The 57,283-nt window shown below is 56.9% G+C and carries 54 protein-coding genes and 1 pseudogene (2 of these 55 only partly in view); 26 read left to right on the top strand and 29 right to left on the bottom strand.

Features of this window, described 5'->3' with window-relative positions; translation table 11 throughout:
• From dusB to msrP, 9 genes and pseudogenes are all read right to left on the bottom strand, one after another.
• Positions 1 to 882: pseudogene (dusB, locus tag ABLV04_RS14095) on the bottom strand (tRNA dihydrouridine synthase DusB); it reaches 127 nt to the left of the window's first position.
• A gap of 357 nt (positions 883 to 1,239) precedes the next feature.
• On the bottom strand, positions 1,240 to 2,121 hold the full coding sequence (gene prmA / locus ABLV04_RS14090; RefSeq protein WP_004144971.1) for a 50S ribosomal protein L11 methyltransferase: 882 nt from the start codon (positions 2,119 to 2,121) through the stop codon (positions 1,240 to 1,242).
• 11 nt (positions 2,122 to 2,132) lie between these two features.
• A complete protein-coding gene (gene panF, locus ABLV04_RS14085; protein ID WP_180266268.1) occupies positions 2,133 to 3,584 on the bottom strand; it encodes a sodium/pantothenate symporter in 1,452 nt (483 codons plus the stop codon).
• Entirely contained in the window at positions 3,574 to 3,816 is a 243-nt protein-coding gene (locus tag ABLV04_RS14080) for a DUF997 family protein (RefSeq protein ID WP_004206253.1), read from the bottom strand. The genes panF and ABLV04_RS14080 overlap by 11 nt, the downstream gene beginning before the upstream one ends.
• 110 nt (positions 3,817 to 3,926) lie before the next feature.
• Complete coding sequence (gene accC, locus ABLV04_RS14075) at positions 3,927 to 5,276, bottom strand: acetyl-CoA carboxylase biotin carboxylase subunit (RefSeq protein WP_004174096.1); 1,350 nt, start codon at positions 5,274 to 5,276, stop codon at positions 3,927 to 3,929.
• 10 nt (positions 5,277 to 5,286) lie between these two features.
• Entirely contained in the window at positions 5,287 to 5,754 is a 468-nt protein-coding gene (gene accB, locus ABLV04_RS14070) for an acetyl-CoA carboxylase biotin carboxyl carrier protein (protein ID WP_004206250.1), read from the bottom strand.
• Between the two features lie 22 nt (positions 5,755 to 5,776).
• The gene (gene aroQ, locus ABLV04_RS14065; RefSeq protein WP_023291159.1) at positions 5,777 to 6,229 is read right to left on the bottom strand and encodes a type II 3-dehydroquinate dehydratase; all 453 of its coding nucleotides are present in this window, start codon (positions 6,227 to 6,229) and stop codon (positions 5,777 to 5,779) included.
• A 232-nt stretch (positions 6,230 to 6,461) separates the two neighbouring features.
• Positions 6,462 to 7,061, bottom strand: a complete 600-nt coding sequence (gene msrQ, locus ABLV04_RS14060; RefSeq protein ID WP_023291158.1) for a protein-methionine-sulfoxide reductase heme-binding subunit MsrQ — start codon at positions 7,059 to 7,061, stop codon at positions 6,462 to 6,464.
• Positions 7,061 to 8,062 (bottom strand): protein-methionine-sulfoxide reductase catalytic subunit MsrP, encoded by a 1,002-nt coding sequence (gene msrP, locus ABLV04_RS14055; RefSeq protein WP_032454192.1) that lies wholly within the window; start codon positions 8,060 to 8,062, stop codon positions 7,061 to 7,063. The genes msrQ and msrP overlap by 1 nt, the downstream gene beginning before the upstream one ends.
• A gap of 230 nt (positions 8,063 to 8,292) precedes the next feature.
• Between msrP and ABLV04_RS14050 the strand changes: the two genes are divergently transcribed.
• The 9 genes from ABLV04_RS14050 (at position 8,293) to tldD (ending at position 20,834) form a co-directional block, all read left to right on the top strand.
• Positions 8,293 to 8,484, top strand: coding sequence for a hypothetical protein (locus ABLV04_RS14050; RefSeq protein ID WP_032429221.1), 192 nt, complete (start codon positions 8,293 to 8,295; stop codon positions 8,482 to 8,484).
• A 79-nt stretch (positions 8,485 to 8,563) separates the two neighbouring features.
• A complete protein-coding gene (csrD, locus tag ABLV04_RS14045) occupies positions 8,564 to 10,504 on the top strand; it encodes an RNase E specificity factor CsrD (protein ID WP_044524921.1) in 1,941 nt (646 codons plus the stop codon).
• 305 nt (positions 10,505 to 10,809) lie between these two features.
• Positions 10,810 to 11,853 (top strand): rod shape-determining protein MreB, encoded by a 1,044-nt coding sequence (gene mreB, locus ABLV04_RS14040; protein ID WP_002918653.1) that lies wholly within the window; start codon positions 10,810 to 10,812, stop codon positions 11,851 to 11,853.
• Between the two features lie 70 nt (positions 11,854 to 11,923).
• The gene (gene mreC, locus ABLV04_RS14035) at positions 11,924 to 12,916 is read left to right on the top strand and encodes a rod shape-determining protein MreC (protein WP_004206242.1); all 993 of its coding nucleotides are present in this window, start codon (positions 11,924 to 11,926) and stop codon (positions 12,914 to 12,916) included.
• Positions 12,916 to 13,404: a rod shape-determining protein MreD gene (mreD, locus tag ABLV04_RS14030; protein ID WP_002918648.1), complete on the top strand. Its 489-nt coding sequence runs from the start codon at positions 12,916 to 12,918 to the stop codon at positions 13,402 to 13,404. The genes mreC and mreD overlap by 1 nt, the downstream gene beginning before the upstream one ends.
• Before the next feature lie 7 nt (positions 13,405 to 13,411).
• A complete protein-coding gene (locus ABLV04_RS14025; RefSeq protein WP_023291155.1) occupies positions 13,412 to 13,993 on the top strand; it encodes a nucleoside triphosphate pyrophosphatase in 582 nt (193 codons plus the stop codon).
• 2 nt (positions 13,994 to 13,995) lie between these two features.
• Positions 13,996 to 15,465, top strand: coding sequence for a ribonuclease G (gene rng, locus ABLV04_RS14020; protein ID WP_004206239.1), 1,470 nt, complete (start codon positions 13,996 to 13,998; stop codon positions 15,463 to 15,465).
• Between the two features lie 37 nt (positions 15,466 to 15,502).
• Complete coding sequence (yhdP, locus tag ABLV04_RS14015; RefSeq protein ID WP_180266265.1) at positions 15,503 to 19,300, top strand: AsmA2 domain-containing protein YhdP; 3,798 nt, start codon at positions 15,503 to 15,505, stop codon at positions 19,298 to 19,300.
• Positions 19,301 to 19,388: 88 nt separating this feature from the next.
• Positions 19,389 to 20,834: a metalloprotease TldD gene (tldD, locus tag ABLV04_RS14010; protein ID WP_004206236.1), complete on the top strand. Its 1,446-nt coding sequence runs from the start codon at positions 19,389 to 19,391 to the stop codon at positions 20,832 to 20,834.
• Between the two features lie 35 nt (positions 20,835 to 20,869).
• On the opposite strand, the gene aaeR is transcribed toward tldD, so the two are convergent.
• Positions 20,870 to 21,799, bottom strand: a complete 930-nt coding sequence (gene aaeR, locus ABLV04_RS14005; protein WP_002918641.1) for an HTH-type transcriptional activator AaeR — start codon at positions 21,797 to 21,799, stop codon at positions 20,870 to 20,872.
• Positions 21,800 to 21,930: 131 nt separating this feature from the next.
• Here aaeR and aaeX point away from each other — a divergent pair, with 131 nt between their 5' ends.
• The 4 genes from aaeX to ABLV04_RS13985 all read left to right on the top strand — a co-directional run bounded on the left by aaeX (position 21,931) and on the right by ABLV04_RS13985 (position 25,402).
• Positions 21,931 to 22,134 (top strand): p-hydroxybenzoic acid efflux pump operon protein AaeX, encoded by a 204-nt coding sequence (gene aaeX, locus ABLV04_RS14000; RefSeq protein ID WP_002918640.1) that lies wholly within the window; start codon positions 21,931 to 21,933, stop codon positions 22,132 to 22,134.
• Positions 22,135 to 22,141: 7 nt separating this feature from the next.
• The gene (gene aaeA, locus ABLV04_RS13995) at positions 22,142 to 23,074 is read left to right on the top strand and encodes a p-hydroxybenzoic acid efflux pump subunit AaeA (protein ID WP_023291152.1); all 933 of its coding nucleotides are present in this window, start codon (positions 22,142 to 22,144) and stop codon (positions 23,072 to 23,074) included.
• Positions 23,075 to 23,079: 5 nt separating this feature from the next.
• Positions 23,080 to 25,047 (top strand): p-hydroxybenzoic acid efflux pump subunit AaeB, encoded by a 1,968-nt coding sequence (gene aaeB, locus ABLV04_RS13990; RefSeq protein ID WP_023291151.1) that lies wholly within the window; start codon positions 23,080 to 23,082, stop codon positions 25,045 to 25,047.
• A gap of 79 nt (positions 25,048 to 25,126) precedes the next feature.
• A complete protein-coding gene (locus ABLV04_RS13985; RefSeq protein WP_002918629.1) occupies positions 25,127 to 25,402 on the top strand; it encodes a barstar family protein in 276 nt (91 codons plus the stop codon).
• Positions 25,403 to 25,452: 50 nt separating this feature from the next.
• Here the strand turns inward: ABLV04_RS13985 and yhcN-B are convergent, their stop codons facing one another.
• The 3 genes from yhcN-B to argR all read right to left on the bottom strand — a co-directional run bounded on the left by yhcN-B (position 25,453) and on the right by argR (position 26,929).
• Positions 25,453 to 25,719: a DUF1471 family stress response protein YhcN-B gene (yhcN-B, locus tag ABLV04_RS13980; protein ID WP_002918627.1), complete on the bottom strand. Its 267-nt coding sequence runs from the start codon at positions 25,717 to 25,719 to the stop codon at positions 25,453 to 25,455.
• A 100-nt stretch (positions 25,720 to 25,819) separates the two neighbouring features.
• Positions 25,820 to 26,083: a peroxide/acid stress response protein YhcN gene (gene yhcN, locus ABLV04_RS13975; protein ID WP_017899932.1), complete on the bottom strand. Its 264-nt coding sequence runs from the start codon at positions 26,081 to 26,083 to the stop codon at positions 25,820 to 25,822.
• 375 nt (positions 26,084 to 26,458) lie between these two features.
• Entirely contained in the window at positions 26,459 to 26,929 is a 471-nt protein-coding gene (argR, locus tag ABLV04_RS13970; protein ID WP_002918625.1) for a transcriptional regulator ArgR, read from the bottom strand.
• Positions 26,930 to 27,343: 414 nt separating this feature from the next.
• Between argR and mdh the strand changes: the two genes are divergently transcribed.
• Positions 27,344 to 28,282, top strand: a complete 939-nt coding sequence (gene mdh / locus ABLV04_RS13965) for a malate dehydrogenase (RefSeq protein ID WP_117132943.1) — start codon at positions 27,344 to 27,346, stop codon at positions 28,280 to 28,282.
• 136 nt (positions 28,283 to 28,418) lie between these two features.
• On the opposite strand, the gene degS is transcribed toward mdh, so the two are convergent.
• The 3 genes from degS to zapG all read right to left on the bottom strand — a co-directional run bounded on the left by degS (position 28,419) and on the right by zapG (position 31,505).
• Entirely contained in the window at positions 28,419 to 29,477 is a 1,059-nt protein-coding gene (degS, locus tag ABLV04_RS13960) for an outer membrane-stress sensor serine endopeptidase DegS (RefSeq protein ID WP_002918568.1), read from the bottom strand.
• Positions 29,478 to 29,564: 87 nt separating this feature from the next.
• Positions 29,565 to 30,932 (bottom strand): serine endoprotease DegQ, encoded by a 1,368-nt coding sequence (gene degQ / locus ABLV04_RS13955; RefSeq protein WP_178945075.1) that lies wholly within the window; start codon positions 30,930 to 30,932, stop codon positions 29,565 to 29,567.
• Between the two features lie 174 nt (positions 30,933 to 31,106).
• Entirely contained in the window at positions 31,107 to 31,505 is a 399-nt protein-coding gene (gene zapG / locus ABLV04_RS13950) for a Z-ring associated protein ZapG (protein ID WP_012540461.1), read from the bottom strand.
• A 190-nt stretch (positions 31,506 to 31,695) separates the two neighbouring features.
• On the opposite strand from zapG, the gene zapE reads away from it, so the two are divergent.
• From zapE to ABLV04_RS13915, 7 genes are all read left to right on the top strand, one after another.
• Positions 31,696 to 32,823 carry a cell division protein ZapE gene (gene zapE, locus ABLV04_RS13945; RefSeq protein WP_023291141.1) on the top strand — a complete coding sequence of 376 codons (1,128 nt, stop codon included), beginning with the start codon at positions 31,696 to 31,698 and terminating at the stop codon, positions 32,821 to 32,823.
• A gap of 266 nt (positions 32,824 to 33,089) precedes the next feature.
• Complete coding sequence (rplM, locus tag ABLV04_RS13940) at positions 33,090 to 33,518, top strand: 50S ribosomal protein L13 (protein WP_002918559.1); 429 nt, start codon at positions 33,090 to 33,092, stop codon at positions 33,516 to 33,518.
• Between the two features lie 15 nt (positions 33,519 to 33,533).
• On the top strand, positions 33,534 to 33,926 hold the full coding sequence (rpsI, locus tag ABLV04_RS13935) for a 30S ribosomal protein S9 (protein ID WP_000829818.1): 393 nt from the start codon (positions 33,534 to 33,536) through the stop codon (positions 33,924 to 33,926).
• A 57-nt stretch (positions 33,927 to 33,983) separates the two neighbouring features.
• Entirely contained in the window at positions 33,984 to 34,268 is a 285-nt protein-coding gene (locus tag ABLV04_RS13930; RefSeq protein ID WP_136070768.1) for a hypothetical protein, read from the top strand.
• Positions 34,238 to 34,876, top strand: a complete 639-nt coding sequence (gene sspA, locus ABLV04_RS13925; RefSeq protein WP_002918467.1) for a stringent starvation protein SspA — start codon at positions 34,238 to 34,240, stop codon at positions 34,874 to 34,876. Before ABLV04_RS13930 ends, sspA begins: the two co-directional genes overlap by 31 nt.
• A gap of 3 nt (positions 34,877 to 34,879) precedes the next feature.
• A complete protein-coding gene (sspB, locus tag ABLV04_RS13920) occupies positions 34,880 to 35,374 on the top strand; it encodes a ClpXP protease specificity-enhancing factor (RefSeq protein WP_002918465.1) in 495 nt (164 codons plus the stop codon).
• A 125-nt stretch (positions 35,375 to 35,499) separates the two neighbouring features.
• Complete coding sequence (locus ABLV04_RS13915) at positions 35,500 to 36,204, top strand: N-acetylmannosamine-6-phosphate 2-epimerase (protein ID WP_072420652.1); 705 nt, start codon at positions 35,500 to 35,502, stop codon at positions 36,202 to 36,204.
• Positions 36,205 to 36,259: 55 nt separating this feature from the next.
• On the opposite strand, the gene gltD is transcribed toward ABLV04_RS13915, so the two are convergent.
• Both gltD and gltB read right to left on the bottom strand, forming a co-directional pair.
• The gene (gene gltD, locus ABLV04_RS13910) at positions 36,260 to 37,678 is read right to left on the bottom strand and encodes a glutamate synthase subunit GltD (RefSeq protein ID WP_032454181.1); all 1,419 of its coding nucleotides are present in this window, start codon (positions 37,676 to 37,678) and stop codon (positions 36,260 to 36,262) included.
• Between the two features lie 9 nt (positions 37,679 to 37,687).
• The gene (gene gltB / locus ABLV04_RS13905) at positions 37,688 to 42,148 is read right to left on the bottom strand and encodes a glutamate synthase large subunit (RefSeq protein WP_044524842.1); all 4,461 of its coding nucleotides are present in this window, start codon (positions 42,146 to 42,148) and stop codon (positions 37,688 to 37,690) included.
• 673 nt (positions 42,149 to 42,821) lie between these two features.
• Between gltB and ABLV04_RS13900 the strand changes: the two genes are divergently transcribed.
• Positions 42,822 to 43,757 (top strand): TIGR01212 family radical SAM protein, encoded by a 936-nt coding sequence (locus ABLV04_RS13900; RefSeq protein WP_023291137.1) that lies wholly within the window; start codon positions 42,822 to 42,824, stop codon positions 43,755 to 43,757.
• Positions 43,758 to 43,809: 52 nt separating this feature from the next.
• Here ABLV04_RS13900 and ABLV04_RS13895 read toward each other — a convergent pair whose 3' ends face one another.
• Both ABLV04_RS13895 and ABLV04_RS13890 read right to left on the bottom strand, forming a co-directional pair.
• Positions 43,810 to 45,093 (bottom strand): MFS transporter, encoded by a 1,284-nt coding sequence (locus ABLV04_RS13895; RefSeq protein WP_023291136.1) that lies wholly within the window; start codon positions 45,091 to 45,093, stop codon positions 43,810 to 43,812.
• A gap of 76 nt (positions 45,094 to 45,169) precedes the next feature.
• Positions 45,170 to 46,186 (bottom strand): Zn-dependent oxidoreductase, encoded by a 1,017-nt coding sequence (locus tag ABLV04_RS13890; protein ID WP_255988878.1) that lies wholly within the window; start codon positions 46,184 to 46,186, stop codon positions 45,170 to 45,172.
• Between the two features lie 297 nt (positions 46,187 to 46,483).
• On the opposite strand from ABLV04_RS13890, the gene uxuA reads away from it, so the two are divergent.
• From uxuA to mtgA, 4 genes are all read left to right on the top strand, one after another.
• Positions 46,484 to 47,548, top strand: coding sequence for a mannonate dehydratase (gene uxuA / locus ABLV04_RS13885; RefSeq protein ID WP_025999212.1), 1,065 nt, complete (start codon positions 46,484 to 46,486; stop codon positions 47,546 to 47,548).
• A 148-nt stretch (positions 47,549 to 47,696) separates the two neighbouring features.
• Positions 47,697 to 50,036: an aerobic respiration two-component sensor histidine kinase ArcB gene (gene arcB / locus ABLV04_RS13880; protein ID WP_032454177.1), complete on the top strand. Its 2,340-nt coding sequence runs from the start codon at positions 47,697 to 47,699 to the stop codon at positions 50,034 to 50,036.
• A 233-nt stretch (positions 50,037 to 50,269) separates the two neighbouring features.
• Positions 50,270 to 50,923, top strand: a complete 654-nt coding sequence (gene elbB, locus ABLV04_RS13875; RefSeq protein ID WP_023291132.1) for an isoprenoid biosynthesis glyoxalase ElbB — start codon at positions 50,270 to 50,272, stop codon at positions 50,921 to 50,923.
• Entirely contained in the window at positions 50,920 to 51,645 is a 726-nt protein-coding gene (gene mtgA, locus ABLV04_RS13870) for a monofunctional biosynthetic peptidoglycan transglycosylase (protein ID WP_023291131.1), read from the top strand. The genes elbB and mtgA overlap by 4 nt, the downstream gene beginning before the upstream one ends.
• A gap of 63 nt (positions 51,646 to 51,708) precedes the next feature.
• Here the strand turns inward: mtgA and npr are convergent, their stop codons facing one another.
• From npr to kdsC, 9 genes are all read right to left on the bottom strand, one after another.
• A complete protein-coding gene (gene npr / locus ABLV04_RS13865; protein ID WP_002918431.1) occupies positions 51,709 to 51,981 on the bottom strand; it encodes a PTS phosphocarrier protein NPr in 273 nt (90 codons plus the stop codon).
• Positions 51,978 to 52,832, bottom strand: a complete 855-nt coding sequence (gene rapZ / locus ABLV04_RS13860; RefSeq protein WP_004206208.1) for an RNase adapter RapZ — start codon at positions 52,830 to 52,832, stop codon at positions 51,978 to 51,980. Before rapZ ends, npr begins: the two co-directional genes overlap by 4 nt.
• Positions 52,833 to 52,877: 45 nt before the next feature.
• On the bottom strand, positions 52,878 to 53,366 hold the full coding sequence (gene ptsN / locus ABLV04_RS13855) for a PTS IIA-like nitrogen regulatory protein PtsN (protein WP_004144926.1): 489 nt from the start codon (positions 53,364 to 53,366) through the stop codon (positions 52,878 to 52,880).
• A gap of 70 nt (positions 53,367 to 53,436) precedes the next feature.
• Positions 53,437 to 53,724: a ribosome hibernation promoting factor gene (gene hpf / locus ABLV04_RS13850; protein ID WP_004206206.1), complete on the bottom strand. Its 288-nt coding sequence runs from the start codon at positions 53,722 to 53,724 to the stop codon at positions 53,437 to 53,439.
• A gap of 22 nt (positions 53,725 to 53,746) precedes the next feature.
• The gene (gene rpoN, locus ABLV04_RS13845) at positions 53,747 to 55,180 is read right to left on the bottom strand and encodes an RNA polymerase factor sigma-54 (RefSeq protein WP_004206204.1); all 1,434 of its coding nucleotides are present in this window, start codon (positions 55,178 to 55,180) and stop codon (positions 53,747 to 53,749) included.
• Positions 55,181 to 55,227: 47 nt separating this feature from the next.
• Positions 55,228 to 55,953, bottom strand: coding sequence for an LPS export ABC transporter ATP-binding protein (gene lptB / locus ABLV04_RS13840; RefSeq protein WP_004206203.1), 726 nt, complete (start codon positions 55,951 to 55,953; stop codon positions 55,228 to 55,230).
• Between the two features lie 6 nt (positions 55,954 to 55,959).
• Complete coding sequence (lptA, locus tag ABLV04_RS13835) at positions 55,960 to 56,505, bottom strand: lipopolysaccharide ABC transporter substrate-binding protein LptA (RefSeq protein WP_002918415.1); 546 nt, start codon at positions 56,503 to 56,505, stop codon at positions 55,960 to 55,962.
• Positions 56,474 to 57,049: an LPS export ABC transporter periplasmic protein LptC gene (lptC, locus tag ABLV04_RS13830; RefSeq protein ID WP_002918413.1), complete on the bottom strand. Its 576-nt coding sequence runs from the start codon at positions 57,047 to 57,049 to the stop codon at positions 56,474 to 56,476. The genes lptA and lptC overlap by 32 nt, the downstream gene beginning before the upstream one ends.
• A protein-coding gene (kdsC, locus tag ABLV04_RS13825) for a 3-deoxy-manno-octulosonate-8-phosphatase KdsC (protein ID WP_048298440.1) crosses the window boundary here: on the bottom strand, positions 57,046 to 57,283 show its 3' end. Its footprint extends 329 nt past the window's final position; 238 of the gene's 567 nt are visible here — the last part of the coding sequence; its start codon lies off the right edge, out of view; its stop codon occupies positions 57,046 to 57,048. The genes lptC and kdsC overlap by 4 nt, the downstream gene beginning before the upstream one ends.

Genomic DNA, 57,283 nt, shown 5'->3' with positions numbered 1-57,283 from the left:
GTCATCTGGAGCATGTTCCTGAAGATACCAGGAGACGTGTTTACGCGCGATTCGGTACCCTTTTGCCTGACCATAAAAGTCATGCAATTCCCGAACGTGCGCACAAAGCAAGCGCTTGACCTCTGCCAGCGGCAGCGGGGGCAGCAGCTCTCCAGTGTCCAGATAATGCTGGATTTCCCGAAAGATCCAGGGTCTTCCCTGAGCTGCACGGCCTATCATCAGGGCATCAGCCCCTGTATAGTCGAGCACAGCTCTGGCTTTAAGCGGGTCAGTAATGTCGCCATTCGCGATAATCGGAATGGAAACTTTCTGCTTAACTGCCCGAATACTGTCGTACTCAGCGTCTCCGTTAAACAAGCAGGCGCGGGTGCGTCCGTGAATAGTCAGAGCCTGAATGCCACACTCTTCGGCCAGTTGGGCAATCTCTACGCAGTTACGGTGTTCCGGTTCCCAACCGGTGCGAATCTTGAGAGTCACAGGAACGTCCACCGCATTCACGACCGCCGTCAGGATCGACTTCACCTGGTCGGGGTACTGCAAGAGGGCTGAACCTGCAAGCTTGCGATTCACCTTTTTCGCCGGGCATCCCATATTGATATCAATAATCTGGGCGCCGCTTTCCACGTTAATCCGCGCGGCGGCAGCCATCTCTTCCGGCACGCTACCGGCGATTTGCACGGTACGAATACCGGGCTCATCAATATGCACCATCCGTAAACGGGACTTGTCGCTCTCCCACACCTGTGGGTTAGAGGACATCATCTCGGAAACGGTTAAACCCGCTCCCATCTCGTAGCACAGCGTCCGGAATGGTCTGTCAGTAATGCCAGCCATGGGCGCTGCGATCAGGCGATTTCTGAGCTGGTGGTGTCCGATGCGCATGAGTTAAGAAATGACCATACTGTGACTGCAAGGCGGCGTATATTACGCATTTTTTGCACGAGATGAAAGGCCAAACTTTGAGCAATCCTCTGTTGCAGATCAATGAATCCGGGACTAACGTAAAAGGAATGAATAAATACTTATATTAATCATTGATTTAATGGCTGATGGATAATTTGTGTCCATTTATAAAATCATAAAACTTCTCGATTTTTCTTAGAAAAACTCGCTACCAGACGATATAAAACGCTGTTTTTATAGCCAAAAAAGTGCTCTGTAGTGCGATCTGCCTCTCATTTCCTGGCATTATTTGGTGGCTACTGGAAACAAAAATGCGGCCCACAGGCCGCATTGCGCTTAGTTTTTCCGGCCGGTGATCCGGCACCACTCCTCTTTCTCGACCACCGGGTCAAGGGTGAAGAGATCGGCGTAGGCTTCACAGACGCTCTCCGCCTGGCTGGCAAGGATGCCGGAAAGCCCCAGCAAACCGCCTGAAACGGGCAGGACGCTGATTAACGGCGCCAGCTCACGTAACGGGCCAGCCAGGATATTGGCGACCACGACGTCGGCTTTCATCGACTCCGGCTGGTCCTGAGGAAGATAGAGCTCCAGACGCTCAGATACGCCGTTACGCTGCGCGTTATCGCGGCTGGCCTGAATAGCCTGCGGGTCGATATCAATGCCGATCGCTTTTGCGGCCCCCAGCTTCAGCGCGGCAATCGCCAGGATGCCGGAACCGCAGCCGAAATCAATGACCGTTTTTCCGTTGAGGTCGAGTCCATCGAGCCACTGCAGGCACAGGGATGTCGTCGGGTGCGTGCCGGTACCGAAGGCCAGACCCGGATCGAGCATCACGTTGACGGCATTTTCATCCGGAACGTCGCGCCAGCTCGGGCAGATCCACAGCCGCTCACCGAAACGCATCGGATGGAAGTTATCCATCCATTCCCGCTCCCAGTCTTTATCTTCCAGCTGCTCGATCTTATGCGCGAAGCCGGCACCCAGCAGCGGGTGCTGCTCCAGTTGGGCAACGACCGCTTTCATATCGGTTTCGGCATCGAACAGGCCGATCACGTCGGTATCGCCCCACAGCCGGGTTTCCCCGGGCAACGGCTCAAATACCGGCGTATCGTGCGTATCCTGGAAGGTGATCGAGACCGATCCGGCCTCCATCAGCGCATCGCTAAGATCTTCAGCGTTCGCGCCGGTGGTATTTAGTTTCAGTTGGATCCATGGCATAGCAAAACTCTTTATTTATCAGTAGTCAAAATAGGTGGCTGTGGTGCGGGACGGCCGAAACGGTTCCCTGCCACAAACGCCAGTAAACTCAGCAGCAGCGCGGGAACGATCGGGTGGAAGCCGAGAAACTGCACTTGCAGCGTGGCAAGTACGGCATACAGCACGCCGCCCACGATCATCGCGCTCAGCGCGCCAGCCGCGTTAGCACGTTCCCAATACAGGCCCAGTACCAGCGGCCACAGGAAGACGGCTTCCAGGCCGCCGAAGGCCAGCAGATTCAGCCAGATAATCATCTCCGGCGGTCGCCAGGCCGCGAGCAGCAGCAGAACACCCAACAGGAGCGTGATGCCGGCGGACATGCGTTTTAGCCGCTTTTCGTTAGTCGCCTGATCCGGACGCCAGTTCAGATACAGATCCTTGATGATCGTAGCGGAACTTTGCAGAAGCTGGGCATTGATCGTCGACATAATCGCCGCCATCGGCGCGGCCAGAAAGATCCCTGCCGCAAAGGGCGGGAGCACTTTGACCATCAGCGTCGGGATCACCAGATCCGGTACGGTTAAGTCGGGGAGCACCGCCCGACCTAACGCGCCGGCCAGGTGCATGCCAAACATCAGGATCGCCACTACGATGGTGCCGATCATAATGCCGCGATGCACGGCTTTGCTGTCTTTGTAGGAGATACAGCGAACGGCGGTATGCGGCAGGCCAATGACGCCGAAGCAGACCAGCACCCAAAACGAGGCCATAAAGGTTGGCGAGAGGATATCTTCCGCCCCCTGCGGGGACACCAGCTTGACGTCGATCGACTGCAGAGTCTCTACCGCATGGCCAATCCCGCCGGCGGCGTGGATCACCCCCACCAGTAGCACGATCGTGCCGATCAGCATCACCATGCCCTGCATGGTATCGTTGAGCACGCTGGCGCGAAAGCCGCCATAGGCGGTATACAGCGCGATGCTGATGCCGAAGATCAGCAGACCGGTATCGTAGGGAATACCCGCAGCTGTCTCCAGCAGGCGGGCGCCGCCGATAAACTGGACGGTCATGGCGCCAACGAAGGCTACCAGCAGGCTCAGGCTGGCCAGCCAGACCAGCAGACGGCTCTGGTAGCGCGCAAACAGCATGTCATTGAGGGTGACGGCATTATAACGACGCGCAAGGATGGCGAATTTTTTTCCCAGTACGCCCAGCGACAGCCAGATGGCGGGGAGCTGGATCATCGCCAGCAGTACCCAGCCCAGGCCGTATTTATAGGCGGCGCCGGGTCCGCCGATAAATGAGCTGGCGCTGATATAGGTGGCGGTTAGCGTCATGGCCAGCACGAAGCCGCCCATCGAGCGGCTGCCGAGAAAGTACTCATTAAGAAAGCTTCCTGAGGCGCGTTTTCTCATGGCGTAAAGGGATAAGCCGAACACCACTACCAGATAGGCGATCAGGGGAATAATGACCTCAAACTGCATCATCGTCCTCCAGAGGAATGTCGCGGAAAACCAGTTTGACCATCGCCCAGCACAGCAGAATAAACAGCAGCGGAACCAGCAGGCAGGCCATTTCAAACCAGTGGGGCAGGCCGGTAAAACCGATAGCCACCCCCGGCAGATAGGCGGCGGCCAGCCAGGCGGCAAGATAGAGAAGGGTCAGCCACAGCGCCCAGCGCGCTTCTTTGTGGGCCTGAACAAAGCGTTTGTCCATTTTTTGTCCCTTGAGGATAAAGAAAGCGGGGATTGTACCGCATGGTATAGATGAGGAGAGAGAAAAAGAAAAAAGGCCGGAAAATCCGGCCTTTTGCTGAGAGAGCAGAATTATTTTTCCTGCAAGCCGAGTTTTTTCTCCAGATAGTGGATGTTGGTGCCACCATGCTGGAAGTTCTCGTCGCTCATAATGCGCATCTGCAGATCGACGTTGGTCTTGATGCCATCGATGATCAGCTCCTGCAGCGCATTCTTCATGCGGGCAATCGCCACGTCACGGCTTTCGCCGTAGCAGATCAGTTTGCCGATCATGGAGTCATAGTACGGCGGTACGGTGTAGCCGGCGTAAATATGGGACTCCCAGCGCACGCCAAAGCCGCCCGGCGCGTGGAAACGGGTAATCTTACCCGGGCTCGGCAGGAAGGTGTTCGGGTCTTCGGCGTTGATACGGCATTCCACCGCATGGCCGCGAACCACCACTTCATCCTGCTTGATGGACAGCGGCTGGCCGGCTGCGATACGCAGCTGCTCTTTGATCAGGTCAACGCCGGTGATCATTTCAGTTACCGGATGCTCTACCTGGATACGGGTGTTCATTTCAATGAAGTAGAACTCGCCGTTTTCGAACAGGAACTCAAAGGTACCCGCCCCGCGGTAGCCGATATCGACACAGGCTTTCGCGCAACGCTCGCCGATGTAGCGACGCAGTTCCGGAGTGATGCCCGGCGCCGGCGCTTCTTCGACCACTTTCTGGTGACGACGCTGCATGGAGCAGTCACGTTCAGCCAGATAGATAGCGTTGCCCTGACCGTCCGCCAGTACCTGAATTTCAATGTGACGTGGGTTTTCCAGGTATTTCTCCATGTAGACCATATCGTTGTTGAAAGCCGCTTTGGCTTCCGCTTTGGTCATGGAGATGGACTGGGCCAGTTCAGCGTCGCTGCGCACAACGCGCATACCGCGACCGCCGCCGCCGCCGGAGGCCTTGATGATCACCGGATAGCCGATGCGTTTAGCATGGGCGCGGTTAGCGTCCATGTCGTCGGTCAGCGGGCCGTCAGAACCGGGTACGGTCGGGACGCCGGCTTTTTTCATGGCGGTGATCGCGGACACTTTGTCGCCCATCAGGCGGATAGTGTCGGCTTTCGGGCCGATGAAGATAAAGCCGGAGCGCTCAACCTGCTCAGCAAAGTTGGCGTTCTCGGAGAGGAAGCCATACCCCGGGTGAATCGCTACCGCGCCGGTGATCTCAGCGGCGCTGATGATAGCTGGGATGTTCAGATAGCTTTTTACGGACGGAGCCGGACCGATACAGACCGTCTCATCCGCTAACAATACGTGTTTTAGATCGCGATCCGCGGTGGAATGCACAGCAACGGTCTTGATGCCCAGTTCTTTACAGGCACGAAGGATGCGCAGTGCGATCTCGCCACGGTTAGCGATGACAATTTTATCCAGCATGTTCGCCTCGTTACTCGATAACTACCAGCGGCTCGTCGAATTCTACCGGTTGGCCGCTTTCGATCAGAATGGCTTTCACCACGCCGGCTTTGTCGGCTTCGATCTGGTTCATCATTTTCATCGCTTCGACGATGCACAGGGTGTCGCCCACGTTAACTTTCTGGCCAACTTCCACAAACGCTTTCGCGTCCGGGCTTGGCGTACGATAGAAAGTACCAACCATCGGGGAACGTACGATGTGACCACTGATTTCCGCTTTTGCCGGCGCTTCTGCTGCTGCAGCTGGCGCGGCAGCCGCGGCGGCAGGTGCCTGAGGCTGCATCATCGGCGCAGCATAAGCCTGCTGCATAACCGGATAGCTTGCGGCCGGTGCAGAGCGGCTGATGCGAACAGACTCTTCGCCTTCAGAAATTTCCAGTTCGGAGATACCTGATTCTTCAACCAGCTCGATCAGTTTTTTAATCTTACGAATATCCATGAGTGGGTTCCGTACTCTTTGTTTAGTGTGATTGTGACAGGCGTTTTACCGCCGTCTGTAAAGCGTATGAATAGCCGTCCGCCCCCAGTCCGCAGATGACGCCAGCGGCGACATCTGACAGATACGAATGCTGGCGGAAGGGTTCGCGTGCATGCACATTGCTCAGGTGAATCTCGATAAACGGGATGTTCACGGCAAGCAAAGCGTCACGGATTGCTACGCTGGTATGCGTGAACGCGGCCGGATTAATCAGGATATAGTCCACGTTGTCTTTAGCCTGATGAATTCGGTCGATTAACGCATGCTCCGCGTTGGACTGCAGGTGATCCAGGCTCACATTCAGCGCCGCCGCTTCAGATGTTAAATGGTTAACAATCTCCGCCAGCGTGAGCGGACCATACTTCTCAGGCTCGCGGGTACCGAGCATGTTAATGTTTGGACCATTCAAAAGCAAAATGTGAAACTTCTTTGCCATCGCGTGGCGATCTCCTGCCATTTTCGGGTAAAAAACAACATATACCTTCAATGCGCCCTTGTCACCTTTTCAGGGTCAGAAAACCCCGTCAGGAAAGCCAAAGTCGCACATTATAACGATTTCGTAGCAATTGGCAGCTAAATACTGGTCTTATCAGGGAAGATTATCAACCGCTATCTTAAAAAGAGTCGCGGTTGATAAAGGATCTGCGGGAAACTGCACATTACGGGATTCAGCGCCACCACTGGCGGAACTTCTTGTAACGCCATGCCAGCAGCGCCACTGCCAGCAGGGCATAAATGATGGGCTGCGGCGAGAGGATCTTCACTGACCACAGGTAGTGAATCGGCGCGAGGATCGCCACCAGATAGACGAAGTTGTGTAAAAGTTGCCAGCGGCGGCCCAGTTTTCGCTGCATCGCCTGCGTCGACGTCACCGCCAGCGCCAGCAGGATCGCCCAGCTGACCATGCCTAACGTCAGATAGGGGCGGTTGATAATCTCCGAGCCCAGCAGCGCCAGATTGTTAATGCCCAGCTCCAGCAGGGTATAGCTGGTCAGGTGCAGCGTCGCCCAGGCGAAACACCATAAACCTAACAGGCGACGAACGCGAATCAATAATGGTTGTTTCGCATAGCGCGCCAGCGGGGAGACCAGCAGCGTCGCCAGCAGAAACTTCAGCGCCATCCTGCCGGTAAAATGCTGGATATCCTTGGCCGGATCGGCGCTAAAGTAGCCCTGATGTCCGGCCCAGAATAGCCAGACCAGCGGCAAAAAACCCGCCAGATGAAGTAAAACCTTCAGCCAGGCGATCTGTTTGACGGTGAAACGCACTAGAAGTTCTCCCGCAGATTCATGCCGCGATACAACGACGCCACCTCGTCGGCATAGCCGTTAAACAGCAGGGTTGGCTGACGCTTGACATCGAGTACGCCGCCGGCGCCGATAAACCGCTCGCTGGCCTGTGACCAGCGGGGGTGATCGACGTGCGGATTGACGTTGGCGAAGAAGCCGTATTCGTCCGGTGCCGCCAGGTTCCAGGTGGTCGGCGGCCGCTCGCGGGTCAGTTCAATGCTGACGATGGATTTAATGCCTTTGAAACCGTACTTCCACGGCACAGTAAGGCGGACCGGCGCGCCATTTTGCGGCGGCAGCGCTTTGCCATACACCCCGACGGTGAGCAGCGTCAGCGGATGCATCGCTTCATCCAGCCGCAGCCCCTCCACGTAAGGGTAAGCCAGCCCCCCGCCGATAAACCGATCTTTCTGCCCGGGCATTTGATCCGGAGCATAGAGGGTTTTGAAGGCCACATAGCGCGCATTGCTGGTGGGCTCCACCAGCGCCAACAGCTTATGCAGCGGGAAGCCGACCCAGGGGACCACCATCGACCAGGCTTCCACGCAGCGCATACGATAAATACGCTCTTCCAGCGGGAAGCGTTTGGTCAGATCGTCATGGTCGAGAGTCAGCGGCTTCGCCACCTCACCGCCGATGGTCAATGTCCAGGGATCGGTGCGCAGGCTACCCGCGTTCGCCGCCGGATCGGCTTTATCGAGGCCGAATTCATAAAAGTTATTGTAGCCGGAGACTTTATCTTCCGGGGTAAGCGTCAGCTTAGCCTGCCATTCAGCGGGTTTAGCAAAGTCCAGGGCTTTGCCCGCCGGGGCTGGCGGACGGTCGTGGCCTTTAAACCAGTCCAGCAGGTCGGCCTGCGCGGCGGCGGGAAGCGAAAGGGCGGTCGCGCTGATGCCCAGCATTTTCAGTACCTGGCGCCGCTGGAGCATAAAAACGGATTCGGCCGTGACGTCGGCTTCCGTCAGTTTTTTTCTTTTCATGGTGTCCTCCGTCATGCGTTTCCTTAAGCATGACGGAGGCGGCGATGAATCGCGAATATGTCACGAAAAATTGCACATTAGGAGCATGGGCCGCCGCCGAAGCAGGGGCGCGGTCGTCCAGGAATCTTCGGAAAGTGGCGCAAGACGTTTCCTTTACCGCGCCTGACCCGGCATCTTTAGCAGGGAAAAAAGCGGACGGGAGGCTGGCAGGACGGAAAATCGGCAATAATGTGCGCCGCTGGCGCGGGTTTGCCATCCAGCGTCTAAAATTAAAGCGCTTCTGGCGCAGGCCGCAGGCGGGCGGCGATTGGCAAATTTTTTCTGCCGACTATACTCGCTATCGGCATACTTTCGCCGATAATACGCATTCCATTGCCAGACTCGCCATCTTTGATAGTATGCGTCGCGCTTTAAAAGGTTAATGCTAGCGTCAAGGCGCGCGCCGGCACGGGAGCCTGATGGTTCATCGGGCAGTCATTCACTCGCGGAGTTAACACAGGGATGCGATTAACGACGAAGTTCTCAGCCTTTATCACGCTGCTAACTAGCCTGACCATCTTTGTCACGCTGATTGGCGCTTCGCTGAGTTTTTACAACGGCATTGAGAACAAGGTCGAAAACCGGGTTCAGGCGGTGGCGACCATGCTGGATAACCGGCTCATCACTACCTCTTTTGATAAGCTTGAGCCGCAGCTGGATGAGCTGATGACGCCGATAGAGATCGTGCATATCGATTTCATGCTTAACGGTAAACCGCTCTACAGCCACTCCCGAACCGACAGCTATCGCCCGCTTGGCAGTCATGAGCAATTCCGTGAGATCACGGTCCCGTCGTTGAAACATCCCGGTATCTCTCTGCATCTGGTCTACGTTGACCCGATGGTGAACTATTTCCGTTCGCTGTCGATTACCGCCCCGCTGTCGATCTCCATCGGCTTCATGGTGGTGATTATTTTCTTCGCCGTCCGCTGGATCCGCCGCCAGCTGGCGGGTCAGGAGCTGCTTGAGCTTCGTTCCACGCGTATCCTGAGCGGCGAGCGCGGGCCGCAGGTGCGCGGCTCAGTCTATGAATGGCCTGCCAGCACCAGTAGCGCGCTGGATATGCTGCTGTCGGAGCTGCAGTTTGCCAGCGATCAGCGCAGCCGGATGGATACGCTGATTCGCTCCTATGCGGCACAGGATTCTAAAACCGGGCTGAATAATCGCCTGTTTTTTGACAATCAGCTGGCCACGCTGCTGGAAGATCAGGAGAAGGTGGGGGCGTACGGCATCGTGATGATGATCCGTCTACCGGAGTTTGATCTGCTACGGGACAACTGGGGGCGGGCAGCGGCCGAAGAACATTACTTCACGCTTATCAACCTGCTCTCTACCTTTATTATGCGTTACCCTGGCGCGCTGCTGGCGCGCTATCACCGTAGCGACTTCGCCGTGCTGCTGCCGCACCGCACGTTAAAAGAGGCGGATAGTATCGCCGGGCTGCTGCTGAAGGCCATGGACGCGCTGCCTCCGACGCGGATCCTCGATCGTGACGATATGATGCATATCGGCATCTGTTCTTTCCGCAGCGGACAATCGGCGGCGCAAGTGATGGAACATGCAGAAGCGGCGACGCGCAACGCGGTGCTGCAGGGCAGCAACAGCTGGTCGGTCTATGACGATACCCTTCCGGAGAAAGGCCGCGGCAACGTTCGCTGGCGGACGCTGATCGAACAGATGCTGAGCCGCGGCGGGCCGCGGTTGTACCAGAAGCCCGCCGTCACCCGCGACGGTCGGGTGCATCACCGTGAACTGATGTCGCGGATGTACGACGGTAAAGAAGAGGTGATTGCCGCCGAGTACATGCCGATGGTGCTGCAGTTTGGCCTGGCGGAGGAGTATGACCGCCTGCAGGTGACGCGCCTGCTGCCGTTTTTAGGCTTCTGGCCCGAGGAGAATCTGGCGCTGCAGCTGTCGGTGGAGTCGCTGATCCGTCCGCGTTTCCAGCGCTGGCTGCGCGATGCTCTGATGCAGTGTGAAAAATCGCAGCGTCAACGGATTATTTTTGAACTTGCTGAGGCAGATGTTTGTCAATATATCGGCCGTCTGCAGCCGGTTATGCGGTTGGTTAACGCGCTTGGCGTTCGGGTGGCGGTGGTTCAGGCAGGGTTAACCCTGGTGGGAACCAGCTGGATCAAGCAGCTGGATGCGGAGCTGATCAAACTGCATCCGGGCCTGGCGCGCAACATCGAAAAGCGCAGCGAGAACCAGCTGCTGGTGCAAAGCCTGGTGGAAGCCTGTAAAGGCATGCCTATGCAAGTTTTTGCGACGGGCGTACGCAGCCGCAGCGAGTGGCTGGTACTGTCCCAATGCGGTGTCACGGGCGGGCAGGGGGAATTTTTTGCCGCCTCACAGCCACTTGACACAAATGTGAAAAAATATTCGCAAAGATACTCGGTTTGATCTGCCGTTTAGCGTGATTTCACGTAGAATAACGCGCGCCATCGTGAAGGGGGTGTGCTTGTCTACCTGCCGGATCATCGCAATGTAAATGCCAGTGACCCTCCTTTGACAGGTTACAAATTCAGGCGTGGAGCGCTGCTGAAGATTTCAGCAATGAACGGAGTCGGAAAAATTTGTAACAAAGGAAATGAACTGCACTAATTTTCACCGCAGCAGGTGATTTTTGCGCCTTGTCGCTGCTGCGTGTGGTTGGTAAAGTAAGCGGATTTTGTTTTCCGCCCCAGCTTTCAGGATTATCCCTTAGTATGTTAAAAAAATTTCGTGGCATGTTTTCCAATGACCTGTCCATTGACCTGGGTACCGCGAATACCCTTATTTACGTAAAAGGACAAGGCATCGTATTGAATGAGCCTTCCGTGGTGGCCATTCGTCAGGATCGTGCCGGATCGCCGAAAAGCGTCGCCGCCGTGGGTCATGAAGCGAAGCAGATGCTCGGCCGTACCCCGGGTAATATCGCGGCGATTCGCCCGATGAAGGACGGCGTTATCGCTGACTTCTTCGTGACGGAAAAGATGCTGCAGCACTTTATCAAACAAGTGCACAGCAACAGCTTTATGCGCCCGAGCCCGCGCGTACTGGTCTGCGTGCCGGTTGGCGCCACCCAGGTTGAGCGTCGTGCTATCCGTGAATCCGCGCAGGGCGCTGGCGCTCGCGAAGTGTTCCTGATTGAAGAACCGATGGCGGCCGCGATCGGCGCTGGCCTGCCGGTTTCTGAAGCGACCGGTTCCATGGTGGTGGATATCGGCGGCGGTACCACTGAGGTAGCGGTTATCTCCCTGAACGGCGTGGTTTACTCTTCTTCCGTGCGTATCGGCGGCGACCGCTTCGACGAAGCCGTCATCAATTACGTGCGTCGTAACTACGGCTCTCTGATCGGTGAAGCGACCGCTGAGCGTATCAAACATGAAATCGGTTCGGCTTACCCGGGCGATGAAGTGCGTGAAATTGAAGTGCGCGGCCGTAACCTGGCAGAAGGCGTTCCACGCGGCTTCACCCTGAACTCAAACGAAATTCTTGAAGCGCTGCAGGAGCCGCTGACCGGCATCGTGAGCGCGGTTATGGTTGCCCTTGAGCAGTGCCCGCCGGAACTGGCGTCTGATATCTCCGAGCGCGGGATGGTTCTCACCGGCGGTGGTGCGCTGCTGCGCAACCTGGACCGTCTGTTAATGGAAGAAACCGGTATTCCAGTCGTGGTTGCTGAAGATCCGCTGACCTGCGTAGCGCGTGGCGGCGGCAAGGCGCTGGAAATGATCGACATGCACGGCGGCGACCTGTTTAGCGAAGAGTAGTCAGCCTGAAGGTCCGGGGTGGCTTTAGCGCTGCCCCAGGTCTTTACTGACACGAGAATACGCATAGCCTATGAAGCCAATTTTTAGCCGTGGCCCCTCGCTACAGATTCGCCTTATTCTGGCGGTGCTGGTGGCGCTTGGCGTGATTATCGCCGACAGCCGCCTGGGTACGTTCAGTCAAATCAGAACGTACATGGATACAGCCGTCAGCCCTTTCTACTTTGTCTCTAATGGTCCCCGGGAACTGCTCGACAGCGTATCGCAGACGCTGGCTACCCGTGACCAGCTCGAACTGGAAAACCGCGCGCTGCGTCAGGAGCTGTTGCTGAAAAACAGCGATCTGCTGATGCTGGGCCAGTACAAGCAGGAGAATGCGCGCCTGCGTGAACTGCTTGGCTCGCCGCTGCGCCAGGACGAGCAAAAAATGGTGACCCAGGTCATCTCAACGGTCAACGACCCCTACAGCGATCAGGTGGTTATCGATAAGGGCAGCGTCAACGGCGTCTACGAAGGCCAGCCGGTTATCAGTGATAAAGGCGTGGTGGGGCAGGTCGTAGCCGTGGCGAAAATGACCAGCCGGGTACTGCTGATCTGTGATGCCACCCATGCGTTGCCGATCCAGGTCCTGCGGAACGATATTCGCGTCATTGCCGCCGGTAACGGCTGCACCGACGACCTCCAGCTTGAGCATCTGCCGGCAAATACCGATATTCGCGTCGGCGATGTGCTGGTGACCTCCGGTCTGGGCGGTCGTTTCCCGGAAGGGTACCCGGTTGGGGTTGTCTCTTCAGTGAAACTGGACACCCAGCGCGCCTACACGGTGATCCAGGCGCGTCCGACGGCCGGTCTGCAGCGTTTGCGCTATCTGCTGCTGCTGTGGGGCGCCGATCGCAATGGCGCTAACCCGATGACCCCGGAAGAGGTCCATCGGGTGGCTAACGAACGCCTGATGCAGATGATGCCGCAGGTGTTGCCTGCGCCGGATGCGATGGGGCCGCAGATGCCGGCGCCCGCCACCGGGCTGACGCCGTCTCAGCCGTCGCAGCCTGCAGGGGGGCAATAGTGGCAAGTTACCGTAGCCAGGGACGCTGGGTTATCTGGCTCTCGTTTCTTATCGCGCTATTGCTGCAAATTATGCCCTGGCCGGCGGACATCAGCGTTTTCCGGCCCAACTGGGTATTATTGATCCTGCTGTACTGGATCCTCGCGCTGCCGCACCGGGTGAATGTGGGAACGGGCTTCGTGATGGGGGCTATTCTTGATCTCATCAGCGGTTCGACGCTGGGCGTTCGCGCGCTGTCCTTAAGCATCGTCGCCTATCTGGTGGCGCTGAAGTATCAGCTGTTCCGTAACCTGGCGCTGTGGCAACAGGCGCTGGTGGTCATGCTGTTATCCCTCGCCGTGGATATCATTGTTTTCTGGGCAGAGTTTTTAGTGATCAACGTCTCTTTCCGTCCGGAAGTATTCTGGAGTAGTGTAGTAAACGGTATCCTCTGGCCATGGCTCTTCCTGCTGATGCGTAAAGTGCGTCAGCAATTTGCAGTGCAATAAGGTTGATATGACAACTCTGTATCTTGCTTCTGGTTCCCCGCGTCGGCAGGAACTGCTGACTCAGCTTGGTCTCGCGTTTGAGCGTCTGGTTCCTGGTATCGAGGAGCAGCGCCAGCCGCAGGAGAGCGCGCAGCACTATGTCGTGCGCCTGGCGCGCGAAAAGGCGCAGGCCGGAGTGGCGCTGGCATCGCGGGATTTGCCGGTTTTGGGAGCGGATACGATTGTTATTTTGAACGGCGAAGTGCTGGAAAAACCGCGCGACGCCGAACACGCTGCAGCGATGCTGCGCCTGCTTTCCGGCCAAACCCATCAGGTCATGACCGCGGTGGCGCTGGCGGATAAGCAGCAGACGCTGGATTGTCTGGTGGTCACGGAAGTGACCTTCCGGCCGCTCAGCGAGCAGGATATCGCCGATTATGTGGCCAGCGGCGAGCCTTTAGATAAAGCAGGTGCATACGGTATTCAAGGGTTGGGTGGCTGTTTCGTCAGGAAGATTAATGGCAGCTATCACGCCGTAGTCGGCTTACCGCTGGTGGAAACGTATGAGTTGCTCAGTAACTTTAACTCACTGCGTAAAGAAAAGGGATAAAGATGACGGCTGAATTATTAGTGAACGTAACGCCATCCGAAACGCGCGTTGCGTATATTGATGGCGGTATTCTGCAGGAAATCCATATTGAGCGTGAAGCGCGACGCGGAATAGTAGGCAATATCTACAAAGGTCGTGTTAGCCGAGTGCTGCCGGGAATGCAGGCGGCTTTTGTAGATATTGGTCTGGATAAGGCGGCGTTCCTCCACGCCTCCGATATCATGCCGCATACCGAGTGCGTTGCCGGTGAGGAGCAAAAGCAGTTTACCGTGCGCGATATTTCGGAGCTGGTGCGCCAGGGCCAGGACCTGATGGTCCAGGTGGTTAAAGATCCGCTCGGTACCAAAGGCGCGCGTCTGACCACCGATATTACCCTGCCTTCCCGCTATCTGGTCTTTATGCCGGGCGCCTCCCACGTGGGGGTCTCTCAGCGCATTGAAAGCGAAGCCGAGCGCGAGCGGCTGAAAAAGGTCGTGGCAGAGTACTGCGACGAGCAGGGCGGATTTATCATTCGCACCGCCGCGGAAGGCGTTCACGAGCAAGAGATGGCCGCCGATGCCGCCTATCTTAAGCGCGTATGGACCAAGGTGATGGAGCGCAAAAAGCGCAACCAGACCCGCTATCAGCTGTACGGCGAGCTGGCCCTGGCTCAGCGCGTGCTGCGTGATTTTGCCGACGCGCATCTCGACCGGATTCGCGTTGACTCGCGGCTGACCTACGAGGCGCTGCTCGAATTTACCGCCGAATATATCCCGGAAATGACCAGCAAGCTGGAACACTACAGCGGCCGTCAGCCGATATTCGATCTCTTTGACGTTGAGAACGAAATTCAGCGCGCGCTGGAGCGTAAAGTCGAGCTCAAGTCCGGGGGGTATCTGATCATCGACCAGACCGAGGCGATGACCACCATCGATATCAACACCGGGGCGTTTGTTGGGCACCGCAATCTTGACGATACTATCTTCAATACCAATATCGAAGCCACCCAGGCGATAGCCCGCCAGCTGCGTTTACGTAATCTCGGCGGCATTATCATCATTGATTTCATCGACATGAACAATGAAGACCATCGCCGGCGGGTGTTGCACTCCCTGGAGCAGGCCCTCAGTAAAGACCGGGTGAAGACCAGCATCAACGGTTTCTCCCAGTTGGGTCTGGTGGAGATGACCCGTAAACGCACCCGCGAAAGCGTGGAGCATGTGCTGTGCAACGAATGCCCGACCTGCCACGGACGCGGAACGGTAAAGTCCGTGGAAACGGTATGCTATGAGATTATGCGTGAGATCGTTCGCGTGCATCATGCTTATGATTCCGATCGCTTCCTGGTCTATGCTTCCCCTGCGGTGGCGGAAACCCTGAAAGGGGAAGAGTCGCATGCGCTGGCGGAAGTGGAGATCTTTGTCGGCAAGCAGGTGAAGGTACAAATTGAGCCGCTCTATAATCAAGAGCAGTTCGATGTGGTTATGATGTAAGACACTGCGTCATTGTGCGGCTGACAAGGAGAGAGGCGTGAGGCGACTGCCCGGGATTTTATTGCTCACCGTGGCAACACTGATTGTTATCGTCGCGCTGCTGGTGAGTGGCTTGCGTCTCGTGTTGCCACAGCTCGATGCCTGGCGTCCGCAGCTGCTGGAGAAGATCTCCTCTCTCACCGGCACGCCGGTGGATGCCTCGCAGATCGCAGCCAGCTGGCAAACTTTTGGCCCAACATTAGATGTCCGCGATATTCATGTCGGGCTGAAAGATGGCGGGACAATGGCGGTCAAGCGCGTGACCCTGGCGCTGGACGTCTGGCAGAGTCTGTTGCATATGCGCTGGCAGTTTCGCGATCTCACCTTCTGGCAGCTGCAGATCCATACCAATACCCCTATTCAGACCAATGACGGCGGCGAAAGCCTGAAAACCGACCGCGTCAGCGATCTCTTTTTACGTCAGTTCGACCACTTTACTCTGCGCGACAGTCATCTGAGCTTCCTGACTATTTCCGGTCAGCGGGCGGAGCTGGCGGTCCCGCAGCTGACCTGGCTTAACGGCAGGAACCGTCACCGCGCCGAGGGGCAGCTCAGCCTTTCCAGTCTCACCGGCCAGCATGGCGTCATGCAGGTGCGGATGGATCTCCGCGATGAGGATGGCCTGCTGAACAAAGGCCGGGTCTGGCTGCAGGCTGACGATATTGACGTCAAGCCCTGGCTGGGCCGCTGGATGCAGGACAATATCGCCCTGAAAAGCGCCCGCTTCAGCCTCGAAGGCTGGATGACCATTGAAAAAGGCGATGTGGCCAGCGGCGACGTATGGCTTAAAAAAGGGGGCGCCAGCTGGCAGGGGGATAGCGAGGTTCATCACCTGTCAGTGGATAACCTGACGGCGCATCTCTCCCATGACAAGCAGAGCTGGGGCTTCTACATTCCCGATACGCGGATTGCGATCGACGATAAACCCTGGCCAAGCGGCGCGCTGGCGATGGCGTGGATCCCAGCGCAGGATGTCGGTGGCGACGGTCATCAGCGTAGTGATGAATTACGTATTCGCGCCAGCAACTTAGCCCTCAGCGGTCTGAGCGGACTGCAGCCGTTTGCCGATAAGCTGGCGCCTTCATTGGGCGAACTCTGGCGCACCACGCAGCCCAGCGGCAAAATCAACCTGCTGGCTCTCGATATTCCCCTGCAGGCGACGGAGAAAACGCGCTTTCAGGCGCAGTGGAGCGATCTGGCGTGGAAGCAGTGGAAGCTCCTGCCGGGAGCGGAACACTTTTCCGGCAGCCTGAATGGCAGCGTTGAGCATGGGGAACTGCGCGCGCGCATGACGAAGGCGCTGATGCCGTATGCCGGTGTTTTCCGGGCCCCGCTGGAGATCGCCGCTGGCGAAGCCACCCTCAGCTGGGTGAAAAATGACAAAGGGTTTATGCTTGATGGCCGCGATATTGACGTGCAGGCGACGGGGGTACGCGCCCGCGGCGGCTTCCGCTATCTGCAACCGCAGGGGGACGATCCCTGGCTGGGTATTCTGGCGGGGATCAGCACCAACGATGGCGGCCAGGCGTGGCGTTACTTCCCGGAAAACCTGATGGGCAAAGCGCTGGTGGACTATCTCAGCGGCGCGATAAAAGCCGGACAGGCACGCGATGCGACGCTGGTGTATGGCGGCAACCCACATCTGTTCCCGTATCCGCACAACGAAGGACAGTTCCAGGTTTACGTCCCGCTGAAGAATGCCACTTTCGCTTTTCAACCGGACTGGCCGGCGCTGACCGGGTTGAATATCGACCTTAATTTTATCAACAGCGGCCTGTGGATGCGGGTGGAGAAAGCGATGCTCGGCAACGTGACCGCCAGCAATCTCGATGCCGCGATCCCGGATTATGCGCAGGAAAAACTGCTGATTGATGCCGATATCAAAGGCCCGGGGAAAGAGGTGGGACCTTATTTCAACACCACGCCGCTGAAAGAGACCCTGGGAGCGGCGCTGGATTCCCTGCAGCTGGATGGTGATGTAAGCGCTCGCTTACATCTGAACATTCCCCTCGATGGCGAAATGACCACCGCGAAAGGCGATGTGCATCTGCAGAATAACAATCTGTTTATCAAACCGTTAGATACCACGCTGCAGAATCTGAGCGGTAATTTCAGCTTTGTGAATGGCGATCTTAATAGTCAAACGTTGAGCGCGACCTGGTTTAATCAGCCGCTGAACCTCAATTTTTCCACCCGCGAAGGCGAAAAAGCGTTTCTGGTGGATGTCGGGATGAACGCCAGCTGGCAACCGTCGCGCACCGGGCTGCTGCCGAAAGCGGTTAATGAGGCGCTGAGCGGTAGCGTTCCGTGGGAGGGTAAAGTCGCTATCGAACTGCCGTACCATGGCAATGCCAGCTATAAGGTTGATATCAATGGCGATCTGAAGAATGTGAGCAGTCACTTACCTTCACCGGTCAACAAGCCCGCTGGCGAACCCCTGCCGGTCAAAATTAACGTTGCCGGCGGTCTGAGCAGCTTCGACCTGACCGGATCCGTTGGCGCGAAGAATCATATCAACAGCCGCTGGTTGCTGAACCGTAAGCTGACGCTGGACAGAGCGATCCTTACGACGGACAGCAAAGGACCCTCTCCGCTGCCCGACCAGCCCGGCGTTGAGCTCAATCTGCCGCCGATGGATGGCGCGCAGTGGCTGGCGCTGTTCCAGAAGGGTGCGGCGAATGAAGTCAGCAGCAGCGTCCTCTTTCCACCGCGCATTGTGCTGCGTACGCCGTCGCTGGCGCTGGCCGGCCAGCAATGGAACAACGTGAGTCTGATGTCGCAGCCGGTCACCGGCGGTTCACAGGTTGAGGCGCAGGGGCGCGAGATCAACGCCACCCTGACGATGCGCGACAATGCCCCGTGGCTGGCAAATGTGCGTTATCTCTATTTCAACCCGGCCAGCGCCAGCGGCAAGGGCGGAACGGAGAACGTGGCCCCGCAGGCGGAGACGCGGCTGGATTTCCACGGTTGGCCCGATCTGCAGCTGCGCTGCGCGGAATGCTGGCTGTGGGGGCAAAAATATGGCCGTATCGACGGCGATGTGGCGATCAAGGGCGATACCTTAACGCTCTCCAATGGCCTGGTGGATACCGGGTTTGGCAGGCTGACGACCGACGGCGTGTGGGTTAACGCCCCTTCCGGGGTGCGCACCTCGCTGAAAGGCAGACTGCATGGCAATAAAACGAATGAATTTGCGGATTTCTTTGGCGTTTCCACACCGGTGAAGGATTCGCCGTTTGATATCGACTACGATCTGCACTGGCGCGCGCCGCCCTGGTCACCCGATGTCGCGTCGCTCAATGGGATCATTAAAAGCCACCTCGGCAAGGGTCAGTTTACCGACCTGAGTACCGGACACGCAGGCCAGCTGCTGCGTTTGCTGAGCGTCGATGCCCTGCTGCGCAAACTGCGCTTCGACTTCAGCGATACCTTTAGCGAAGGATTTTACTTCGACTCGATTAACAGTACGGCCTGGATTAAGGATGGTGTACTGCATACCGATGATACGCTGGTGGATGGCCTGGAGGCGGACATTGCCATGAAAGGGTCGGTCGATCTGGTGCGTCGTCATCTGGACCTGCAGGCGGTGGTGGCGCCGGAGATCTCCGCGACCGTCGGCGTGGCGGCGGCCTTCGCCGTCAACCCGATTGTCGGCGCAGCGGTGTTTGCCGCCAGCAAGGTACTGGGGCCGCTGTGGAACAAAGTCTCGATACTGCGCTATCGCATCACCGGCCCGATTGACCAGCCGCAGATCAATGAAGTGCTGCGCCAGGCGCGCAGCAACAAAAAGCAATGATTTGACGATTGCCGGGAATTACCGCAATCTCAATAGATAGCCTTCTGTATTTCCGCCTGTCAGGCGGCAACAAACGAGTAGCATAACGATGAGTCTGAACCTGGTAAGTGAACAATTACTGTCGGCAAATGGCCTGAATCATCAGGACCTGTTTGCCATTCTTGGTCAACTGACCGAGCGCCGCCTCGATTACGGCGATCTCTATTTTCAGTCGAGCTATCACGAATCCTGGGTTCTGGAAGACAGCATCATTAAAGATGGGTCGTACAATATCGACCAGGGCGTAGGCGTGCGCGCCGTCAGCGGCGAAAAAACGGGCTTTGCCTACGCTGACCAGATCAGCAAGCTGGCGCTGGAGCAGAGCGCCCAGGCGGCGCGGACCATTGTGCGCGAGACTGGCAATGGCAAAGTACAGACCCTCGGCGCCGTAGAGCACAGCGCCCTCTATACCAGCATCGACCCGCTGCAGAGTATGAGCCGGGAAGAGAAGCTGGATATTCTCCGCCGGGTAGACAAAGTCGCCCGCGCGGCGGACCAGCGCGTGCAGGAGGTTTCGGCCAGCCTGAGCGGGGTCTATGAGCTGATTCTGGTGGCCGCCACCGACGGCACTCTGGCCGCCGACGTTCGTCCGCTGGTGCGCCTCTCGGTCAGCGTGCTGGTGGAAGAGGACGGCAAACGCGAGCGCGGCAGCAGCGGCGGCGGCGGGCGTTTTGGCTATGACTATTTCCTCGCCTCTCAGGAGGGCGAAGTACGGGCCGACGCCTGGGCGAAAGAAGCGGTGCGCATGGCGCTGGTTAACCTCTCGGCGGTCGCCGCCCCGGCGGGGATGCTGCCGGTGGTGCTCGGCGCCGGCTGGCCTGGCGTCCTGCTGCACGAAGCGGTCGGTCACGGCCTGGAAGGCGATTTCAACCGTCGCGGCACCTCGGTCTTTAGCGGCCATATGGGGGAATTAGTCGCCTCTGAGCTGTGCACCGTCGTGGACGACGGCACCATCGTCGACCGTCGTGGCTCGGTGGCCATCGATGACGAAGGCACGCCGGGTCAATACAATGTGCTGATCGAAAACGGCATCCTGAAAGGCTACATGCAGGATAAACTCAATGCGCGTCTGATGGGCGTCGCGCCGACCGGCAACGGCCGCCGTGAATCCTATGCCCATCTGCCGATGCCGCGTATGACCAACACCTATATGCTGGCGGGCCAGTCCACGCCGCAGGAGATTATCGAGTCGGTGGACTACGGTATCTTCGCGCCTAACTTCGGCGGCGGGCAGGTGGATATCACCTCCGGTAAGTTTGTCTTCTCCACCTCCGAGGCCTATCTGATCGAAAAAGGCAAGGTCACGAAGGCGGTGAAAGGCGCTACCCTGATCGGCTCCGGGATTGAGACTATGCAGCAGATTTCGATGGTGGGTAACGATCTGCGTCTGGATAACGGCGTCGGCGTCTGTGGCAAAGAGGGCCAGAGCGTGCCGGTGGGCGTTGGCCAGCCGACCCTGAAGGTCGATAACCTCACCGTCGGCGGCACTGCCTGATCCTGAGCGGGTTCCCGGCGTCGCCGGGAACCGCTTCAGCGGGCGATCCCTCTGCCGTGCATCCCCTGATAGATCTTCGCCACGTCGACAAAATACTCCGTCAGATAATTGATACAGACCTGCACTTTCAGCGGCAGTTTATCCTTTTCGGTGTACAGGGCGTAGACCGGACGCGGATCGGACTGGTAGCTCGGCAGCAGGATCTCAAGCTCACCGCGATTGATCTCTTCGATCGCCCACATCAACGGCACATAGGCGATACCCACCCCTGCGGTCAGCCAGCGCACCAGCGTCATGGGGTCATTGGTCACAAAGCGCCCCTGCGGGGTCAGGCGGGTTGAGATCCCTTCCGGCGCGATAATGACAAACTCATTGTCCGGCCGCACGCTATATTCCAGCCAGGCATGCCCGGCAAGATCGGCCGGTTTCTCAGGATTGCCAGCCTGCGCCAGATAGCTTTTCGCGGCGCATAACACCATCGGCATTGAGCCCAGACGGCGGGAAAAAAGACTGGAATCCTGCAGGGCGCCCACGCGGATCACCACGTCAAGACCGTCGGCGATCAGGTCCGGCGCAGGTATGCCGGTGACCAGATTGACGGAGAGCCCGGGGTATTCTTTCAGCATTTTCGCCGTTATGCGCGCCAGAACATTCTGTGCCATAGTTGAAGAGCAGCCGATACGCAGCGTTCCGATGGGGGTGTTGTTAAATGCGTATAATTGCTCATGGACATCCTGTGCTTCAAACAGCATCCTACGGCAGCCCTGATAGTAAATTTTACCCGCTTCCGTTAAGCCAAGGCTGCGGGTGCTGCGGTTGAGCAGCTTCACCTGCAGTTCATCTTCCAGTTTGGCGACGGTCTGACTGATCGAAGAAACGCTCATCTGAAGCTGGCGGGCCGCTGCGGTGAAGGAACCTAATTCGACCACTTTGGCGAAAACGGACATGCGCTTTAATCGTTCCATTATTCACTCTGGCTTAAAAGTGATTTAGATCACACATTGTAGATAATGCGGCAATCGTTACGTTAATATATTGTTAGCTACATAATAAACGCATCTGCTCACTACCTGTACGCTTCTTATTCAAGGTCATCATGAGTCTGTTTCCTGTCATCGTGATTTTCGGCTTATCGTTTCCGCCGATCTTCTTCGAGTTGCTTTTGTCGCTGGCCATCTTCTGGCTGGTGCACCGATTGCTGGTTCCGACCGGCATTTACGATTTTGTCTGGCACCCTGCACTGTTTAATACGGCGCTATATTGCTGCCTTTTTTATTTGATATCGCGCTTGTTCGTTTGAGGTTGATGTGAAAACACTAACAAGAAATATCCTCCGTACCGCTATTACCGTGATACTGGTCATTTTGGCCTTCGTGGCGATTTTCCGCGCCTGGGTTTACTACACCGCCTCGCCGTGGACGCGGGATGCGCGCTTTAGCGCCGACATTGTGGCCATTGCTCCCGACGTCTCCGGGCTGATTTCCCAGGTAAACGTCAAGGATAACCAACTGGTTAAGAAAGACCAGGTATTGTTCGTTATTGACCAACCCCGTTACCAAAAAGCGCTGGCGCAGGCGGAAGCCGATGTCGCCTACTACCAGACCTTAGCCCAGGAAAAACGTGTCGAAGCCGGTCGGCGTAATAAGCTTGGCGTCCAGGCGATGTCGCGGGAAGAGATTGACCAGGCGAACAACGTGCTGCAGACCGTTGAGCATCAGCTGGCGAAAGCGGTGGCCAGCCGCGACCTGGCCAGACTGGACCTGCAGCGCACAGAGATTCGCGCCCCCGCTGATGGCTGGGTGACCAACCTTAACGTCTATACCGGGGAATTTATCACTCGCGGCTCCACGGCGGTGGCGCTGGTGAAAGAGAATACATTTTACGTCATGGCCTATCTGGAAGAGACCAAACTGGAAGGCGTCCGCCCTGGATACCGGGCGGAAATTACCCCGCTTGGCAGCAGCAAAACCATTAAAGGCACGGTGGACAGTATCGCTGCGGGGGTAACCAACGCCAGCAGCAGCAGCGACTCGAAAGGGATGGCTTCGGTGGATTCCAACCTTGAATGGGTGCGTCTGGCGCAGCGTGTGCCGGTTCGTATTCGCCTTGACCACCAGCAGGGGAATCTGTGGCCATCGGGCACGACGGCGACGGTGGTGATCACCGGTAAAGAAGACCGTGATACCAGCCAGGCCAACTTCTTCCAGAAACTGGCTATGCGCCTGCGCGAATTCGGTTAATCGCTATGGGGACATATACTATTGCTCCCCAGCATCTCCGCTTTGCTATTAAGCTTGCATGCGCGGTGGTGTTGGCGCTGTTCGTCGGCTTCCATTTTCAGCTCGAAACGCCGCGCTGGGCGGTGCTGACCGCGGCGATTGTCGCCGCTGGCCCGGCCTTTGCCGCCGGGGGAGAGCCGTACTCCGGCGCGATCCGCTATCGCGGCATGTTGCGTATTGCCGGGACCTTTATTGGCTGTATTGCGGCGCTGGTCATCATCATCCTGATGATCCGCGCCCCTCTGCTGATGATGCTGGTCTGCTGCCTGTGGGCCGGGTTTTGTACCTGGGTTTCGTCGCTGGTCAAGGTCGAAAACTCCTATGCCTGGGGGCTGGCCGGATACACCGCGCTGATTATCATTATTACCATCCACACCGATCCGATGCTGGCGCCGCAGTTTGCCGTTGAGCGCTGCAGCGAAATCGTCATCGGGATTGTCAGCGCCATCGTCGCCGATCTGCTGTTCTCCCCGCGTTCGATTAAAAAAGAGATCGACCTTGAACTGGATAACCTGCTGATTGCGCAGTATAAGCTGATGCAGTTATGCGTTGCGCACGGCGAAAAAGATGAAGTGGATCAGGCCTGGGGAGCGCTGGTGCGTCGCACCACGGCGCTGGAAGGAATGCGCAGTAACCTGATTATGGAGTCCTCTCGCTGGGCTAAGGCGAATCAACGCCTGAAGGCGATCAATACCCTCTCGCTAACGCTTATCACCCAGGCTTGCGAAACCTACCTGATTCAGAACTCGCGCCCGGAAATGGTGACGGACGACTACCGCGAGCTGTTCGCTGAGCCGGTTGAGACGGTGCAGGATGTTCACCAGCAGCTGAAGCGTATGCGTCGCTTCCTGACCTGGAAAGGCGAGCATAATACGCCGGTCACCATCTACAGCTGGGTAGGCGCAGCCACCCGTTACCTGCTGCTTAAGCGTGGCGTGGTGGGCAACACCAAAATCAGCCGCATCGAAGACGGTGTATTGCGCGGCGAAACGGTGGTTAAAGTGGAGTCCGCCGAGCGTCACCACGCGATGGTGAACTTCTGGCGTACCTCTGTCTCCTGTATCCTTGGGACGCTGTTCTGGCTGTGGACGGGCTGGACCTCAGGCAGCGGCGCAATGGTGATGATTGCCGTGGTTACCGCGCTGGCGATGCGCTTGCCTAACCCGCGAATGGTGGCGATAGACTTTCTCTACGGTACTCTGGCGGCGTTACCGCTGGGTACCCTGTACTTTCTGGTGATCATGCCGGCGACGCAGCAGAGTATGCTGTTGCTTTGTATCAGCCTGGCGGCGATGGCGTTTTTTATCGGTATCGAAGTGCAGAAAAGGCGCCTCGGATCGCTGGGGGCGCTGGCGAGCACCATCAACATTCTGGTGCTGGATAACCCGATGCAGTTCCAGTTCAGTCAGTTCCTCGATAGCGCGCTGGGGCAGATCGTCGGTTGTTTCCTCGCCCTGATGGTTATTCTCATTGTCAGGGATAACTCCCGGGCAAGAACCGGTCGGGTGCTGCTGAACCAGTTTGTCTCCGCGGCGGTCTCTTCGCTGACCACCAACTCGGCGCGTCGCAAAGAGAATCATCTGCCCGCGCTCTATCAGCAGCTGTTTTTATTGCTCAACAAATTCCCCGGCGATGTCGCTCGTTTCCGACTGGCGTTGACGTTAATCATTGCCCACCAGCGCCTGCGCGATGCGCCCGTGCCGGTGAATGAGGATCTGTCGGCGTTCCATCGCCAGCTGCGACGTACCGCGGATCATGTAATCTCCGCCGGGAGCGATGATAAGCGTCGGCGCTATTTTACCCGGCTGCTGGCGGAGCTTGATGTTTATCAGGAGAAGCTGCGGGTCTGGGAGGCTTCGCCACAGGTGACCGAGCCGGTACGGCGACTGGTTGAGATGTTGCACAAGTACCAGCATGTGCTGACCAGCAGTTAACCCATAAACCGACGCCCAGGCGTCGGTTTTTTTATCGCTATACTTAACGGCGACAGGAAGAGAAGCGGGAGGGGCTGCCATGACCACCTATACGTTTGATTTTGACGAAATCGCCGAGCAACAGGATTTCTACCGGGAGTTTTCCCGCACCTTCGAGCTGGCACAGGATAAGGTCAACAACCTTGATTCGCTATGGGACGCGGTGACCGGTGGGCTGCTGCCGCTGCCGCTGGACATTGAGTTCATCCATTTAAATGACAAGCAGCGTCGGCGCTTTGGGGCGTTAATTTTATTATTTGATGAAGCAGAGGAAGAGCTGGAGGGGGAGTTACGTTTTAACGCCCGGCAGGCATAAAAAAGCCCCCGGCAGGCGGGGGCAAGTCGTCGAAATAAGACGACGAGGGTTTATTTGTACAGCTCAGCGGTGGCGTGCCAGCTATCGCCGGTACGTGCTTCAATAATACGGTAGCTGCTGGCGCCTTCTTTCTCGGCTTTAGCGGCCAGTTCCTGACGCATGTCCATTGGCGCACTACCTACCTGGGAAACCGAGATGGTGCCCATGGACTGCAGGTTCTGGGCTTGCTCAGCGTTCACTTGCTGAACGGCCGCGCTAGCGCCGAAAGAGAGAAGAGAAGCCAGGCCAAGGGATGCGATGATCATTGCGCGTTTCATAATCTTTACTCCAGTCTTTGTTTTGCCGCGGCGGGGCGATGAATGAGGCCGGGCCGCGGTAGAGAATTTTTTGTCGGGTTAATCGTTGACGATCTAAAACTTATTTATACAGCTCAGCAGTGGCATGCCAGTGGTCGCCAGTGCGGGCTTCGATAATGCGGTAAGAAGAAGCCCCTTCTTCCTGCGCTTTTTTGTTCAGCATTTCATGCATATCCATCGGGGAAGAGGCTACCGCGCCGACGGAAACTGTACCGATGGCCTCGCGGCCCTGGGCTTGCTCGCTGTTGATAACATCAGCGGCGAAAGCGCCAAACGACATGACGGACAGGATGCTGAGAGCTGCTACAGTGGTTTTGATTTTCATGATGTTCACCTCGTCGAATCTTTTTGTTGAGGGTCTTTGTTTCGTGACCCTCATCACAAAAACAAGTATACACTAATCACCAAAAATATTAATACCATGCTAATTGTTTTGTGCGTTAATAGTTACAATAAATTACGCTTTTTATAACCGATAAGAATTAAAAATGACGAGTCACAGACAGAGATAAGTTTTATTTCTAATAAAATCATAAAGGTATAAGATTTTGATCTTTCGTGCGTTTTAGGCGTTTCCCTTACGTAAAAGAACGTATAGACAGGCTAAATCACACGAAATGTTAAATTTTTGTTGAGTTAAAAGGGGGGAGAGGGAGAGAAGAGGGGGAATCACCCTCTGACGGTTGCCAGAGGGGAATGCTCAGAGTTCCTGTTCGAACAGCACCAGGATAGCGTCGTGCAGATCTTTCACTGTGAAACCGCGCGCTGGCGTGGTGAAGATGGTGTCATCCCCGGCGATGCTGCCAAGAATACCTTCCGCCTTGCCCAGCGAGTCGAGAAGACGGGCGATCAGCTGCGCTGCCCCGGGGCTGGTGTGAATCACCACGACGGCATCGTTATAGTCGATATCCAGCACCAGATTTTTCAGCGGGCTGGAGGTGGTCGGCACGCCAAGCTCGGCAGGCAGGCAATAGACCATTTCCATTTTGGCGTTACGGGTACGAACCGCGCCAAATTTGGTGAGCATGCGGGAAACCTTCGATTGGTTGATATTCTCGAAGCCTTCTTCCTGCAGCGCCTGGACGATCTCTCCTTGCGAGCTGAATTTCTCTTCTTTAAGCAGCGCTTTAAACGCTTTAACCAGTTCTTCTTGTTTTGCCGAACTTCGCATAAGTCACCCAGATTATGGTGGTAAAATCAACATCATTATGCATAACCGTGAATTTTTATGCAAATAATCCGCGAGGGGATAGGTCAATAATGTTATGAAGGGGGCATATTTTAGCAAAAAAACCGTATAAGGAACATGTTCTCATCACAACGCTTAAAGGCATGTAAAAGTAAATGAAATGTTATTGAGTTGGTGTTGTTTTGCGCAACTGGCTGGGTGTATTGTAACCAATAGTCGATCCGGTACTTCGCTTTGCTGGATGGTCAGTCAGGAAGCATAAAGTGCGCCGCTGTTCTATTGCTACGCACAATAATGCATTCTTCAGCCATAATCATTGTAATTGTTCATCTTGTGAATTAAGGTCCAGGCGACGGAATAACGAAAGACTAAATTAACCATAATAAGGAGTTTAGGATGAAAGTTGCAGTCCTTGGCGCTGCCGGTGGTATCGGCCAGGCGCTTGCCCTACTACTTAAGACCCAACTGCCTTCAGGTTCAGAGCTCTCGTTGTACGACATCGCTCCGGTTACGCCGGGCGTGGCGGTAGATCTAAGTCATATCCCCACAGATGTAAAAATTAAAGGATTTTCCGGTGAAGATGCTACCCCGGCGCTGGAAGGCGCTGATGTGGTGCTGATCTCCGCGGGCGTAGCGCGTAAGCCCGGCATGGATCGTTCCGACCTGTTTAATGTGAATGCAGGTATCGTTAAGAACCTCGTGCAGCAGATAGCCAAAACCTGCCCGCAGGCCTGCATCGGCATTATTACCAACCCGGTGAACACCACCGTGGCCATCGCCGCTGAAGTGCTGAAAAAAGCCGGCGTGTACGATAAAAACAAACTGTTCGGCGTGACTACGCTGGACATCATCCGCTCCAACACCTTTGTGGCGGAGCTGAAAGGTCAATCGGCAACCGAGGTGGAAGTCCCGGTTATTGGCGGTCACTCCGGGGTCACCATTCTGCCTTTACTGTCACAGATCCCGGGCGTCAGCTTTAGCGATCAGGAAGTGGCCGATCTGACTAAACGCATTCAAAACGCCGGTACCGAGGTCGTGGAAGCGAAAGCGGGCGGCGGGTCGGCGACCTTGTCGATGGGTCAGGCGGCTGCGCGCTTTGGCCTTTCTCTGGTTCGCGCCATGCAGGGAGAAAAAGACGTAGTGGAGTGCGCCTACGTGGAAGGCGACGGCCAGTATGCGCGTTTCTTCTCTCAGCCGCTGCTGCTGGGGAAAAATGGCGTAGAAGAGCGTCAGTCTATCGGCAAACTCAGCGCCTTTGAGCAGCAGGCGCTGGAAGGCATGCTGGACACCCTGAAGAAAGATATCGCGCTCGGCGAAGACTTCGTCAACAAGTAACCTCGCACGCTCAAAAAAGCCGGAACTGTTGTTCCGGCTTTTTATTGTCTTGCATTCATGATGACCGGGTTTCTGGTCAGATTCCCGGCCGGTCTGGTATTTAGCGATTAACGTGGCTCCCCAAACGGGGAGCCGCTTAGTTGGTGGCCGGGTATTCCTGGACGGCGATATGGAGCGTGATTTTCTTATCATCACGCATGATGACCACCGGAATTTCCGAACCCGGGCGGATCTCGGCCACCTGATCCATCGTCTCCAGCGCGGAGACCGCGGGTTTGTCATTCACGGAGATGATCACGTCGTTGGCGCGGATCCCCGCCTGCGCGGCCGGTCCGTCCGGTGCGACATCGTTAACGACGATCCCCTGGATCTGATCGATCCCGCCGCCCTGCGCGTGCAGCGGGGCGATCTCCCGGCCGCTAATGCCGATATAGCCGCGGATCACACGGCCATCCCGGATCAGCTTATCCATAATTTTGGTCGCTAACTGGAACGGGATCGCAAAGCCAATGCCTTCAGGCGTTTCGCCGTCGTTGCTCTTGTCAAAGGAGAGGGTGTTAATTCCCATCAGCTCGCCGAGGGAGTTCACCAGCGCCCCGCCGGAGTTACCGTGGTTGATCGAGGCGTCAGTCTGCAGGAAATTCTGGCGGCCGGTGGGGTTGAGGCCAATGCGCCCTGTGGCGCTGATGATCCCCTGGGTGATGGTCTGTCCCAGGTTATAGGGGTTGCCAATCGCCAGCACCACATCGCCGATGTGCGGCGTGCGTTTCGGGTTGATCGGGATCACCGGCAGCCCGCCGGTAGCGTTGATCTTCAGCACCGCGAGGTCGGTCAGGGAATCGGAGCCTACCAGCAGCGCTTCGAAGACCCGGCCGTCCTGCAGAGCGACGATAATCTGGTCGGCATCGTTAATCACATGCTTGTTGGTCAGGATATAGCCGCGCTGGTCCATGATCACCCCGGAGCCAAGCGTCAGCTGATTATGGCTGGTGCTGTTCAGGGCGCGGTTATAGACGTTCACTACGGCGGGCGCGGCGCGGCGTACGGCGGCGTTATAGCTCGCCGGGGAGTCGTCTGCCGTATCGTTCTGGGTGGTCGGCGCTAGCTGCCACTGGCGCAGCGAGGGCATCAGGGCCAACAGCAGGCCCCCGACAAGCAAACCGATGAGTACTGAACGTAATAACTTTCCAGGCATGATGCAGATATCGTTAATGAATGGTCAGGCGCAGCATAGCATGAGTTGTCCGGACATCGCACATGGCGGCGATGTCCGGGGAGACAATCAGCGCAGCAGCAGATAGATGCTTTCGTTGCCGCGGATCACGTTCAGGGCGATGACCGGCGGTTTGCCTTCGAGCACTTTGCGTAATTCGGCAATCGAATGAATACGCTCGCGGTTAAGGCCAATGATAATGTCATCCTTATGCAGGCCGACCTGGGCGGCGGCGCTGCCTTTATCGACATTATCGATCACCACCCCTTTGGTGCCATCTTTCATCTGACCGTCGCTGAACGAGGCACCCTGCAGAGCCGGGATAATCAGCTCAGCGCTGGCGGTGGAGGAGGTGCTCTTATCCAGCGTCACTTCGACATCGACCGGTTTTCCGTCGCGCAGCAGGCCCAGTTTGACTATGGTCCCCGGCTCGGTGGTGGCGATCCGCGAGCGCAGTTCGGCAAAACTATTCAGCGGCTTGCCGTTCAGGCTAACGATGACGTCGCCGGATTTGATCCCCGCTTTGGCGGACCCGGAGTTTGGCAGCACTTCACTGACGAAGGCGCCGCGCTGAACGTTGAGGTTCATCGCCTTGGCGATATCGGCGCTCATTTCCATGCCTTTAATGCCCAGCAGGCCGCGCTTGATTTCGCCAAACTGAATGAGCTGGTCGGCGAGGGTTTTCGCCATGTTGCTCGGGATGGCGAAGCCGATGCCGATGCTGCCGCCGCCCGGCGCCAGGATCGCGGTGTTGATCCCGATAAGCTCGCCGTTGAGGTTCAACAGCGCGCCGCCGGAGTTGCCGCGGTTGATGGAGGCATCGGTCTGGATGAAATTCTCCAGCCCTTCAAGGTTCAGGCCGCTGCGGCCAAGGGCAGAGATAATGCCGGAGGTGGCGGTCTGACCAAGACCGAACGGGTTGCCGACGGCGACGGCGAAGTCGCCGACGCGGAGTTTATCGGAGTCAGCAATGGCGATTTGCGTCAGGTTTGACGGCTTAATCAGCTGCAGCAGAGCAATGTCGCTCTGTTCATCGCTACCGACCAGTTTGGCATCAAATTCACGACCATCGTTCAGCTGGACGCTGATCTTCTGCGCCTGATTGATGACGTGGTTATTGGTCAGCACGTAGCCTTTCGCTGCGTCGATAATGACGCCGGAGCCAAGCCCTTCGAACGGCTGCGCCTGCTCTTGCGGGGCGTTATCGCCAAAATATTTCTTCAGCTCTTCCGGCATATTGAGCGTCGGCGAGGCAGTGCCTTCCACCTGGACGCTGACTACCGCCGGCAGGACCTTTTCCAGCATCGGCGCCAGGCTTGGTAACGCGCCCTGGCCGGGCACCTGAGTCGGTAAGGATGCTGCTGCCGGAGGCAGAACCGACAACGATAACCCAATGCTTAACGCTAACGCACTCAACAGCAAAGTCTGTTTCTTCATTAGATGCTGGCTCTCGTAACCTGAGGTGTATGGAAAAATGTCCTGAATAACCTGATGTTATTGAATTTTTGCGCAGGTAACAATGTGGGGACTGGTTTAAATTGTAGCCGGGAAGTGGGGGAAGGAGCGGGCGCGATGGGCGCGCCCGGAGAATATTTTATCAGAGGCGATTGTTTAATCGCGTTTTGCGCCACCGCGCAGTAATCCGGATGCGCCTTCGGAGTAGTCGCGCGGCATCTGGACCGGCGCCTGATCGTTGCTGGCTTCAGACTCTTCCAGGCGGTTGCGGAACGGGTTGGCGTCTGCCATGGAATCCGGCAGCAGGTTGTTAGAGCTTTTCGCCATATGCTGATACAGCTGACGGTAGTCGTGCGCCATGTTATCCAGCAGCTCGGCGCTGCGCGCAAAATGGCTGACCAGCTCTTCACGGTACTCTTCAAGCTCGGCTTTATTCTTTTCCAGTTCGAACTGCAGCGCCTGCTGCTGGCGCAGTTTGCGGTTGCCGAAACGCATGGCGACGGCACCAATGATGATACCGACGACTAACCCAATTAGCGCGTATTCCCAGGTCATGAACATCTCCCGTTGTATTGTGGTTCCGTAGGGTGGCTCTTAGGCTCTCCGCCTGCGCCCGATAGTGCCACTATAACCGCTAATTCCACAGAAGTGGAATCCTGGCGTATCATCGCGTAGTGTAGAACGGCCTTTTTTTCGTCAATCGTGAGCTTCGACATCACGGTTTTCAAGGAATAACAATTAGATCATGCAAAGCCTGTCTCCAACATCGCGTTACCTTTCAGCCCTGAAAGAGGGCAGCCATCAACCCGACGACGTCCAGCAAGAAGCGGTGAGCCGCCTCGATACCATTTACCAGGAACTGCAGACTCAGCCCGCGCCCGTCGCGTCAGGCGGCGGTTTGCGCGCGAAATTCGGCAAACTGCTGGGTAAGCGCGAACCAGCAGCCGAGGCGGCGCCCGTCCGCGGCCTGTATATGTGGGGCGGCGTGGGGCGGGGGAAAACCTGGCTGATGGACCTGTTTTACCAGAGCCTGCCGGGCGAGCGTAAGCAGCGCCTGCATTTCCATCGCTTTATGCTGCGGGTGCACGAAGAGCTGACCACCCTGCAGGGCCATAGCGACCCGCTGGACATTGTCGCCGACCGCTTTAAAGCGGAAACCGACGTGCTCTGTTTCGACGAGTTTTTTGTCTCCGATATAACCGACGCCATGCTGTTGGGCGGGCTGATGAAGGCCCTGTTCGCCCGCGGCATCACGCTGGTGGCGACCTCCAATATTCCGCCGGATGAGCTCTATCGCAATGGCCTGCAGCGCGCCCGTTTTCTGCCCGCTATCGACGCCATCAAGCAGCATTGCGATATTATGAACGTCGATGCCGGCATCGATTATCGCTTGCGTACCCTGACCCAGGCGCACCTGTGGCTGTCGCCGCTGAATAACGACACCCGCGAACAGATGGATAAACTGTGGCTGGCGCTGGCCGGCGCGCCGCGCGCTGCCGGGCCGACGCTGGAGATCAACCATCGCGAGCTGCCGACCCTCGGCGTGGAAAACCAGACGCTGGCGGCGTCGTTCGCCACGCTGTGCGTGGATGCCCGTAGCCAGCATGACTATATCGCGCTCTCCCGCCTGTTCCACACCGTGATGCTGTTCGATGTGCCGGTGATGACCGCGCAGCTGGAGAGCGAAGCCCGGCGCTTTATCGCCCTGGTGGATGAGTTCTATGAGCGCCACGTGAAGCTGGTGGTCAGCGCGGCGGTGCCGCTGTACGACATTTATCAGGGAGAGCGGCTGAAGTTTGAGTTTCAGCGCTGTCTGTCGCGTCTGCAGGAGATGCAGAGCGAAGAGTACCTCAAGCGCCCGCATATGCCCTGACAGGATACTTTTTCCCGGCGAATTCAGGGCCGCAGGGCCGCCCCGGGAGCTGCCTGAAAAATCTCATAAAGGGGTCGATCTTTGACCCCGACTTCTCTATAATCTTGCGACCCCACGTTACGAGAAGGTTTTTTTCCCGAAACTTTCTATGTGCCGGCATAGGCTATTCGAAGGGGTAGGTTTGCTGGACAATGTCGTGTGAACCTCAACTGACTAAACGTTTGGGTGTTCACCAACGTGTAACTTATTATTTGGGTAAGCTTTTAATGAAAACTTTTACAGCTAAACCAGAAACCGTAAAACGCGACTGGTATGTTGTTGACGCGACCGGTAAAACTCTGGGCCGTCTGGCTACTGAACTGGCTCGTCGCCTGCGCGGTAAGCACAAAGCGGAATACACTCCGCACGTTGATACCGGTGATTACATCATCGTTCTGAACGCAGAAAAAGTTGCTGTTACCGGCAACAAGCGCGAAGACAAAATGTACTACCACCACACCGGCCACATCGGTGGTATCAAAGAAGCGACCTTTGAAGAGATGATTGCCCGCCGTCCTGAGCGTGTGATTGAAATCGCGGTTAAAGGCATGCTGCCAAAAGGCCCGCTGGGTCGTGCTATGTACCGTAAACTGAAAGTTTACGCGGGTAACGAGCACAACCACGCGGCACAGCAACCGCAAGTTCTTGACATCTAATCGGGATTATAGGCAATGGCTGAAAATCAATACTACGGCACTGGTCGCCGCAAAAGTTCCGCAGCTCGCGTTTTCATCAAACCGGGCAACGGCAAAATCGTTATCAACCAGCGTTCTCTGGAACAGTACTTCGGTCGTGAAACTGCCCGCATGGTAGTTCGTCAGCCGCTGGAACTGGTCGACATGGTTGAGAAACTGGATCTGTACATCACTGTTAAAGGTGGTGGTATCTCTGGTCAGGCTGGTGCGATCCGTCACGGTATCACCCGCGCTCTGATGGAGTACGACGAGTCCCTGCGTTCTGAACTGCGTAAAGCTGGCTTCGTCACTCGTGACGCTCGTCAGGTTGAACGTAAGAAAGTCGGTCTGCGTAAAGCACGTCGTCGTCCGCAGTTCTCCAAACGTTAATTGTTTTCTGCTCACGCAGAACAATTTGCGAAAAAACCCGCTCCGGCGGGTTTTTTTATGGATAAAACGGCTGTTATCCACAAGCTTACCGCCGGTTCTTGCCACTTTTTCAGCATTTCCAGAATCCCCTCACCACAACGTCTTCAAAATCTGGTAAACTATCATCCAATTTTCTGCCCAAATGCTGGTGATTGTTCATTTTTTGTTTTATTCGTGAACGAAGGTGACATCGCGCTACTGGGGTTTTTACATCTGGCCGGCCATGAGTGGCTGGCAGCAGTACAAAATTCTGAATATACCTGGAGGTTTTCATGGCTGTCGCTGCCAACAAACGTTCGGTAATGACGCTGTTTTCTGGTCCTACTGACATCTATAGCCATCAGGTCCGCATTGTGCTGGCCGAGAAGGGTGTCAGTTTTGAGATAGAGCACGTGGAGAAGGACAACCCGCCTCAGGATCTGATTGACCTCAACCCGAATCAAAGCGTACCGACGCTGGTGGATCGTGAGCTCACTCTGTGGGAATCCCGCATCATTATGGAATACCTGGATGAGCGTTTCCCGCACCCGCCGTTAATGCCGGTTTATCCGGTGGCGCGTGGCGAAAGCCGTCTGTATATGCAACGTATCGAGAAGGACTGGTATTCGCTGATGAACACCATCCAGAGCGGTACCGCAGCGCAAGCTGATGCTGCGCGTAAGCAACTGCGTGAAGAACTGCTGGCCATCGCGCCGGTGTTCACCCAGAAACCTTACTTCCTGAGCGATGAGTTCAGCCTGGTGGATTGCTACCTGGCGCCGCTGCTGTGGCGTCTGCCGGTTCTCGGTGTGGAGCTGGTTGGCGCAGGCGCGAAAGAGCTCAAAGGCTATATGACTCGCGTATTTGAGCGTGATTCCTTCCTCGCCTCTTTAACTGAAGCCGAGCGTGAAATGCGCCTCGGTCGGGGCTAAATAATGGATGTATCACAGCTGACGCCGCGTCGCCCGTATCTGCTGCGGGCGTTTTATGACTGGCTGCTGGATAACCAGCTGACGCCGCATCTGGTGGTGGATGTCACGCTGCCGGGCGTGCTCGTGCCGATGGAGTATGCGCGCGACGGGCAAATCGTTCTCAATATTGCCCCGCGTGCGGTAGGTAATCTTGAGCTGGCGAACGACGAAGTGCGCTTCAACGCTCGCTTTGGCGGCGTGCCGCGCAACGTATCTGTCCCGCTGGCTGCGGTACTCGCCATCTATGCCCGTGAGAACGGCGCCGGCACGATGTTTGAACCGGAAGCGGCCTATGACGAAGACGTCAGCAGCCTCAACGATGATGACGTCGCGCCTGAGAGTGAAAGCGAAACGGTGATGTCGGTGATTGATGGCGATAAGCCCGATAATCACGACGACGATCCTGACGACACGCCGCCGCCGCGCGGCGGTCGCCCGGCGCTGCGCGTGGTGAAGTAACTCCCTTCTCTGACAGGCCCTGCGGGGCCTGTTTTTTTTGTCTGTCCGCTTTGTTAACTCTGCCACAAACGAGGCGCCCCATGGCTGGTACTGTCATCGCCACAGGTAGCTTTCAGGGAGCCGACATGTCTTTACTCGCACAACTGGACCAGCGTATCCGTCACCATGGCGGATTAATTGTCTCCTGCCAGCCGGTGCCGGGCAGCCCGCTGGATAACCCCGCCATCGTCGCGGCGATGGGGCTGGCGGCGGAGCAGGCGGGGGCGGTGGCGCTGCGCATAGAAGGTCTGGCCAACCTGCAGGCCGTTCGTCCGTTAGTGACGGTGCCTGTTATCGCGCTGATTAAGCGCGATCTGCATGATAGCCCGGTGCGTATTACGCCGTGGCTTGAGGATGTGAATGCCCTGGCGCAGGCAGGGGCCGATATCATTGCGGTTGACGGCACGCGGCGTCAGCGTCCGGCCTCTGTCGCATCGTTGTTGGCGGCAATTCACCGCCAGGGGAAAAATGCGATGGCAGATTGTTCCTCTCTCGACGATGCCCTTGAATGCTGGCAATTGGGCTTCGATATGGTTGGCACCACCCTCTCAGGCTATACCGCAGAGGAGACACCGGTCGAGCCGGATCTGGCGCTGGTGAAAAGCCTGAGCGCCGCGGGCTGCAGAGTGGTCGCTGAGGGACGCTACAATACGCCTGCGCAGGCGGCTGAGGCAATGCGCTGCGGCGCGTGGGCGGTGACCGTCGGCTCGGCGATCACCCGCTTAGAACATATCTGCGGCTGGTATAATACGGCGCTGAAAGCGGCGGTTTGCCCGGCGAATGGGCAATAAAAAAGCCCGATGTCGTTAACCATCGGGCTTTTATGCGCTGAGACTCCGGGCCTAATCAGACTTCAAGGTAGTTGAGGATCCCGTCAGCCGCTTTACGTCCTTCCGCAATCGCGGTGACCACCAGGTCGGAACCGCGAACGATATCGCCGCCGGCGAAGATTTTCGGGTTGCTGGTCTGGAAGGCGTTCTCGCTGCCTTCCGGCGCAATGATGCGGCCCTGGGAGTCCAGCTCGACGCTGTGCTTCGCCAGCCACTCCATGCTGTGGGGACGGAAGCCAAACGCCATGACGACGGCGTCTGCCGGCACCACGTGCTCAGAGCCGGCGACGATCTCCGCGCGACGGCGGCCTTTCGCATCCGGCTGGCCCATCTCGGTGCGCGCCATCTTCACGCCGCACACTTTGCCGTTGGCATTCACTTCCACGCCCAGCGGCTGGACGTTGAACTGGAACTCAACGCCTTCCTCACGCGCGTTTTTCACTTCGCGTTTTGAACCCGGCATGTTCTCTTCGTCACGACGATAGGCGCAGATCACGTGCGCCGCATTCTGACGGACGGAGGTACGTACGCAGTCCATCGCGGTATCGCCACCGCCGAGAACGACCACGCGTTTGCCTTCCATGCTGACGTAGGGCTCATCGGCGGTTTCGCCAAAGCCCATGATCTGCTTGGTGTTGGCGATCAGGAACGGCAGCGCGTCGTAGACGCCCGGGGCGTCTTCATTGTCCAGCCCGCCGCGCATCGACTGATAGGTGCCGACGCCGAGGAACACGGCATCGTACTCTTTCAGCAGGTCGTCGAGCTGCACGTCGCGGCCCACTTCGGTATTGAGTTTGAACTCAATGCCCATGCCGGTGAAGATCTCCCGGCGGCGGGTCATCACCTCTTTTTCCAGCTTGAACGCCGGGATACCGAAGGTCAGCAGGCCGCCGATTTCCGGATGGCGGTCAAACACCACCGCCTTGACGCCGTTGCGGGTCAACACGTCGGCACAGGCGAGGCCCGCCGGGCCAGCACCGATAATAGCGACGGTTTTACCGGTCGGTTTCACGCCGGAGAGATCCGGACGCCAGCCCATCTCGAATGCCTTATCATTGATATAGCGTTCGATGTTGCCGATGGTCACCGCGCCGAACTCATCGTTCAGCGTACAGGAGCCTTCACACAGGCGGTCCTGCGGGCAGACGCGCCCGCAGACTTCCGGCAGGGTGTTGGTCTGGTGCGACAGCTCAGCCGCCTCAAAAATACGCCCCTCGTTGGCCAGCTTCAGCCAGTTCGGGATGTAGTTATGCACCGGGCACTTCCACTCGCAGTACGGGTTGCCGCAGGAGAGGCAGCGATCCGCCTGCGCCTTGGCCTGGCCTTCTGAAAACGGCTCGTAAATTTCCACAAATTCAATTTTACGGATCTTCAGCGGTTTCTTTGGCGGATCAACGCGCTGCAGGTCGATAAATTGATAAACGTTCTGACTCATCTTAACCCCTTACTGCGCCTGCACCCGCAGCTCAGCTGCGGAACGACTACGGTGACCCAACAGTGCTTTAACATCGCTGGACTTCGGTTTAACCAGCGCAAACTTCGCGGAGAAGGCCGGCCAGTTGGCGAGGATCTCTTCGCCGCGTTGCGAACCGGTAAGCTGCACGTGCTCGGTGATTAAACCGCGCAGGTGCTCTTCATGGATGGCCAGAGAGTCAACGTCCAGCACTTCCACCAGCTCCGGGTTCACGCGTTTACGGAAGTCGCCATCTTCATCCAGGACATAGGCAAAGCCGCCGGTCATCCCTGCGCCAAAGTTGACGCCGGTTTTACCGAGCACGCAGACGATACCGCCGGTCATGTATTCACAGCCGTTGTCGCCGATGCCTTCCACCACGGTGATGGCGCCGGAGTTACGCACCGCGAAACGCTCACCTGCGCGGCCTGCGGCGTACAGACGACCACCGGTCGCGCCGTACAGGCAGGTGTTGCCGATAATGCTGGCTTCGTGGCTGCGGAAAGCGGAGCCCACCGGCGGACGAATGGCCAGCAGACCGCCCGCCATGCCTTTGCCGACATAGTCGTTGGCGTCGCCCGTCAGATGCAGTTCCACGCCGCCGGCGTTCCACACGCCGAAGCTCTGGCCCGCGGTGCCGCTAAAGTGAGCGACGATCGGGTCGCCCGCCAGTCCCTGGTCGCCATGGGTCTGGGCAATATACCCGGACAGCGAGGCCCCCACAGAGCGGTCGGTATTGCGGATATCGAACCAGAACGTTTTGCTCTGCTTTTCATCCACGTACGGTTTCGCCTGCTGCAGCAGCTGGGCGTTGAGCACGCCGTTATCGAACGGCGGGTTATTTTCGGTGCAGTACAGCGCTTTGCCAGGATGCGGCTCTGCGGTCTCCAGCAGTTTACCCAGATCCAGTTTCTGCTGCTTGGCGGTGAACCCATCCAGCTCTTTGAGCAGATCGGTGCGGCCAATCAGATCCACCAGGCGCTTGACGCCCAGCTGGGCCATCAGCTCGCGGGTTTCACGGGCGATAAATTCAAAGTAGTTGGTCACTTTGAACGGCAGACCGTGATAGTGGTTCTTACGCAGTTTGTCATCCTGGGTCGCCACGCCGGTCGCGCAGTTGTTCAGGTGGCAAATACGCAGGTATTTACAGCCCAGCGCCACCATCGGGCCGGTACCGAAACCGAAGCTTTCCGCGCCGAGGATCGCCGCTTTGATGATATCGAGGCCGGTTTTCAGGCCGCCATCCACCTGCAGACGGATCTTATGACGCAGGCCATTAGCGACCAGCGCCTGCTGGGTTTCCACCAGACCAAGCTCCCACGGACAGCCGGCATATTTCACGGAAGAGAGCGGGCTCGCCCCGGTGCCGCCGTCGTAGCCGGCGATGGTGATCAGGTCGGCATAAGCTTTGGCTACGCCGGTGGCGATGGTGCCCACGCCCGGTTCAGAAACCAGTTTGACCGAAATCATCGCTTTCGGGTTGACCTGCTTGAGGTCGAAAATCAGCTGCGCCAAATCCTCGATAGAGTAGATATCGTGGTGCGGCGGCGGGGAGATCAGCGTCACGCCCGGTACCGAATAGCGCAGTTTGGCGATGTACGGAGTGACTTTATCACCCGGCAGCTGGCCGCCTTCACCCGGCTTCGCGCCCTGGGCGACTTTGATCTGGATAACGTCGGCATTGACCAGATAGGCTGGGGTGACGCCGAAGCGGCCGGACGCCACCTGCTTGATGCGCGACACTTTATTGGTGCCGTAGCGCGCCGGGTCTTCACCGCCTTCACCGGAGTTAGAGAAGCCGCCGATACTGTTCATCGCTTCCGCCAGCGATTCGTGCGCTTCCGGACTCAGGGCGCCGATCGACATCGCTGCGGTATCGAAGCGTTTGAACAGCTCCTTCGCCGGCTCCACGTCGTCGATGCTGATGGCGTCTTCGCCCGGATTGAGCGCCAGCAGATCGCGCAGCGTGGCCGCCGGACGTTCGTTAACCAGCTTCGCGTATTGTTGATAATCGCTGTACTCGCCGCTCTGCACAGCCTGCTGCAGGGTACGCACCACGTCCGGGTTGTAGGCGTGATATTCGCCGCCGTGAACGTACTTCAGCAGACCGCCCTGAGCCAGCGGCTTGCGCGCCAGCCAGGCGCGTTTCGACAGATTCAGCAGGTCCTGCTGGAAATCGTCGAAGCCGGCGCCGCCGATGCGACTGACCACGCCCTGGAAGCAGAGATCGGAGACATCGCGATGCAGACCGACCGCTTCGAACAGCTTCGAGCAGCGGTAGGAGGCGATGGTCGAGATCCCCATCTTGGACATGATCTTATACAGACCTTTATTGATACCGTTGCGATAGTTCAGCATCACCGCACGGTACGGTTTATCGATAGCTTTGCTGTCGACCAGCTTCGCCAGCGTTTCATAGGCGAGGTACGGATAGATAGCTGTCGCGCCGAAGCCCAGCAGTACGGCGAAGTGATGCGGATCGCGGGCGCTGGCGGTTTCAACGATGATGTTGGCATCGCAGCGCAGACTTTTATCGACCAGACGGGTCTGGATCGCGCCAACGGCCATCGGCGCCGGCACCGGCAGGCGGTCTTTGGCGATGTTGCGGTCAGAAAGAACCAGCAGCACGGTACCATCGCGTACCATTTGCTCCGCTTTGTCGCACAGGGCCTTCACCGTCTCGCTGAGGGAAGCCTCTGCCGGGTTGAAGGTGATGTCGAGGACGTCGGCACGATAGTGCTCTTCTTCCATCGTCGTCAGCTGTTTGAAATCGGAGTACAGCAGGATCGGCGATTTGAAGCTCAGACGATGCGCCTGGCCTTCCGCTTCGCAGAAGACGTTCATTTCGCGACCGATGCTGGTGGCCAGCGACATGACGTGCGCTTCACGCAGCGGATCGATAGGCGGGTTCGTCACCTGGGCGAACTGCTGACGGAAATAATCGTAGATAATGCGCGGCTGGCTGGAAAGGACGGCGAAAGGCGTGTCATCGCCCATTGAGCCGACCGCTTCCTGGCCATTTTCGCCGAGCACGCGCAGCACCGAGTCCAGCTCTTCCGCGCTGTAGTTAAACTGTTTCTGGTAGCTGGCCAGCAGATCGTCGTCCAGCTGGCGGCTGCCAACCTCTTCGTCCGGCAGATCTTCAAATGGCACCAGGCGACGAACGTTTTTCTCCATCCACTCTTTATACGGATGGCGGCTCTTCAGATCGTCATCGGTTTCCGCTGAGTGCAGAATGCGTCCGGCACGGGTATCGATAACCATCAGCTCACCCGGACCCACGCGGCCTTTCTCAACCACTTCGTCCGGCTGGTAGTCCCAGATGCCGACTTCAGAGGCGCAGGTGATGAGCTTATCTTTGGTAATGACGTAGCGCGCCGGGCGCAGGCCATTACGGTCGAGGTTACAGGCCGCGTAGCGACCATCGGACATGACGATACCCGCCGGGCCGTCCCATGGCTCCATATGCATGGAGTTAAAGTCGAAGAACGAACGCAGCTCCGGATCCATATCCGGGTTGTTCTGCCAGGCTGGCGGCACCAGCAGACGCATGGCGCGCACGATGTCCATCCCGCCGGCCAGCAGCAGCTCCAGCATGTTGTCCATTGAACTGGAGTCGGAGCCGGTTTCGTTAACGAACGGCGCGGCGTCGTGCAGGTCCGGGATCAGCGGGGTCTGGAATTTATAGGTACGGGCGCGAGCCCACTGGCGGTTGCCGGTGATGGTGTTGATTTCACCGTTGTGCGCCAGGTAGCGGAACGGCTGCGCCAGCGGCCAGCGTGGTACGGTGTTGGTGGAGAAGCGCTGGTGGAACAGGCAGATAGCCGACTCCAGGCGCAGGTCCGCGAGGTCCAGGTAGAAGCGCGGCAAATCCGCCGGCATACACAGACCTTTATAGATGTTGACCAGGTTGGACAAGCTACAAACGTAGAAATCTTTGTCTTCCTGCAGGCGTTTTTCAATGCGACGACGCGCAATAAACAGACGACGCTCCATATCGCGCGGGCGCCAGCCAGCCGGGGCGTTAACAAAGATTTGCTCAATACGGGGCAGCGAGGAGAGGGCGATTTCACCGAGCACGCCTTCGTTGGTCGGCACATCGCGCCAGCCAACAATCGACAGGGTCTCAAGCTGAAGTTCTTCTTCAACGATGCGGCGTGCCGCTTTCGCCAGTTCAGGATCTTTATTCAGGAACAGCATCCCAACGGCGTAGTTTTTGGCTAAACGCCAGCCGCGCTCTTCGGCAACGATGCGGAAGAAACGATCGGGTTTTTGCAGCAGCAGACCGCAACCGTCGCCGGTTTTACCATCGGCAAGGATTGCGCCACGGTGCTGCATGCGGGCCAGTGCGTGTATCGCGGTTCGCACTACCTTGTGGCTAGGTTCGCCTTCTATGTGGGCGATCAGGCCGAAACCACAGTTATCCCTCTCAAGGGATTTGTCGTACAACATATCAGTGAACCTCCCCAGGCTCTACGGACCCCCTCCGATACCGATTGCGCACAGGCACAGAAAGAGCATGGCGACGGGGTTTGCACCTCGCATTCGCCCTCTTTAAATCCTTTTTGCATCGGTACACAAGTTTGAGGACTTGCTGTTAAGAGGGAATCTCAATTACTGCATAAATATGATGAGCAGAGTGCTCATCCAGAAAGCTTCCAGCGGATTCCCAACTTATCGGGAATCCACACTTACGTCAAATGGCAATCTTATTAATACAAAAATGTGCTATACAGGTGTTAACTTTATGTTTTTAAAATAAATAATGCCATTTTTTATGCTTTGGATACGTCCGCAGAGGGTAAGACTAGTGTGATCTGTCTCACTGTGCGCGCGGCTTTGCATTACCGATCTGCGCTGAAATATATTTCATTATTAGCATATTCGACTGCTATAAATTTATGTGGTGGATATTAATACTGTTTTTTACCATAAAGTAGATTAGGGCCGCGCGATGATGAAATATAAGGAAAACTCATTACCCTGTGGGTGAATGAAATTGCAGTAATCATGATTGTTTATGCAATGAGGCGGGGCGCCGCGCTGACGATTGATCCAGGTCATCGCCGTCGGTGACGAAAAGTGGCAGGCTTGGCCCCCTTTGTTGAGGCCGGTCTATCAGATTATGCAGTTACAGAAATTAGTCAATATGTTTGGTGGGGATCTTCTGCGCCGCTATGGCGAAAAGGTCCATAAGCTAACGCTGCACGGCGGTTTTAGCTGCCCGAACCGCGACGGTACGCTGGGCCGTGGCGGCTGCACTTTCTGTAACGTGGCCTCGTTTGCGGATGAAGCCCAGCAGCATCGATCCATTGCCGAACAGCTCGCCCATCAGGCGCAGCTCGTTAACCGGGCAAAGCGCTATCTGGCCTATTTTCAGGCCTATACCAGCACCTTTGCTGAAGTGCAGGTGCTCCGCTCGATGTATCGCCAGGCCGTCAGCGAGGCGAATATCGTTGGCCTCTGCGTCGGCACCCGCCCGGACTGCGTGCCGGAGGCGGTTCTCGACCTGCTCAGTGAATACCACCAGCAGGGGTATGAGGTATGGCTGGAGCTGGGGCTGCAGACCGCGCATGATAAGACCCTGCACCGCATTAACCGCGGGCATGATTTCGCCTGTTACCAGCGTACCGCGCGTCTGGCGCGTGAGCGCGGACTGAAGGTTTGCGCGCATCTCATTGTCGGCCTGCCCGGGGAGACCCAGGAGCACGGCCTCGAGACGCTGGAGCGGGTCGTGACCACCGGCGTGGATGGCATCAAGCTGCACCCGCTGCATATCGTTAAAGGCAGCATTATGGCAAAAGCATGGCAGGCCGGTCGTCTCGATGGCATCGAACTGGAGGCGTATACCGTCACCGCCGGGGAGATGATCCGCCACACCCCGCCGGAGGTGATCTACCATCGCATATCGGCCAGCGCCCGTCGGCCCACGCTGCTCGCGCCGCTGTGGTGCGAAAATCGCTGGACCGGAATGGTTGAACTGGATCGCTATCTGAATGAGCAAGGCGCTCAGGGTTCGGCGCTGGGCCGCAGCTGGGTCGCGCCCCAGGCGGTGAAATAGTCTCAGAGGATGCCCGGCGTGATGACTGCGCCGGGCATGGTATTGCTGTCGACTATGCCTGACTGGCTTTCATTGTCACGCGTGGCGTTTTGATCACGAACAGTACCAGCAGGGCGCCGAGCGCGGCGATAGTGCCGGCGAGGACAAAGGCGCTGTCGAATTTACCGGTAGACTGCACGATATAGCCGGTGACAATCGGCCCCACGATGCCGGAGACGCTGCCGATAAGGTGGATAAAGCCGCTGGTGCCGCCGACGCGGGATTTATGCACCACGTCCTGGATAATCGCCCAGTAGATCGCGCCGGTGACATAGAGGAAAAAGATGGAGACCGACATCAGCAGAACGGCAGGAACGACGCTGCTGACGGTACCGGCAAGCCCCACACAGATGGCGGCCATCAGCAGACATACCACCAGCACAATTTTGCGCGACAGCAGCAGGCGTCCGGTGAGTTTAAAAATTTTATCGGAAATATACCCTCCCAGCGCCAGGCCGACAAAGCCGACTATCCATGGGATCATGGTGGTGAGGCTCATTTGTTTAATATCCAGATGGTGCTGCTGAACCAGATAGGACGGGAACCAACTGAGGAAGAAAAACAAAATATAGTTGTAGCAGAAGAATGCAAAGGCCGTTACCAGAATAATAGGCTGCTTGAGATAATAACCCAGTGAGTGAGCGGTTTGATTTTCTACGGTTTCCAGGGCGTCCTCCTCTTGCTTCATTTTATTAATGAGCATGAGCTCTTCCTGACTGACATGCTTATGTTTGTCAGGCGAGTTGGCGGCAATAAAAAACCACACGACCATCCATACAATACCGATGGCGAAAATAATCATAAACGCCGGGCGCCAGCCGAATGCGAGAGCCAGATAACCGACGATGGGGCCAGCAACCGCGCCGCCCAGCGGAGAGCCGGCGCTGAGCAGCCCTACGGCGGTAGCCGCTTGCTTCTTAGGAAACCAGCCGTTGATCATCTTGTTCGCCGACGCGCAAATCGGGCCTTCAGCCATCCCGAAGAGGACGCGCAGCATCAGCATGGAATAAAAGCCGGTGGCAAAGGCGGTTAAGCCGCAAAATAGCGACCACATCCCCACCGCCAGCCCCAGGACCAGCGTTGCGCCAAACTTATCCACGGCCAGACCGCCAATAAAATTAAATACCGCGTAGCCGAAGAAAAAACTGCCGAAAATAATACCAAACTGTTCGGCGTTTAGCGCCAGATCCTTTTCAATCATCGGTACCGTAATGGATAACGCCACCCGGTCCAGATAATTAATCATATATACTAAAAATAATAACAGGACGATAATCCAGCGGATATTTTTTCCCATGATGACACCGTGATGAGTATGTTATTGAGCTCTGGCGCGACGGATATCAATATTCACGTCGCCCGTTATTTAGCATTTACCCCAGCTGCAGCAATACCTTGCAGCAGGTTTTCCGATCGTTGGCAAAAATCTCCATAGCCTCTTTTACCTGCTCCAGCGGCATGCAGTGGGTGATTAACGCCTCAGGCTGGATAAGGCCTTTCTCCATCCAGTCGATGACCAGCGGAAAACGTCCGCTGTTCAGCCGGGAGGAGAAAATGGAGATCTCTTTACTGGTGATGCTTTGCTGGGTGAGGGTGGACGCCTCGCCGGAGAAGCCGAGTATGCCGATGCGTGCGGCGGGAGAGGCGAGGAGAATGGCCTCCTGAAGGATCGCCGGGTGGCAGGCGGCATCGATGACCAGCGTGGGGGCTATCTGCCGCTGCGCCAGCTGTTCCGCCAGCGGCTGGTGAGTGTTATCCAACGTCAGATCGGCGCCATTGTCCCGCGCCATCTGCAGACGTTCGGCAATGCGGTCCACGACGATCACATGCTTAACGCCATACACCCCCTTCAGCGCCTGGATCACCGTCAGACCCATCGGACCTGCGCCGTAGATCAGGGCGATATCCTGCGCCGTGGGCTGCAGCTGGGCGGTAATGTTTGCCGCAATGGTAAAAGGCTCAACCATCGTCGCCTGACGATCGCTGATGGCTTCCGGAATGCGCCAGGCGTTTTTCGCCGGCACGCAGGCGTAGTCGCTGAATCCGCCGTCGCGGTGAACCCCGATGACCTGGAGCTGCGCACAGACATTCGGCCGCCCCACCGAGCAGGGATAACACTGGCCGCAGCTGACGACAGGGTCGACTGCGACGCGCTCGCCGATGCGTGCCGGAGAGACCTGTTCGCCGACGGCATCGATGATGCCGAAGAATTCATGGCCGATCACGCGGGGATATTTCGCGAAGGGGTTGTGGCCCTGATAGATATGCACATCGGAACCGCAGATCCCGGCAAAGGCGATTTTCACCCGGACTTCGTGGGCGCCCGGAGCGGGAACCGGACGTGATTCGATGTTCAGTTGGCCTGGCTCTTTGACAACGACGCTTCTCATTTCTGTTCCTTCCCTTGTCTGTTTTCTGAACAAATATCGTGACTTTTATTACCATACAAGTATGCAATTGATCATAACTAGCTCTGGATCACATTTGGCGAAGGTTGTCAGAAAAAGCCCGGCAATGATTAATCTATTGAAATAAATTGAGAAAAATTATGAATGTAGCGAAAGCGACCTCACCGGCGAGCCGGTCAGCAGGAATGTGATCGCCATCACGACAGTTAAGGCTCAATCAATTATGATTACTGGTATGGTAGTAGGGTGAAATTAAACTATGTTGAGCAGGTGATGACGATGCAGATGACAATGCGCTGGTTTGGACCAGAGGAAGATAAGGTTTCATTAGAGCATATACGCCAGGTCCCCGGCGTGGAGGGGGTGGTCGGCGCGCTCTATGACGTCGCGGTGGGCGAGGTATGGCCGGAGGATAAAATTGAGCGTCTGGTCAGCCAGGCCCATGCCGCAGGCCTGAAAATGGAGGTGATAGAGAGCGTCAACATCCATGACGACATCAAAATCGGCCTCCCTTCTCGTGACCGCTATATTGCCAACTATCAGCAGACCATTCGCCACCTTGCCCGCTTCGGCGTCAAAGTCATCTGCTATAACTTCATGCCGGTGTTCGACTGGATGAAGACGGATATGAACTACGTCCTGCCGGATGGCTCGTTGACGATGGCTTTTGAGAAGAAAGATATCGATAAGCGGCTGGAAGACGTGGTGAAGGAGGTGCTTGAGAATTCAAACGGCTTCGCGTTGCCGGGCTGGGAGCCGGAACGGCTGGCGGAAGTGCAGACCCTGTTTGCCAAATATAGCGCGGTGGATGACCATAAGCTGCGGGAGAACCTGGTCTATTTTCTGCAGGCGGTGATCCCGGTTTGCGAAGAGGTGGGCGTGAAAATGGCGATCCACCCTGACGATCCGCCGTACTCGATATTTGGCCTGCCGCGGGTGGTCAAAAACCGCGACGATCTGGACTGGATCTGCCGGGCTGTCGATTCACCCGCCAACGGTATCACCCTCTGCACCGGCTCGATTGCCGAAGATCCGGATAACGACGTATACGCTATTCTGGCTGAGTTTACCCGCCGCAAGCGGATCCATTTTGCCCACGTCCGCAATATTAAACTGATGCAGGATAAAGACTTTTATGAGTGCGCCCATCCGTCAGAATACGGCTCCCTGGATATGTACAAGGTGATGCAAGCGTTGCACGACAACGGCTTCGACGGCTATATACGTCCGGATCATGGCCGCTTTATCTGGGGAGAGACCGGACGCCCGGGCTATGGTTTATACGATCGCGCACTCGGGGTGACCTACCTCAAAGGTCTCTGGGAGGCGCTAAGCAAGCGCTAACCCCTTCCTGACCATGCCTCTTTTTCGCGGCTGGTTCGCCTCGGCGGCCAGCCGTCATATCGGCTCCTTCCCGCATTTTTTGCACAACTTACAGCGCATTGCTCAGAATTGAGTATTATTGTGCGGAGTTGTCGTGAAGGAATCCCCTATGAAGCAAATTCGTATGCTGGCGCAGTATTATGTCGACCTGATGATGAAGCTGGGTCTGGTCCGCTTTTCAATGCTGTTGGCACTTGCGCTGGTGGTGCTGGCCATCGTGGTACAGATGGCGGTCACCATGGTGCTGCATGGCCAGGTTGAAAGCATCGACGTTATCCGCTCTATCTTCTTCGGTCTACTGATCACCCCGTGGGCGGTCTATTTTCTCTCGGTGGTGGTGGAGCAGCTTGAAGAGTCCCGCCAGCGTCTTTCGCGGCTGGTGGAGAAACTGGAGGAGATGCGTGAGCGCGATCTGAAGCTGAACGTGCAGCTGAAAGACAATATCGCGCAGTTGAATCAGGAGATTGGCGAACGTGAAAAGGCGGAAGCCGAGCGTGAGACCACCCTCGAGCAGCTGAAGATCGAGATGAAAGAGCGTGAAGAGACGCAGATCCAGCTCGAACAGCAATCCTCCTTTCTGCGCTCTTTCCTCGATGCCTCCCCGGACCTGGTCTTCTACCGCAATGAGGATAAAGAGTTTTCCGGCTGTAACCGGGCGATGGAGCTGCTGACCGGCAAAAGCGAGAAACAGCTGATCCACCTCAAACCGCAGGATGTCTATAGCGAAGAGGCGGCGGAAAAGGTGCTGGAAACCGATGAGAAGGTGTTCCGCCACAATGTATCGCTGACCTATGAGCAGTGGCTGGACTATCCCGATGGCCGTAAAGCGTGCTTCGAAATCCGCAAGGTCCCGTACTACGATCGCGTCGGTAAGCGTCGTGGTCTGATGGGCTTCGGACGCGATATCACCGAACGAAAACGCTATCAGGACGCCCTCGAACGCGCCAGCCGGGATAAAACCACCTTCATCTCCACCATCAGCCATGAGCTGCGTACCCCGCTGAACGGGATTGTCGGGCTGAGCCGAATTTTGCTGGATACCGAACTGACCAGCGAGCAGGAGAAATACCTGAAAACCATCCATGTCTCAGCGGTGACGCTGGGGAATATCTTCAATGATATTATCGACATGGATAAAATGGAGCGCCGTAAGGTGCAGCTCGATAACCAGCCGGTGGACTTCACCAGCTTCCTTGCCGACCTGGAAAACCTTTCCGGTCTGCAGGCGCAGCAGAAGGGACTGCGCTTTGTGCTGGAGCCGAGCCTGCCGCTGCCGCACAAGGTGATCACCGATGGCACCCGCCTGCGGCAGATCCTGTGGAATCTTATCAGCAACGCCGTGAAGTTTACCCCACAGGGCGGAGGGGTGAACGTCCGCGTGCGCTATGACGAAGGCGATATCCTGCACTTCGAAGTGGAAGACTCCGGGATTGGTATTCCTGAAGCGGAGCAGGACAAAATATTCGCCATGTATTACCAGGTCAAAGACAGCCACGGCGGCAAACCCGCCACCGGCACCGGGATTGGCCTCGCCGTATCGCGTCGCCTGGCGCGCAATATGGGCGGCGATATCAGCGTCACCAGCCAGCCGGGTAAAGGGGCGACCTTTACGCTCACCGTCCATGCGCCTGCCATTGCGGAAGAAGTGGAAGATACGCTGGCGGAAGACGACATGCCATTACCGGCGCTCAACGTGCTGCTGGTGGAAGATATTGAGCTCAACGTCATTGTGGCGCGCTCGGTGCTGGAAAAGCTGGGCAACAGCGTGGATGTCGCGATGACCGGCAAAGCCGCACTGGAGATGTTTGAGCCTGGCGAGTACGACCTGGTGCTGCTGGATATCCAGCTGCCGGATATGACGGGACTGGATATTTCTCGTCAGCTAAAACAGAATTTTGCCGCGGATGAGCTGCCGCCGCTGGTGGCCCTGACCGCCAACGTGCTGAAGAATAAGAAAGAGTATCTGGATGCCGGCATGGACGATGTGCTGAGCAAGCCGCTATCGGTGCCGGCGCTGACGGCCATGATTAAAAAATTCTGGGATGCGCCGGAAGAGGAGGCGCAGGAAGCGCCGGCGGCCGATCGGCATAAAGCCGATGCGGTGCTGGATACCGATATGCTTGAGCAATATATCGAACTGGTGGGACCGAAGCTTATCAACGATGGCCTCGCGGTGTTTGAGAAGATGATGCCGGGCTATATGTCCGTCCTTGAGTCTAATCTCACCGCCCGGGATCAAAAAGGGATCGTTGAAGAGGGGCATAAGATCAAAGGGGCTGCGGGCTCTATTGGCCTGCGCCACATCCAGCAGCTGGGTCAGCAGATCCAGACGCCGGACCTGCCTGCCTGGTCTGATAATGTCGCTGAATGGGTTGAAGAGATGAAATCCGAGTGGCAAAACGACGTGGCGGTTCTGAAGGCGTGGGTGGCGAAGGCCGGGAAAAAATGACCCCGGACAGACCGGGGTGCGCGAATACTGCGCCAACACCAGGGAACTGGTGGTTGAGCCAGTGTGATTTGAGTGATGTTGTTACGTGGCGCAACCTGAGAAGTGGATTGCTCGCTCATTAAGATAGCAAAGCTTAACTAATTTGTTACATGAATCAGTAAAATATGTGAAGCATAGCGAGTAAATCGACATTTTTGACTGGTTTCAGCGAGTTGCATGGAGGAGCGAAGGCGATGAAAAAAATTGGTGTGGTACTGAGCGGCTGCGGCGTGTACGACGGCAGTGAAATTCATGAGGCAGTGATTACCCTGCTGGCGATCGCGCGCAACGGCGCGCAGGCGGTCTGCTTTGCGCCCGATAAACCGCAGCGCGACGTCATCAACCATCTGACGGGCGAACCGTTGACCGAGCAACGCAACGTGCTGGTTGAAGCGGCGCGCATCGCCCGCGGCGACATCCTGCCGCTGGCGCAGGCGCGTGAGGAGACGCTGGACGCGCTGATCGTCCCCGGCGGCTTCGGCGCGGCGAAAAACTTAAGCAGCTTCGCCGCCGAGGGCAGCGAATGCGAGGTGGACCGCGACCTGCGGGCCCTGACGCTGGCGATGCATCAGGCCGGCAAGCCGCTGGGCTTTATGTGCATCGCTCCGGCGCTGCTGCCGAAGATCTTTGCGTTTCCGCTGCGGATGACTATCGGGACCGATCTCGACACCGCCGATGTGGTGGAGGAGATGGGGGCGGAGCATGTGCCTTGCCCGGTCGACGACATCGTGGTGGATGAAGAGAACAAAGTGGTTACCACTCCGGCGTATATGCTGGCGGAGAATATTGCGCAAGCCGCTACCGGGATCGAAAAACTGGTCGCCCGCGTGCTGGCGCTGAGCGCATGAAGCTCCGCATTGCGCCCTTCGCGCTGCTTAAACGACTGGCGCTGCGTCTGCTGCTGATCGCCGCCGTCTTCTGGGGCGGGGGGATCGCGCTGTTTAGCGTGCTGCCGGTGCCCTTTTCGGCGGTCATGCTTGAGCGGCAGGTTAGCGCCTGGCTGTCCGGAGATGTCCACTATCTGGCGCACTCCGACTGGGTCGCCATGGATAACATCTCCCCGTGGATGGGGCTGGCGGTGATTGCCGCCGAAGATCAGAAGTTCCCGGAACATTGGGGGTTTGACGTCCCGGCGATAGAAAAGGCGCTGGCGCACAATGAGCGTCACGATACCCGCATTCGCGGCGCATCAACGCTGTCGCAGCAGACGGCGAAAAACCTGTTTCTGTGGGATGGACGTAGCTGGCTGCGCAAGGGGCTGGAGGCCGGGTTGACCGTCGGCATGGAAACCGTGTGGAGTAAAAAGCGGATCCTGACCGTCTACCTGAATATTGCCGAGTTTGGCGATGGGATTTTTGGCGTGGAAGCGGCCGCCCAGCGCTATTTTCATAAGCCCGCCAGCCAGTTGACGCCGGGGGAAGCGGCTCTGCTGGCCGCGGTGCTGCCAAACCCGATCCGCTATCGCGCCGACGCGCCTTCGGGCTATGTGCGCAACCGCCAGGCCTGGATCTTACGTCAGATGCGACAGCTGGGTGGGGAAGGGTTCATGCGTGAGCATAAGCTCTATTAGCGGGTTAATCCGGCGCCGGGGCTGGTACAGTCGCCAGTCGTCCGTCGCCGGGAAGCATCACGTTTAATCTTCGTCAAACCCGGCATTAAACAGGGCAATCACCGCGGCGAGGGCTTCCACTTCCTGCGGACCGCTGGCCTCCACCTCTATCTGCCGTCCTTTCGCCGAGTCCAGCATCAGCAGGGCAATGACGCTGTTGGCTTCCGCCTCCGTGCCTTCATCATTGCGCAGCAACACCTCGGCATCGAAATTCTGCATTAGTTCGAACAGCTTCATCGCCGGGCGGGCGTGCATGCCCAGCTTATTGGTGATTTCAACGGTCTGCTTTACGGTCATGATTTACGTTTTTCCAGCGTCCGATGACGAGACTGTACGTTTTTGCCGCGCGAGCGGAAGTAGTCAGCCAGTTGTTCAGCAATATAAACCGAACGATGTTTACCGCCGGTACAGCCAATGGCCACCGTCAGATAGCTGCGATTATTGGTCTCCAGCATCGGTAACCATAGCTCAAGATAGCTCCGGGTCTGGTAAATAAAGTTGTGCACTTCGGTGTGCCGATCGAGGAAGGCGGCCACCGGCTTATCCAGACCGGTCATAGGACGCAGCTTCGGATCCCAGTGCGGGTTTGGCAGAAAGCGCACGTCAAAGACGTAATCGGCATCGATCGGGATACCGTGCTTAAAGCCGAAGGATTCGAAGACCATGGTCAGTTCGCGTTCACGTTTACCCAGCAGCCGGGTGCGCAACATTTCCGCCAGCTCGTGAACCGACATCTCCGAGGTATCGACAATCAGGTCGGCCCGCGAGCGCAGGGGCTCCAGCAGATCGCTCTCTTCGTCGATGGCGCTTTCCAGCGACAAATTCTTGCTCGACAGCGGATGCAGGCGACGGGTGTCGCTGTATCGACGGATCAGCGTGTTGCGATCGGCATCGAGAAACAGCAGCTGCGGCGAAAAGCACTCCGGCAGGTTTTTCATGGCCTGCTCGAAGATCTCCGGTGATTCCGGCATGTTCCGCACGTCGATGCTGACGGCCGCCGAAATATTGCGGTCAGCCAGCGACCGTGCCAGATCGGGCAGCAGCACGACCGGCAGGTTATCCACGCAGTAAAAGCCCATATCTTCCAGCGCTCGCAGAGCGACGGATTTACCCGAGCCCGAGCGGCCGCTGACGATCATCAGTACCATGTACCGTTTCTCCTCAGTACGATAAAGGATAAGGTGCGACTGCCGTTATGCGTCATCGCTGCTTCCTGCTTCGGTGATGATCTCATACAACTCTTCATCGCTCTGCGCCGCGCGCAGGCGACGACAAATCGCTTTGTCGGCCAGTCGTTTGGCCACCAGGGAGAGCGTATGCAGGTGGGTTTTTGTCTGATCGGCCGGTACCAGCAGCGCGAACAGCAGGTCGACAGGCTGATTGTCGATCGCGTCGAAGGCGATGGGGGTTTCCAGCTGGACAAAAACGCCGACAGCACGCAGCGTATCCTCTTCCAGTTTTCCGTGGGGAATGGCGATACCATTGCCAATCCCGGTACTGCCCATTTTTTCGCGGGTAAGGATCGCTTCGAACACCACCTGCGGCGGCAAACTTAACTGTTTGGCGGCCAGTTCGCTAATGATTTCCAGAGCACGCTTCTTGCTCTGGCAGTGAACCTGGCTACGGGTACATTCCTGGTTCAGGACGTTGCTCAGTTGTAGAGCCGAATCGTTGTTCATCATAATTTCACCTGAGCGCCCCCGCGCCCGTCGCCGATGTTAACTGACGGCGGACGCAGGGGGGCCCGGACAATTAGTGTTGTTTTAGTTTATCTTTATGCTTCGTTAACTGCCTTGCCAGCTTGTCGATAAGACCATCGACAGCCGCATACATATCCTGCCCTTCCGCACTGGCATGGATTTCGCCACCGTTGACATGCAGATTCGCGTCCGCAATTTGCGTCACTTTCTCTACTTTTAACACAATATAGACCTGATTGATCCGGTCGAAAAATTGTTCCAGCTTGCTGAACTTCGCCGTGACGAAGTCGCGCATCGCGGGAGTGATCTCGACGTTGTGTCCTGTAATGTTGAGCTGCATAGTGTCTTCCTTATCGGTTGTGTCAGACCAGTTGTTTACGCTGGTTTGACGGCGGGATGGATAAAGACTCTCTGTACTTCGCGACAGTGCGGCGCGCGACCATGATACCCTGCTCGGACAACATGGAGGTGAGCTTACTGTCGCTCAACGGCTTCGCGGGGTTTTCCGCGGCGATGAGTTTCTTCACCAGCGCGCGAATCGCCGTCGACGAGGCTTCGCCACCGCCTTCGGTATTAACATGGCTGGAGAAGAAATACTTCAGTTCAAAAATACCGCGCGGACTGTGCAGATATTTTTGCGTGGTGACACGGGAAATTGTCGATTCATGCATCTCGACGGCCTGGGCGATATCGGCCAGCACCATCGGCTTCATATACTCTTCACCCTGTTCGAAAAAAGCCTGCTGCTGTTCTACGATGCAGCGGCTGACGCGAAGCAGGGTATCGTTGCGGCTTTCAAGACTTTTGATCAGCCAGCGGGCTTCCTGAAGATTGCTGCGAATGAACTGGCCGTCGGCGTCATTGCGGGCGCTGTTGCCCATTGCCGCATACTGCTGATTAATTTTCAGCCGTGGAATGCTGTCGGCGTTGAGCTCCACGGTCCAGCGGCCGCTGACCTTGCGCACCAGCACGTCGGGAATGACATATTCCGGTTCGCTGGTTTGAATGGACTGGCCAGGACGGGGATCCAGGGACTGGATCAGATTTACCGCCTCTTTCAGCACCTCTTCTTTCAGGCGGGTCACCCGCATCAGGGTGCGGAAATCATGGTTGGCCAGAAGATCGAGATGATCGCTGATAATCAGCCGGGCCTCTTCCAGCCATGGCGTCTCTTTGGCGAACTGCGAGAGCTGGATCAGCAGGCAGTCGCGCAGATCTTTCGCCGCGACGCCAACCGGATCGAAACGCTGGATGCGCTTCAGGACGGCTTCCACTTCTTCGAGGCCGATCTCCTCATCGCCGATGCTGTCGACGATATCTTCAATCTGAACGGTGAGGTAGCCCGTATCGTCGACGGCGTCGACAATGGAGGTGGCGATGGCGCGGTCGGTATCGGTGAAGGGCGTCAGCTCGACCTGCCACATCAGGTAATCCTGCAGCGTCTGGGTGGTCTCGCCTTGATAAACGGGGAGTTCGTCGTCCTGATAGTCCACGCCGTTGCCTGACGGCGTACCGGCGGTATAGATTTCATCCCAGCTGGCATCGAGAGGAAGCTCGTCGGGCATCTCTTTTTGCTCAAGCGCGTCGACGGTATCGAGAGACTCGCGGTCCTCCACCTCTTTCGCCTCTACCTCGTCGTGAAGATCGGTTTGCTCAAGCAACGGGTTACTTTCCAGCGCTTGCTGGAGCTCTTGCTGGAGTTCTAACGTGGACAACTGCAGCAAACGAATCGCCTGCTGCAGCTGCGGCGTCATGGCAAGCTGTTGGCTAAGCCTTAATTGCAAACCTTGCTTCATGTTCAGGGTAAATATCTCCGGCTAAAACGTCTGTAACCTCTACCCTATCAGAGTCTGAAGTCTTCCCCAAGATACACGCGCTTAACCTGCTCATCTTCGAGGATCTGCTGCGGTGTACCATGAGCGATAAGGTGTCCCTGACTGACAATATACGCGCGTTCGCAGACGGCGAGCGTCTCTCTGACGTTATGATCGGTAATCAGTACGCCGAGGCCGCTGTCGCGCAAATGCTCAATGATGCGTTTGATATCGATAACCGAGATCGGATCCACGCCGGCAAAGGGTTCATCCAGAAGAATAAATTTCGGGTTTGCCGCCAGCGCGCGAGCGATTTCGACGCGGCGGCGTTCGCCACCGGAGAGCGCCTGACCGAGGCTGTCGCGCAGGTGCTCAATATGAAACTCTTCCATCAGCTCTTTGGCGCGATCTTCCCGCTGTTCGCTGCTCAAATCGTCACGGATCTGCAGAACCGCCATCAGGTTGTCATAGACGCTCAGGCGACGGAAAATCGAGGCTTCCTGCGGCAGATAGCCGATCCCCCGGCGCGCGCGCGCGTGCAGCGGCAGCAGGCTGATGTCTTCGTCATCAATGATGATATTGCCCGCGTCGCGCGGCACAATCCCGACCACCATGTAGAAGGTGGTGGTTTTACCGGCGCCGTTGGGGCCGAGCAAGCCGACAATCTCCCCCGAGTTAACGGTGAGACTGACATCTTCCACCACGCGGCGGCCTTTATACGCTTTAGCGAGATTCTTCGCAGTTAAGGTTGCCATAACGGATTAGTTACTCTTCTTTTGCTGGTTGCCGCTTTTGTCCTGCAGCTCGGACGGCACCAGAACGGTGGTGACGCGTCGACCTTTGTCGCTGAAGGCCTGCATTTTTTGCTCTTTCACCAGATAGGTGATCTTGTCGCCCTTGATGTTGCTGTCGAGCTGTTCAAGGTACGCGTTGCCGGTCAGCACGACGTAATCGTTCTGCAGCTCATAGCGCATTTTCGACGCCCGGCCTTTTACCGGTTTGCCGTTATCCTGCATCTGGTAGAAGGTGGCCGGGTTACCGAAACCTTCGATCACCTCTTTGCCTTTTTCATTGCCCGGACGGGTGACTACCACTTTATCAGCGTTAATCTTGATCGTCCCCTGAGTCACGACCACGTTACCGGTGAAGGTGACGACGTTGCCCTGCATATCCAGCGACTGCTGATCGGATTCGATATGGATCGGCTGATCGGTATCGCCCGTCTTGGCGAGGGCCGGCAGGCTGGCGGCCAGTAACGCGCCGGCGAGCGCAATCTTAAGGCTGAGTTTGTTTGTTCTGAATTTCATAAGAGGTTCTCACCTTTTCAATCAGCTCGGCATTTTTGCTGCGAAGGTTTCCACGCATTTTCAGGCCGCTGGAATTAAATGTGGTGCCGTATAACGTCACCATGTCATCGGAGGTAACGTCCTGCGTTACCAGATTTATCTGGGCGTTATCCGTCGTAATTTTGCGCAGTTGAGAGTCTGGCGCGAGCGCATTCACCTCAACGTGCCCGTAAAGATAGAGCATCCGGTCATTTGTCAGCTTCGCTTTATCAGCCCTGACTGACCAGGTCGGCACCTTATTGGTATCAAAGGTGGTCATCACCGGTTTGGTAAACCAGGAGACCTCCTGATCGGAAAAATACTCCACGTGCTCGGCGATCAGCCGATAGCTCAGGGCGCCTTCCGGACTGTACACCACGGTGTCAGTGTGTTCGCTTTTATACGTCGGGTCGTTGGGATTGACCTCCGGCTGGGCCGTGTCGTCCGTATTCGCCAGATTCAGGCCGATGAGGATCAGCGCAAGCAGCGACAGTAAAATGATAACCCAACGTCTGGTTTTACTCATATTGATTGCCCTTTGGCCTCATCCAGCTTGCCCTGCGCCAATAGTAACAAATCGCAGACTTCGCGTACCGCGCCGCGTCCGCCATTAATCCGGGTGATGTAATCGGCGCGCGGCAGCAGCAGCGGATGCGCATCCGCGACGGCGACGCTGAGGCCCACTTCGGCCATCACCGGCCAGTCAATCAGATCGTCGCCGATGTAGGCGACTTCCTCTGGCCGCACGCCCAGTTTGTCA

Source organism: Klebsiella sp. JN_Kp127 (assembly GCF_040062505.1).
Taxonomy (GTDB): domain Bacteria; phylum Pseudomonadota; class Gammaproteobacteria; order Enterobacterales; family Enterobacteriaceae; genus Klebsiella; species Klebsiella quasipneumoniae.
This window is presented reverse-complemented; position numbering and strand designations above follow the sequence as displayed.

Coding starts and splice junctions, on each gene's coding strand:
- prmA (WP_004144971.1), bottom strand. CDS start 2,121: ATGCCATGGATCCAACTGAAACTAAATACCACCGGCGCGAACGCTGAA.
- panF (WP_180266268.1), bottom strand. CDS start 3,584: ATGCAGTTTGAGGTCATTATTCCCCTGATCGCCTATCTGGTAGTGGTG.
- ABLV04_RS14080 (WP_004206253.1), bottom strand. CDS start 3,816: ATGGACAAACGCTTTGTTCAGGCCCACAAAGAAGCGCGCTGGGCGCTG.
- accC (WP_004174096.1), bottom strand. CDS start 5,276: ATGCTGGATAAAATTGTCATCGCTAACCGTGGCGAGATCGCACTGCGC.
- accB (WP_004206250.1), bottom strand. CDS start 5,754: ATGGATATTCGTAAGATTAAAAAACTGATCGAGCTGGTTGAAGAATCA.
- aroQ (WP_023291159.1), bottom strand. CDS start 6,229: ATGGCAAAGAAGTTTCACATTTTGCTTTTGAATGGTCCAAACATTAAC.
- msrP (WP_032454192.1), bottom strand. CDS start 8,062: ATGAAAAGAAAAAAACTGACGGAAGCCGACGTCACGGCCGAATCCGTT.
- csrD (WP_044524921.1), top strand. CDS start 8,564: ATGCGATTAACGACGAAGTTCTCAGCCTTTATCACGCTGCTAACTAGC.
- mreB (WP_002918653.1), top strand. CDS start 10,810: ATGTTAAAAAAATTTCGTGGCATGTTTTCCAATGACCTGTCCATTGAC.
- mreC (WP_004206242.1), top strand. CDS start 11,924: ATGAAGCCAATTTTTAGCCGTGGCCCCTCGCTACAGATTCGCCTTATT.
- ABLV04_RS14025 (WP_023291155.1), top strand. CDS start 13,412: ATGACAACTCTGTATCTTGCTTCTGGTTCCCCGCGTCGGCAGGAACTG.
- rng (WP_004206239.1), top strand. CDS start 13,996: ATGACGGCTGAATTATTAGTGAACGTAACGCCATCCGAAACGCGCGTT.
- tldD (WP_004206236.1), top strand. CDS start 19,389: ATGAGTCTGAACCTGGTAAGTGAACAATTACTGTCGGCAAATGGCCTG.
- aaeR (WP_002918641.1), bottom strand. CDS start 21,799: ATGGAACGATTAAAGCGCATGTCCGTTTTCGCCAAAGTGGTCGAATTA.
- aaeX (WP_002918640.1), top strand. CDS start 21,931: ATGAGTCTGTTTCCTGTCATCGTGATTTTCGGCTTATCGTTTCCGCCG.
- aaeB (WP_023291151.1), top strand. CDS start 23,080: ATGGGGACATATACTATTGCTCCCCAGCATCTCCGCTTTGCTATTAAG.
- ABLV04_RS13985 (WP_002918629.1), top strand. CDS start 25,127: ATGACCACCTATACGTTTGATTTTGACGAAATCGCCGAGCAACAGGAT.
- yhcN-B (WP_002918627.1), bottom strand. CDS start 25,719: ATGAAACGCGCAATGATCATCGCATCCCTTGGCCTGGCTTCTCTTCTC.
- yhcN (WP_017899932.1), bottom strand. CDS start 26,083: ATGAAAATCAAAACCACTGTAGCAGCTCTCAGCATCCTGTCCGTCATG.
- argR (WP_002918625.1), bottom strand. CDS start 26,929: ATGCGAAGTTCGGCAAAACAAGAAGAACTGGTTAAAGCGTTTAAAGCG.
- mdh (WP_117132943.1), top strand. CDS start 27,344: ATGAAAGTTGCAGTCCTTGGCGCTGCCGGTGGTATCGGCCAGGCGCTT.
- degS (WP_002918568.1), bottom strand. CDS start 29,477: ATGCCTGGAAAGTTATTACGTTCAGTACTCATCGGTTTGCTTGTCGGG.
- degQ (WP_178945075.1), bottom strand. CDS start 30,932: ATGAAGAAACAGACTTTGCTGTTGAGTGCGTTAGCGTTAAGCATTGGG.
- zapG (WP_012540461.1), bottom strand. CDS start 31,505: ATGACCTGGGAATACGCGCTAATTGGGTTAGTCGTCGGTATCATCATT.
- zapE (WP_023291141.1), top strand. CDS start 31,696: ATGCAAAGCCTGTCTCCAACATCGCGTTACCTTTCAGCCCTGAAAGAG.
- rplM (WP_002918559.1), top strand. CDS start 33,090: ATGAAAACTTTTACAGCTAAACCAGAAACCGTAAAACGCGACTGGTAT.
- rpsI (WP_000829818.1), top strand. CDS start 33,534: ATGGCTGAAAATCAATACTACGGCACTGGTCGCCGCAAAAGTTCCGCA.
- ABLV04_RS13930 (WP_136070768.1), top strand. CDS start 33,984: ATGGATAAAACGGCTGTTATCCACAAGCTTACCGCCGGTTCTTGCCAC.
- sspA (WP_002918467.1), top strand. CDS start 34,238: ATGGCTGTCGCTGCCAACAAACGTTCGGTAATGACGCTGTTTTCTGGT.
- sspB (WP_002918465.1), top strand. CDS start 34,880: ATGGATGTATCACAGCTGACGCCGCGTCGCCCGTATCTGCTGCGGGCG.
- ABLV04_RS13915 (WP_072420652.1), top strand. CDS start 35,500: ATGTCTTTACTCGCACAACTGGACCAGCGTATCCGTCACCATGGCGGA.
- gltD (WP_032454181.1), bottom strand. CDS start 37,678: ATGAGTCAGAACGTTTATCAATTTATCGACCTGCAGCGCGTTGATCCG.
- gltB (WP_044524842.1), bottom strand. CDS start 42,148: ATGTTGTACGACAAATCCCTTGAGAGGGATAACTGTGGTTTCGGCCTG.
- ABLV04_RS13900 (WP_023291137.1), top strand. CDS start 42,822: ATGCAGTTACAGAAATTAGTCAATATGTTTGGTGGGGATCTTCTGCGC.
- ABLV04_RS13895 (WP_023291136.1), bottom strand. CDS start 45,093: ATGGGAAAAAATATCCGCTGGATTATCGTCCTGTTATTATTTTTAGTA.
- ABLV04_RS13890 (WP_255988878.1), bottom strand. CDS start 46,186: ATGAGAAGCGTCGTTGTCAAAGAGCCAGGCCAACTGAACATCGAATCA.
- uxuA (WP_025999212.1), top strand. CDS start 46,484: ATGCAGATGACAATGCGCTGGTTTGGACCAGAGGAAGATAAGGTTTCA.
- arcB (WP_032454177.1), top strand. CDS start 47,697: ATGAAGCAAATTCGTATGCTGGCGCAGTATTATGTCGACCTGATGATG.
- elbB (WP_023291132.1), top strand. CDS start 50,270: ATGAAAAAAATTGGTGTGGTACTGAGCGGCTGCGGCGTGTACGACGGC.
- mtgA (WP_023291131.1), top strand. CDS start 50,920: ATGAAGCTCCGCATTGCGCCCTTCGCGCTGCTTAAACGACTGGCGCTG.
- npr (WP_002918431.1), bottom strand. CDS start 51,981: ATGACCGTAAAGCAGACCGTTGAAATCACCAATAAGCTGGGCATGCAC.
- rapZ (WP_004206208.1), bottom strand. CDS start 52,832: ATGGTACTGATGATCGTCAGCGGCCGCTCGGGCTCGGGTAAATCCGTC.
- ptsN (WP_004144926.1), bottom strand. CDS start 53,366: ATGATGAACAACGATTCGGCTCTACAACTGAGCAACGTCCTGAACCAG.
- hpf (WP_004206206.1), bottom strand. CDS start 53,724: ATGCAGCTCAACATTACAGGACACAACGTCGAGATCACTCCCGCGATG.
- rpoN (WP_004206204.1), bottom strand. CDS start 55,180: ATGAAGCAAGGTTTGCAATTAAGGCTTAGCCAACAGCTTGCCATGACG.
- lptB (WP_004206203.1), bottom strand. CDS start 55,953: ATGGCAACCTTAACTGCGAAGAATCTCGCTAAAGCGTATAAAGGCCGC.
- lptA (WP_002918415.1), bottom strand. CDS start 56,505: ATGAAATTCAGAACAAACAAACTCAGCCTTAAGATTGCGCTCGCCGGC.
- lptC (WP_002918413.1), bottom strand. CDS start 57,049: ATGAGTAAAACCAGACGTTGGGTTATCATTTTACTGTCGCTGCTTGCG.